Origin of the sequence: Streptomyces sp. NPDC051207, assembly GCF_040682395.1 — a bacterium.
Taxonomy (GTDB): domain Bacteria; phylum Actinomycetota; class Actinomycetes; order Streptomycetales; family Streptomycetaceae; genus Streptomyces.
This window is the reverse complement of sequence record NZ_JBFBAX010000020.1, coordinates 1-57,671: the sequence shown is the minus strand read 5'-3', so window position 1 is coordinate 57,671 and position 57,671 is coordinate 1. Positions and strand designations below refer to the sequence as shown.

Annotated in this window: 50 protein-coding genes and 1 pseudogene (1 of these 51 running past the window's edge); 33 read left to right on the top strand and 18 right to left on the bottom strand. The window is 73.1% G+C overall.

Going from position 1 to position 57,671, the window contains the following annotated elements; all coding sequences use genetic code 11:
- The 8 genes from AB0M97_RS20335 to AB0M97_RS20300 all read left to right on the top strand — a co-directional run.
- A protein-coding gene (locus tag AB0M97_RS20335; protein WP_365962308.1) for a hypothetical protein crosses the window boundary here: on the top strand, positions 1-677 show its 3' portion. Its footprint begins 52 nt before the window's first position; the window shows 677 of its 729 coding nt (coding positions 53-729); the start codon falls outside the window, past its left edge; it ends in the stop codon at positions 675-677.
- Between the two features lie 60 nt (positions 678-737).
- Positions 738-1,583, top strand: coding sequence for a DegV family protein (locus tag AB0M97_RS20330; protein WP_365962307.1), 846 nt, complete (start codon positions 738-740; stop codon positions 1,581-1,583).
- 185 nt (positions 1,584-1,768) lie between these two features.
- Positions 1,769-2,947 carry a ComEA family DNA-binding protein gene (locus tag AB0M97_RS20325; RefSeq protein ID WP_365962305.1) on the top strand — a complete coding sequence of 393 codons (1,179 nt, stop codon included), beginning with the start codon at positions 1,769-1,771 and terminating at the stop codon, positions 2,945-2,947.
- A 74-nt stretch (positions 2,948-3,021) separates the two neighbouring features.
- The gene (locus AB0M97_RS20320; protein ID WP_365962303.1) at positions 3,022-5,559 is read left to right on the top strand and encodes a ComEC/Rec2 family competence protein; all 2,538 of its coding nucleotides are present in this window, start codon (positions 3,022-3,024) and stop codon (positions 5,557-5,559) included.
- Between the two features lie 4 nt (positions 5,560-5,563).
- Positions 5,564-6,400, top strand: coding sequence for an arylamine N-acetyltransferase (locus AB0M97_RS20315; RefSeq protein WP_365962302.1), 837 nt, complete (start codon positions 5,564-5,566; stop codon positions 6,398-6,400).
- Positions 6,401-6,441: 41 nt separating this feature from the next.
- Entirely contained in the window at positions 6,442-6,687 is a 246-nt protein-coding gene (locus AB0M97_RS20310) for a hypothetical protein (protein ID WP_365962301.1), read from the top strand.
- A gap of 72 nt (positions 6,688-6,759) precedes the next feature.
- Positions 6,760-7,749: a DNA polymerase III subunit delta gene (holA, locus tag AB0M97_RS20305; RefSeq protein ID WP_365962300.1), complete on the top strand. Its 990-nt coding sequence runs from the start codon at positions 6,760-6,762 to the stop codon at positions 7,747-7,749.
- A 66-nt stretch (positions 7,750-7,815) separates the two neighbouring features.
- Positions 7,816-8,211: a nuclear transport factor 2 family protein gene (locus AB0M97_RS20300; RefSeq protein WP_365962299.1), complete on the top strand. Its 396-nt coding sequence runs from the start codon at positions 7,816-7,818 to the stop codon at positions 8,209-8,211.
- Positions 8,212-8,574: 363 nt separating this feature from the next.
- Here the strand turns inward: AB0M97_RS20300 and rpsT are convergent, their stop codons facing one another.
- Entirely contained in the window at positions 8,575-8,841 is a 267-nt protein-coding gene (rpsT, locus tag AB0M97_RS20295; protein ID WP_365962298.1) for a 30S ribosomal protein S20, read from the bottom strand.
- Between the two features lie 230 nt (positions 8,842-9,071).
- Here rpsT and lepA point away from each other — a divergent pair, with 230 nt between their 5' ends.
- The 4 genes from lepA (at position 9,072) to hemW (ending at position 16,767) form a co-directional block, all read left to right on the top strand.
- Positions 9,072-10,940, top strand: coding sequence for a translation elongation factor 4 (gene lepA / locus AB0M97_RS20290; RefSeq protein ID WP_365962297.1), 1,869 nt, complete (start codon positions 9,072-9,074; stop codon positions 10,938-10,940).
- A 260-nt stretch (positions 10,941-11,200) separates the two neighbouring features.
- Positions 11,201-13,075, top strand: coding sequence for an AMP-dependent synthetase/ligase (locus AB0M97_RS20285; RefSeq protein WP_365962296.1), 1,875 nt, complete (start codon positions 11,201-11,203; stop codon positions 13,073-13,075).
- 302 nt (positions 13,076-13,377) lie between these two features.
- The gene (locus AB0M97_RS20280; protein WP_365962295.1) at positions 13,378-15,288 is read left to right on the top strand and encodes a SpoIIE family protein phosphatase; all 1,911 of its coding nucleotides are present in this window, start codon (positions 13,378-13,380) and stop codon (positions 15,286-15,288) included.
- Between the two features lie 246 nt (positions 15,289-15,534).
- On the top strand, positions 15,535-16,767 hold the full coding sequence (gene hemW / locus AB0M97_RS20275) for a radical SAM family heme chaperone HemW (protein ID WP_365962294.1): 1,233 nt from the start codon (positions 15,535-15,537) through the stop codon (positions 16,765-16,767).
- 31 nt (positions 16,768-16,798) lie between these two features.
- On the opposite strand, the gene AB0M97_RS20270 is transcribed toward hemW, so the two are convergent.
- Both AB0M97_RS20270 and AB0M97_RS20265 read right to left on the bottom strand, forming a co-directional pair.
- Positions 16,799-17,656: a DUF3097 domain-containing protein gene (locus AB0M97_RS20270; protein ID WP_365962293.1), complete on the bottom strand. Its 858-nt coding sequence runs from the start codon at positions 17,654-17,656 to the stop codon at positions 16,799-16,801.
- Between the two features lie 34 nt (positions 17,657-17,690).
- Positions 17,691-18,416 carry an MBL fold metallo-hydrolase gene (locus tag AB0M97_RS20265; protein ID WP_365962292.1) on the bottom strand — a complete coding sequence of 242 codons (726 nt, stop codon included), beginning with the start codon at positions 18,414-18,416 and terminating at the stop codon, positions 17,691-17,693.
- 161 nt (positions 18,417-18,577) lie between these two features.
- Between AB0M97_RS20265 and hrcA the strand changes: the two genes are divergently transcribed.
- The 8 genes from hrcA (at position 18,578) to AB0M97_RS20225 (ending at position 28,001) form a co-directional block, all read left to right on the top strand.
- Positions 18,578-19,594 (top strand): heat-inducible transcriptional repressor HrcA, encoded by a 1,017-nt coding sequence (gene hrcA / locus AB0M97_RS20260; protein WP_365962291.1) that lies wholly within the window; start codon positions 18,578-18,580, stop codon positions 19,592-19,594.
- Complete coding sequence (dnaJ, locus tag AB0M97_RS20255; protein WP_365962290.1) at positions 19,595-20,731, top strand: molecular chaperone DnaJ; 1,137 nt, start codon at positions 19,595-19,597, stop codon at positions 20,729-20,731.
- Positions 20,732-20,876: 145 nt separating this feature from the next.
- The gene (locus AB0M97_RS20250) at positions 20,877-21,947 is read left to right on the top strand and encodes a nitronate monooxygenase (RefSeq protein ID WP_365962289.1); all 1,071 of its coding nucleotides are present in this window, start codon (positions 20,877-20,879) and stop codon (positions 21,945-21,947) included.
- Entirely contained in the window at positions 21,944-22,684 is a 741-nt protein-coding gene (locus tag AB0M97_RS20245; protein WP_365962288.1) for a 16S rRNA (uracil(1498)-N(3))-methyltransferase, read from the top strand. The genes AB0M97_RS20250 and AB0M97_RS20245 overlap by 4 nt, the downstream gene beginning before the upstream one ends.
- 81 nt (positions 22,685-22,765) lie before the next feature.
- Entirely contained in the window at positions 22,766-23,332 is a 567-nt protein-coding gene (locus AB0M97_RS20240; RefSeq protein ID WP_365962287.1) for a hypothetical protein, read from the top strand.
- 80 nt (positions 23,333-23,412) lie between these two features.
- Entirely contained in the window at positions 23,413-26,628 is a 3,216-nt protein-coding gene (locus AB0M97_RS20235) for a PDZ domain-containing protein (protein WP_365962286.1), read from the top strand.
- Positions 26,629-26,736: 108 nt separating this feature from the next.
- A complete protein-coding gene (locus tag AB0M97_RS20230; RefSeq protein WP_365962285.1) occupies positions 26,737-27,090 on the top strand; it encodes a histidine triad nucleotide-binding protein in 354 nt (117 codons plus the stop codon).
- A 5-nt stretch (positions 27,091-27,095) separates the two neighbouring features.
- Positions 27,096-28,001, top strand: coding sequence for a ribonuclease Z (locus AB0M97_RS20225; RefSeq protein ID WP_365962284.1), 906 nt, complete (start codon positions 27,096-27,098; stop codon positions 27,999-28,001).
- A 70-nt stretch (positions 28,002-28,071) separates the two neighbouring features.
- On the opposite strand, the gene AB0M97_RS20220 is transcribed toward AB0M97_RS20225, so the two are convergent.
- The gene (locus AB0M97_RS20220) at positions 28,072-29,391 is read right to left on the bottom strand and encodes an MFS transporter (RefSeq protein ID WP_365962283.1); all 1,320 of its coding nucleotides are present in this window, start codon (positions 29,389-29,391) and stop codon (positions 28,072-28,074) included.
- A 252-nt stretch (positions 29,392-29,643) separates the two neighbouring features.
- Positions 29,644-30,429, bottom strand: coding sequence for an IclR family transcriptional regulator (locus AB0M97_RS20215; RefSeq protein ID WP_365962282.1), 786 nt, complete (start codon positions 30,427-30,429; stop codon positions 29,644-29,646).
- A gap of 172 nt (positions 30,430-30,601) precedes the next feature.
- Between AB0M97_RS20215 and AB0M97_RS20210 the strand changes: the two genes are divergently transcribed.
- The 7 genes from AB0M97_RS20210 to AB0M97_RS20180 all read left to right on the top strand — a co-directional run bounded on the left by AB0M97_RS20210 (position 30,602) and on the right by AB0M97_RS20180 (position 38,017).
- Positions 30,602-31,897, top strand: a complete 1,296-nt coding sequence (locus AB0M97_RS20210) for a glucarate dehydratase family protein (protein ID WP_365962281.1) — start codon at positions 30,602-30,604, stop codon at positions 31,895-31,897.
- A gap of 152 nt (positions 31,898-32,049) precedes the next feature.
- Positions 32,050-33,171 carry a PfkB family carbohydrate kinase gene (locus tag AB0M97_RS20205; RefSeq protein WP_365962280.1) on the top strand — a complete coding sequence of 374 codons (1,122 nt, stop codon included), beginning with the start codon at positions 32,050-32,052 and terminating at the stop codon, positions 33,169-33,171.
- 155 nt (positions 33,172-33,326) lie between these two features.
- On the top strand, positions 33,327-35,474 hold the full coding sequence (locus tag AB0M97_RS20200; protein WP_365962279.1) for a PhoH family protein: 2,148 nt from the start codon (positions 33,327-33,329) through the stop codon (positions 35,472-35,474).
- Between the two features lie 12 nt (positions 35,475-35,486).
- On the top strand, positions 35,487-35,984 hold the full coding sequence (ybeY, locus tag AB0M97_RS20195) for an rRNA maturation RNase YbeY (protein ID WP_365962278.1): 498 nt from the start codon (positions 35,487-35,489) through the stop codon (positions 35,982-35,984).
- The gene (locus AB0M97_RS20190; protein WP_365962277.1) at positions 35,981-37,273 is read left to right on the top strand and encodes a hemolysin family protein; all 1,293 of its coding nucleotides are present in this window, start codon (positions 35,981-35,983) and stop codon (positions 37,271-37,273) included. The genes ybeY and AB0M97_RS20190 overlap by 4 nt, the downstream gene beginning before the upstream one ends.
- Complete coding sequence (locus AB0M97_RS20185; protein WP_365962275.1) at positions 37,270-37,629, top strand: MmcQ/YjbR family DNA-binding protein; 360 nt, start codon at positions 37,270-37,272, stop codon at positions 37,627-37,629. Before AB0M97_RS20190 ends, AB0M97_RS20185 begins: the two co-directional genes overlap by 4 nt.
- 34 nt (positions 37,630-37,663) lie before the next feature.
- A complete protein-coding gene (locus AB0M97_RS20180) occupies positions 37,664-38,017 on the top strand; it encodes a cytidine deaminase (protein WP_365962274.1) in 354 nt (117 codons plus the stop codon).
- A gap of 52 nt (positions 38,018-38,069) precedes the next feature.
- Here the strand turns inward: AB0M97_RS20180 and AB0M97_RS20175 are convergent, their stop codons facing one another.
- Positions 38,070-38,408, bottom strand: a complete 339-nt coding sequence (locus AB0M97_RS20175; RefSeq protein ID WP_365962273.1) for a P-II family nitrogen regulator — start codon at positions 38,406-38,408, stop codon at positions 38,070-38,072.
- Positions 38,405-38,586, bottom strand: a pseudogene (locus tag AB0M97_RS20170) (ammonia channel protein); the annotation flags it as partial. The gene AB0M97_RS20175 and the pseudogene AB0M97_RS20170, both read right to left, overlap by 4 nt.
- A 198-nt stretch (positions 38,587-38,784) precedes the next feature.
- Between AB0M97_RS20170 and era the strand changes: the two are divergent.
- Positions 38,785-39,744, top strand: a complete 960-nt coding sequence (gene era, locus AB0M97_RS20165) for a GTPase Era (RefSeq protein ID WP_365962272.1) — start codon at positions 38,785-38,787, stop codon at positions 39,742-39,744.
- A 54-nt stretch (positions 39,745-39,798) separates the two neighbouring features.
- Here the strand turns inward: era and AB0M97_RS20160 are convergent, their stop codons facing one another.
- Together AB0M97_RS20160 and AB0M97_RS20155 are read right to left on the bottom strand one after the other, a co-directional pair.
- Entirely contained in the window at positions 39,799-40,065 is a 267-nt protein-coding gene (locus tag AB0M97_RS20160) for a protealysin inhibitor emfourin (protein WP_365962270.1), read from the bottom strand.
- Positions 40,066-40,086: 21 nt separating this feature from the next.
- The gene (locus AB0M97_RS20155; RefSeq protein WP_365962269.1) at positions 40,087-41,160 is read right to left on the bottom strand and encodes a M4 family metallopeptidase; all 1,074 of its coding nucleotides are present in this window, start codon (positions 41,158-41,160) and stop codon (positions 40,087-40,089) included.
- Between the two features lie 328 nt (positions 41,161-41,488).
- On the opposite strand from AB0M97_RS20155, the gene leuA reads away from it, so the two are divergent.
- The gene (gene leuA / locus AB0M97_RS20150) at positions 41,489-43,210 is read left to right on the top strand and encodes a 2-isopropylmalate synthase (protein WP_365962268.1); all 1,722 of its coding nucleotides are present in this window, start codon (positions 41,489-41,491) and stop codon (positions 43,208-43,210) included.
- 211 nt (positions 43,211-43,421) lie between these two features.
- A complete protein-coding gene (locus tag AB0M97_RS20145) occupies positions 43,422-44,117 on the top strand; it encodes a TerB family tellurite resistance protein (protein WP_365962267.1) in 696 nt (231 codons plus the stop codon).
- 111 nt (positions 44,118-44,228) lie between these two features.
- Here AB0M97_RS20145 and AB0M97_RS20140 read toward each other — a convergent pair whose 3' ends face one another.
- Genes AB0M97_RS20140 through AB0M97_RS20120 form a run of 5 tightly spaced genes read right to left on the bottom strand, consistent with a single transcriptional unit; the run spans position 44,229 to position 50,853 of the window.
- Positions 44,229-45,164 carry a dihydrodipicolinate synthase family protein gene (locus tag AB0M97_RS20140; RefSeq protein ID WP_365962266.1) on the bottom strand — a complete coding sequence of 312 codons (936 nt, stop codon included), beginning with the start codon at positions 45,162-45,164 and terminating at the stop codon, positions 44,229-44,231.
- Positions 45,161-46,201, bottom strand: coding sequence for an ABC transporter ATP-binding protein (locus AB0M97_RS20135; RefSeq protein WP_365962265.1), 1,041 nt, complete (start codon positions 46,199-46,201; stop codon positions 45,161-45,163). Before AB0M97_RS20135 ends, AB0M97_RS20140 begins: the two co-directional genes overlap by 4 nt.
- 53 nt (positions 46,202-46,254) lie before the next feature.
- Positions 46,255-48,249, bottom strand: a complete 1,995-nt coding sequence (locus AB0M97_RS20130) for a dipeptide/oligopeptide/nickel ABC transporter permease/ATP-binding protein (protein WP_365962264.1) — start codon at positions 48,247-48,249, stop codon at positions 46,255-46,257.
- A complete protein-coding gene (locus tag AB0M97_RS20125) occupies positions 48,246-49,205 on the bottom strand; it encodes an ABC transporter permease (RefSeq protein ID WP_365962263.1) in 960 nt (319 codons plus the stop codon). Before AB0M97_RS20125 ends, AB0M97_RS20130 begins: the two co-directional genes overlap by 4 nt.
- A gap of 22 nt (positions 49,206-49,227) precedes the next feature.
- Positions 49,228-50,853 carry an ABC transporter substrate-binding protein gene (locus AB0M97_RS20120; protein ID WP_365962262.1) on the bottom strand — a complete coding sequence of 542 codons (1,626 nt, stop codon included), beginning with the start codon at positions 50,851-50,853 and terminating at the stop codon, positions 49,228-49,230.
- Positions 50,854-51,087: 234 nt separating this feature from the next.
- Between AB0M97_RS20120 and recO the strand changes: the two genes are divergently transcribed.
- Positions 51,088-51,834 (top strand): DNA repair protein RecO, encoded by a 747-nt coding sequence (gene recO / locus AB0M97_RS20115; RefSeq protein WP_365962261.1) that lies wholly within the window; start codon positions 51,088-51,090, stop codon positions 51,832-51,834.
- A gap of 22 nt (positions 51,835-51,856) precedes the next feature.
- Entirely contained in the window at positions 51,857-52,693 is an 837-nt protein-coding gene (locus AB0M97_RS20110; protein ID WP_365962260.1) for an isoprenyl transferase, read from the top strand.
- Positions 52,694-52,791: 98 nt separating this feature from the next.
- Here AB0M97_RS20110 and AB0M97_RS20105 read toward each other — a convergent pair whose 3' ends face one another.
- From AB0M97_RS20105 to AB0M97_RS20090, 4 genes are read right to left on the bottom strand one after another with little or no spacing between them, the layout of a single operon-like run.
- Positions 52,792-53,214 (bottom strand): transcriptional repressor, encoded by a 423-nt coding sequence (locus tag AB0M97_RS20105; protein ID WP_365962259.1) that lies wholly within the window; start codon positions 53,212-53,214, stop codon positions 52,792-52,794.
- Positions 53,215-53,274: 60 nt separating this feature from the next.
- Positions 53,275-54,177, bottom strand: coding sequence for a metal ABC transporter permease (locus tag AB0M97_RS20100; protein WP_365962258.1), 903 nt, complete (start codon positions 54,175-54,177; stop codon positions 53,275-53,277).
- Positions 54,177-54,944, bottom strand: coding sequence for a metal ABC transporter ATP-binding protein (locus tag AB0M97_RS20095; RefSeq protein WP_365962257.1), 768 nt, complete (start codon positions 54,942-54,944; stop codon positions 54,177-54,179). The genes AB0M97_RS20100 and AB0M97_RS20095 overlap by 1 nt, the downstream gene beginning before the upstream one ends.
- Before the next feature lie 17 nt (positions 54,945-54,961).
- Positions 54,962-55,963, bottom strand: coding sequence for a metal ABC transporter substrate-binding protein (locus AB0M97_RS20090; RefSeq protein WP_365962256.1), 1,002 nt, complete (start codon positions 55,961-55,963; stop codon positions 54,962-54,964).
- A 149-nt stretch (positions 55,964-56,112) separates the two neighbouring features.
- On the opposite strand from AB0M97_RS20090, the gene AB0M97_RS20085 reads away from it, so the two are divergent.
- Entirely contained in the window at positions 56,113-57,495 is a 1,383-nt protein-coding gene (locus tag AB0M97_RS20085) for a glycine--tRNA ligase (protein WP_365962255.1), read from the top strand.
- Positions 57,496-57,671: the final 176 nt, after the last annotated feature.

The window sequence follows — 57,671 nt, the reverse complement described above, 5'->3', positions numbered from 1 at the left end:
TCGGCGCGTACGCCACCGTGAAGGCGGTCGGCGCGGCCAAGCGCGGCGTGGACCGCACGCTCACGCAGGCCCGCCGCACGGTCGAGGACCACACCCTGCGGGCCAAGTCCTCCGCCCAGCCCGGCCCGGCGGGCGAGATCGCCCAACTGCGGCTGAAGCTGCGCACGTCGATGCGCGCCACACAGGAAGCGCTGCACGCGGGCGTGGCCGAGGACGCGTCGCTGAAGGAGTCCCTCGGCCTGTTCGAGCGGCTCAGCGCGCACGGGCACGAGCTGGACGGCGAGCTGCGGCGCCTGGAGTCCGAGCCGGACCGGGCCGCGCTCGCCGAGCGGCTGCCCGCGCTGCGCGAGCGCACCGAGCGCATCACCCAGTCGGCGGACTCCCTGCGCTGGGCCGCCCGCGACCGGGCCCGCCGCTTCGCCGAGGACGACCTGGACTCCCTGAGCACCCAGATCGGCATGGAGGCGGGCGCCCTGCGCCACTGGGACGCGGCGGAGCCGTCGGCAGCGCCCCCGCCGCCGTGGCCGGAGGCCCCGGCCGCCGCGGACGGCCCGCGGCAGAGCCGGCAGGAGACGCCGCGCTCGCACACAGAGCCGACCCGGCCCGCCCTCGACCCGCCGGTCCGCCGCCCCGCTCACCCCTGGCAGAAGGAGGCCCGCCCCGAGACCACCACTTGAGCCGCGGTGTGAACGGGACCGGGCTGCCGCCCGGGCACGACGGCAGGTAACCTCCAGCACATGTCCCGCCATGTCGCCATCGTCACCGATTCCACGGCCTACCTGCCGGCCCGGACGATGGAGCGCCACGGCATCACCTCGGTACCGCTGACCGTGGTCCTCGGCGACCAGGCACTGGAGGAGGGCACCGAGATCTCGACCCGGTCCCTGGCCCAGGCGTTGCAGAAGCGACGGTCGGTCACCACCTCGCGCCCGAGCCCCGAGGTGTTCGCACGGACCTACCGCGAGGTCGCCGAGTCCGGCGCCACCGGCATCGTCTCCCTCCACCTCTCCGCCGAACTGTCCGGCACGTACGACGCCGCGCTCCTCGCGGCACGCGAGGCGCCGGTGCCGGTACGGGTGGTGGACACCGGGATGATCGCGATGGCCCTCGGTTTCTGCGCGCTGGCCGCGGCGGAGACGGCGGAGGCGGGCGGCACGGTGGACGAGGCCGTCACGGCCGCGGAGAAACGGGCGGCGGGCACGTCCGCCTACTTCTACGTCGACACCCTCGACTATCTGCGCCGGGGCGGCCGGATCGGCGCCGCACAGGCCCTCTTCGGATCGGCGCTCGCCGTGAAGCCGCTGCTGAAACTCGACGGCGGGCGCATCGACCTGCTGGAGAAGGTGCGGACGGCGTCCAAGGCGATCGCCCGCCTTGAGGAGATCGTGGCGGACCGGGCGGGCGGCGCCGAGGTCGACATCGCCGTGCACCATCTCGCCGCCCACGACCGCGCGTCGGCCCTCGCGGACCGCCTGCGGACCCGGGTGCCCGGGCTGGTGGACCTGCATGTGAGTGAGGTGGGGGCGGTGATCGGGGCCCATACGGGGCCGGGGTTGTTGGGGGTTGTGGTTTCGGCGCGGTGAGGGTGGGCGAGTCGCCCGTGTTCCACCTGTGCGGGCTGAGCCGTTCGTGTGGGTCGAGTCGCCTGTGTGCGCTCGTGTGAGCTGATTCACTCGTGTGGGTGGCGGAGTTTTCCACAACCGGGCGGTAATCCCCGGGTATTGACCAAGATCATCGCTGTTGGTGCGGTCTGGCCGATCCTCGTCGCATGGCACTTCGATCACATTCACGCACAGCGACCGCTACCAGTGGCCCCGGCAGGGGGCCCGCCTCCGACGGCCGCGTACGGCACCGCCGTCCACATCACCCTCCCGGGCGGGTCCGGCGACGGCACCGGCAGGTGTCGGCGGAGGAGGTGCGGCGGCGGGCGGAGGGGTTGTTCGGGGGGAGGGGGGAGCCCGGGGCGGTGGGGGAGTGGGCGCGGCTGCCGGGTCCGCCTCCGGGATCGTCGCTGGGGCCGCCGTCGGGATCGCCTCCGGGATCGTCGCCGGTACCGCCGTCGGGATCGCCTCCGGAGGGTTCGGAGGGGCAGGGTGGCGGCGGGGTTGTCGGCGAGCGGGCCGGCGGGCGGACCGGAGTGCGGGAGGGCGCGGACCATGCCGCCGAGGCTGTCGGGCCTGTGGTTGCCGGGGTGACGTGGCGGGAGCGGGTGGGGCCTGCCGCGCGGGAGCGGATGCCGCTGTGGTTGCAGGCGAGGTGCGGTGTGGAGCGGCGGAGTGTGCTGGCGCTCACCGTGCTGCTCGTCGTCACCGCGGCCTTTGCCGCACAGCACTTCTGGACCGGCCGGACGCAGACCGTGCAGGCGCCCGAGGTGGTGCGGGCGGCGGCGCCCTACGACGATCGGGAACAGCCCGCGAAGGAAAAACCGGGGACAGCCGCTCCCAGCACCTCCGCGACGGCCGGCGCGGAGATCGTGGTCGACGTCAGTGGCAAGGTGCGCGAACCCGGCATCCACCGGTTGCCGGCCGGTTCCCGGGTCGCGGACGCGTTGCGCGCGGCGGGCGGGGTGCGACCCGGTACGAAGATCGACGGTTTGAACCGCGCCCGTTTCCTCGTGGACGGGGAGCAGGTGATCGTGGGCGGTCCGGTGCCTGTGGTGGGCAGCGGACCTGGCGGTTCGCCGGCCGGTGGCGGCTCGGCAGGAGCGGTGGGCGTCGCCGGTGGCGCGTCCGGCGCGGCGGGGCAGCTCCCGACGGCTCCCGTGTCCCTCAACACGGCCACCGTCGACCAGTTGGACACCCTGCCGGGTGTCGGCCCCGTCCTGGCTCAGCACATCGTGGACTACCGCACCCAGCACGGCGGTTTCCGCTCGGTGGACGAGTTGCGCGAGGTCAACGGCATCGGCGAGCGCCGCTTCGCCGACCTGCGGCATCTGGTACGGCCATGAGCGGCGCCGTCGCCCCGCCGGGCGGCCCGGGGCCCGCTGCCCCCCGCCCTCCGGGGCCCGCTGCCCGCCGTGCTGTGCATGCGGCGTCCGGGAAACGGCTCGGCGCGGCCCGTCCCCGGCAGGAGGGGCCGACGGACCTGCGGCTGGTGCCGCCCGCGCTCGCGGCCTGGGCCACGGCGGCGCTGCTGGTGGATGCGCCGGCAGGGTGGGCCGGGGGTGTGGCCGCCGTCTGTGCGGTTCTCGGCGGGGCCCTGCTGCTGGGCCGGGGCCGTGGGCCCTGGTGGACCCGCACCGCCGTCGCCGCCGTGCTGCCCTGCGTCGCCGCGTCGGCCGTCTCGGCGGGGCTGCACGGGGCGGATCTGCGGCGGGGCCCCGTCCCGGACCTGGCACGGCGGTATGCGACCGTGACTGCCGAGGTCGAGGTCACCGCCGATCCCCGGCTCACCCGGCCCCGGGTCGACGGCCCCCGCGTGGCACCGGCCGCCGTGCTGATCGGAGCCGACGTGCGCCGCGTCGAGGAGGCGGGCGGGACGGCGGTGACGACCCGGACACCGGTGCTGATGATCGTCGACGCAGGAGAGGGCGGTGCGCGGGCCGGGCCGGACGGCTCACGGGCTTCCGGCGGCGGGCCGGGGCATTCGCCCTGGCTCGGGCTGCTGCCCTCGACCCGGCTCCGGGTCACCGCGCGACTCGCGCCCCCGAGGGAGGACGGCGACCGGATCGCCGGCGTGCTGCGGGTACGGGCGCGGGCCGGGCCGGACGTGGTGGGGGAGGCGTCGGGGCCGCAGCGGCTCGCGGGACGGCTGCGCGCCGGGCTGCGGGAGGCCACCGACGGTCTGCCGGCCGACGCGCGTGCGCTGCTGCCGGGCCTGGTCGTCGGGGACACCTCGCGGGTCACCCCCGAGCTGGACGCGGCCTTCAAGGAGACCGACCTCACTCATTTGCTGGCCGTGTCCGGGGCGAACTTCACCATTCTGCTCGCCCTGCTCCTCGGGCCACCGGGCCTCGCCCAGCATGCCGAGCGCCGCGGTCTGGCGCCCCGCCTCGGTATCTCCCTGCGCCGGACGGCCGTGCTCGGCGGTGTGATCACGCTCGGGTTCGTCGTGGTGTGCCGACCTGAGCCGAGCGTGCTGCGGGCCGCCGCCTGCGGCTGTGTCGCGCTGCTGGCGCTCGCCACCGGACGGCGCCGGTCCCTCCTCCCGGCGCTGGCGACGGCCGTCCTGCTGCTGGTGCTGTACGACCCGTGGCTGGCCCGCAGTTACGGCTTCCTGCTCTCCGTGCTGGCCACCGGCGCCCTGCTCACGCTCGCGCCACGCTGGAGCGCGACGCTGCGCCGGCGCGGGGTGCCGCCCGGCCTGGCCGAGGCGCTGGCCGCGGCGGGTGCCGCGCAGGCGCTGTGCGCGCCGGTCGTCGCCGTGCTGTCGGCGCGGGTGAGCCTGGTGGCGGTGCCGTGCAACCTGCTCGCGGAGTTTGCGGTCGCGCCGGCCACGGTGCTGGGCTTCGCGGTGCTGGCGACGGCACCGCTGGCCATGCCGGTGGCCAAGGCGCTGGCCTGGTGCGCAAGGTGGCCCGCCGAGTGGCTGGCGGCGGTGGCCCGCACCGGGGCCGCGCTGCCCGGCGCAGGAGTGGACTGGCCCGGCGGCTGGACCGGAGCGGCACTGCTGGGGGCCGTCACCGTGGCCCTGCTGCTCGCCGGGCGGCGGCTGCTCGAGCACCCCTGGTGGTGCGGGGCGTGCGTGCTGCTGCTGGCCCTGGCGGTGCTGCGGCCGGCGCCGCTGACCAGAGTGGTGACGGGCTGGCCGCCACCGGGCTGGCGGATGGTGATGTGCGACGTGGGGCAGGGCGACGCCATGGTGCTCGCGGCGGGCGAGGGCACCGGCGTGGTCGTGGACGCCGGTCCCGACCCGGTGCTGGTCGACCGCTGTCTGCGGTCGCTGGGCGTCACCCGCATCCCGCTCGTCGTGCTGACCCACTTCCACGCCGACCATGTGGCGGGCCTGCCCGGTGTACTGCGGGGACGCTCGGTCGGGGCTGTCGAGACGACGGGGTTCGCCGAGCCCGCCGGCCAGGCGGCGTTCGTCCGCAGAGTGGCGGCGGCGCGGGGAGTCCCCGTGACACGGGCCGCCGCCGGCCAGGAACGCCGCACGGGCGGGCTGTCCTGGGAGGTTCTGTGGCCTCCCGCCACGCATTCCTCACCGGCCACAAGCCGAAGCCCCGCCCACATTCCCGCCCCCGCCCCCGAAGGAGCCAATGACGCCAGTGTCACTCTCCTCGTCCGGACCGCAGGCCTGCGTCTGCTCCTCCTCGGGGACCTCGAACCCCCGGCCCAGCGGGCGCTGGCCCAATCCCCCGCGGGCGCGGCGCTGAGAGGCGTGGACGTGCTCAAGGTGGCCCACCACGGCTCGGCGTATCAGGACCCGGACCTCATGCGCAGGGCGGCCCCGCGGCTGGCGCTCATCTCCTGCGGCGCGGACAACTCGTACGGCCACCCGGCCCCGGGCACGCTGGCCGCGCTGCGTGCCGGGGGAGCGGTGGTGCTGCGGACGGACCGCGACGGCGCGCTGGCCGTCACGGGCCGCGCGGACGGACGGCTGGAGGTGGCGCGAGACTGAGGGCATGAAACGCGAAGAGACCGATGCCTACCTCCAGCGGCTCGGAGTCGCCCACCCGGCAGCGCCCACCACTGACGTTCTGCGCGAACTGCACGTGCGCCACTTGCAGACCGTGCCCTTCGAGAACCTCTCCATCCACCTCGGCGAGGAGATCGTGCTTGAGGAGCAGCGGCTGCTGGACAAGGTGGTGGCCGGGCGCCGGGGCGGGTTCTGCTACGAACTGAACGGCGCGTTCGGGGCGTTGCTCACCGCGCTCGGCTTCGAGGTGACGCTGCTCGCGGCGCGGGTGCGGATCGGCGAGGAGCGGCTCGGGATTCCGTACGACCATCTCGCGCTGCGGGTGCGGACGGCGGACGGGGGTGACTGGCTGGCCGACGTCGGCTTCGGGGCGCACAGCCACTACCCGCTGGCGTTCGGGGACCGGGGTGAACAGCCGGACCCGGGCGGCACGTTCCGGATCGTGGAGGCGGGGCCGGACGCGGCCGGGGTGCGCGGCGGGCACGGCGTGGCGGCGGCGGACCTGGACGTGAGCCGGGACGGCAGTCCCGAGTACCGGCTGGAGGCACGGCCGCGGGTGCTGGGTGACTTCGTGGCCGGGGCGTGGTGGCACAGCACCTCGCCCGCGTCGCACTTCACGCGGTCGCTGGTGTGCTCGCGGGTCACGGAGGACGGCGGGCGGATCACGCTCAGCGGCCGGCGGCTGACGGAGACGGCTCCGGACGGCGAGCGCCAGGAGCGTGAGCTGGACGCGGACGAGGAGGTGCTGGCCGTGTACCGGGAGCGGTTCGGGATCGTGCTGGAGCGGGTGCCGGTGCTGCGCGGGTCCGCCGAGAGCGGTTGAGCCGGTCAGCACCTTCCGGTCCGTACCCGACAATGGCTGGCGTGAGCGATGTGAGACACGTGCTGGTGCTGCCCGACCGCGATGCCGCGCGGGAGGCGGCCGAGACGCTCGGGGAGCGGTTCGGGCTGGACGAGGAACCGCAGCTGGTCCGGGACGCGCTGGCCGGTGAGGACGACGCCGAGGACGCGCAGTGGCTGGTCGTCCTGCGGGACGAGCGGGAGCGGCTGGACCCGGCGGAGCTGGACGCGTTCGCGGGCGAGTGGGACGGCTGGCGCGAGGAGCCGTAACCCCGAGGCCGGGGGCGGGCCGGGGGCTGGGCCCGGGCGGCGTTGTCAGTGCCGCGTGCGATGCTTGTCGCGATGGCCAGGAAGACTGCGAACGACGACCCCCTCGCCCCGGTGACCATCGCCGTGGGCCAGGAGGACCTCCTGCTCGACCGTGCCGTGCAGGAGGTGGTGGCCGCCGCCAAGGCCTCCGACGCCGACACGGACGTACGGGACCTGACGTCGGACCAGTTGCAGCCCGGCACGCTCGCCGAGCTGACCAGCCCGTCGCTCTTCGCGGAGCGCAAGGTCGTGGTCGTACGGAACGCGCAGGACCTTTCGGCCGACACGGTCAAGGACGTGAAGGCGTATCTCGGCGCGCCCGCCGAGGAGATCACGCTGGTGCTGCTGCACGCGGGCGGCGCCAAGGGCAAGGGCCTGCTGGACGCGGCGCGCAAGGCGGGTGCCCGTGAGGTGGCCTGCCCGAAGATGACGAAGCCGGCGGACCGGCTGGCGTTCGTGCGGGGCGAGTTCCGGGCGCTGGGGCGTTCGGCGACGCCGGAGGCCTGCCAGGCGCTGGTGGACTCGATCGGCAGTGATCTGCGGGAGCTGGCGTCGGCGGTGTCGCAGCTCGCCGCGGACGTCGAGGGGACGATCGACGAGGCCGTCGTCGGGCGCTACTACACCGGGCGGGCCGAGGCGTCGAGCTTCACCGTCGCCGACCGGGCCGTGGAGGGCCGGACGGCGGAGGCGCTGGAGGCGCTGCGCTGGTCGCTGGCGACGGGGGTCGCGCCGGTGCTGATCACCAGCGCGCTGGCGCAGGGCGTGCGCGCGATCGGCAAGCTGTCCTCCGCGCGCGGCGGCCGGCCCGCGGACCTGGCCCGTGAGCTGGGCATGCCGCCGTGGAAGATCGACCGGGTGCGCCAGCAGAGCCGCGGCTGGACGCCGGACGGCCTGTCGGTCGCGCTGCGGGCGGTCGCCGAGGCGGACGCGGGAGTGAAGGGCGGCGGCGACGACCCCGAGTACGCGCTGGAGAAGGCCGTCGTCACCATCGCCCGGGCCGCCCGGTCCAGGGGGCGGGCGTAGCGGGAGCGCGGGAGAATCGGACGTATCAGCCGCACATCGCCGAACGACGGAGAGGTGGCGATCGCCATGGCTGAACACCCGCACGCCCAGATCTTACGCAAGGGGTTCGAGGCGTTCTCCCGGGGTGACCTGGACGCCCTGCGCGAGGTGATGACCTCGGACTGTACGCACCATGTGCCCGGCAGTCACCCGCTGTCCGGTGACTTCAAGGGCCAGGACGCGATCATCGACATGTATCGCCGGATGAACGAGGAGACCGGCGGGAACATGCGGGTCGACCTGCGCGGCGTCGCCGTGGACGGCCGGGGCCACGCGGTCGGTATGGCCCTGTTCGCCGCGGACCGCCGGGGCAAGCACATCGAGGACGAGGGGGCTCTCGTCTTCCGGATCGTCGGTGACAGGATCAGCGACATCGACGAGTGCGTCGCGGACATCGAGGCGAACAACGACTTCTGGTCGTGACACGCCACGCGGGCACAGCCTGAAGCCCTTCGCCCGAACCGGTCCATGTCCCGTCGCCCGGAACCGGCCCAAGACCCCTCGCCCGGAGTCGGCCCAAGGCTCCTCGCCCGGAACCGGCCCTACGAGTTCAGGGCTTCTCGCCCGGAACCGGCCCTACGAGCCCAGGGCTTCTCGCCCGGGCACGCCGAAGGCCCCGCCGCCCGTCCTGGGGAAGGACGAGGCGACGGGGCCTACGGATGACGCTGGGTGAGCCCGGTCCCCGCGTGGCGAACGCAGGCCGCGGACAAGGCTCGGGGTGCCGGTCGGGAGCGGATGAGAGAGGGCCCGCTCTGGGTCCTTCCGGCGGTCAGATCAAAGGGAGATTCAGCCCTTGACGGACGCGACCTTGGCAGCCAGGGCCGACTTCTTGTTGGCAGCCTGGTTCTTGTGGATGACGCCCTTCGAGACGGCCTTGTCGAGCAGACGCGCCGCAGCGCGCTGGTACTCGGTGGCCTTCTCGACGTCACCCGCGGCAGCGGCCTCGCGGGCCTTGCGGATCGCGGTCTTCAGGGACGACTTGACGGCCTTGTTGCGCAGCCGGGCCTTCTCGTTGGTCTTGATCCGCTTGATCTGGGACTTGATGTTCGCCACGAATGAGCCTCTACAGGTTCTGGCACGGGCCCACAGGGGGTCGCGTGCCGGTGATTTCTTGAAGGAGTGCCTCCTGCGAGAGGGCAGGAGACACAGCCACCCAGCCTAGCAGCGGCCCGGACAGTGGCCCAAACCCGTCGCAGCTCCCCGCCCGTGGGACCATGGAGACTACGTATCGATCCGACCCGAGACCGCAGACACTGCGGACGCCTCAAGAATCAGGACCCTGCGTGCCCGCGATCCCTAGCCATGTGCCCGAGCCGAGCCGTACCGACCCGGCTCTGATCCGCAATTTCTGCATCATCGCGCACATCGACCACGGCAAGTCCACGCTCGCCGACCGGATGCTCCAGCTGACCGGGGTGGTCGAGCAGCGGCAGATGCGCGCCCAGTACCTCGACCGCATGGACATCGAGCGCGAGCGCGGCATCACGATCAAGTCCCAGGCGGTGCGGTTGCCGTGGGCCCCGACCCACGACAAGAGCAACACGCACATCCTCAACATGATCGACACCCCCGGGCACGTGGACTTCACGTACGAGGTCTCGCGGTCGCTCGCCGCCTGCGAGGGGACCATCCTCCTCGTCGACGCGGCCCAGGGCATCGAGGCGCAGACCCTCGCCAACCTCTACCTGGCGATGGAGAACGACCTCACGATCATCCCGGTGCTGAACAAGATCGACCTTCCGGCGGCGCAGCCGGAGAAGTTCGCCGAGGAGCTGGCGAACCTGGTCGGCTGCGAGCCCGGCGACGTGCTGAAGGTCTCCGCCAAGACCGGCCTGGGCGTCGAGGCGCTGCTCGACAAGGTCGTCGCCGAGATCCCCGCCCCGGTCGGCGTCAAGGACGCCCCGGCCCGCGCGATGATCTTCGACTCGGTCTACGACTCCTACCGCGGTGTCGTGACGTACGTCCGTGTCATCGACGGCCAGCTCAACCGGCGTGAGCGGATCCGGATGATGTCGACGAACGCGACGCACGAGCTTTTGGAGATCGGCACCAACTCCCCGGAGATGCTGCCCTCCGACGGCCTCGGCGTGGGCGAGGTGGGCTACCTCATCACCGGGGTGAAGGACGTCCGCCAGTCCAAGGTCGGCGACACCGTCACGAGCATGCACAAGGGGGCCACGGAGGCGCTCGGCGGCTACAAGGACCCCAAGCCGATGGTGTTCTCGGGGCTGTACCCGCTGGACGGCTCGGACTACCCGGAGCTGCGCGAGGCGCTGGACAAGCTCCAGCTCAACGACGCCGCGCTGGTGTACGAACCGGAGACGTCCGCCGCGCTCGGCTTCGGTTTCCGCGTCGGCTTCCTCGGCCTGCTGCACCTGGACGTGATCCGGGAGCGCCTCGAGCGCGAGTTCGGCCTCGACCTGATCGCCACCGCGCCCAACGTGGTCTACCGCGTGACCATGGAGGACGGCGAGGAGATCACGGTCACCAACCCGAGCGAGTTCCCCGAGGGCAAGATCGCGGAGGTGCACGAGCCGGTCGTGCGGGCCACGATCCTCGCGCCCACCGAGTTCATCGGCGCGATCATGGAGCTGTGCCAGACCCGGCGCGGCACCCTGCTCGGCATGGACTACCTGTCCGAGGACCGCGTCGAGATCCGCTACACCCTGCCGCTCGCGGAGATCGTCTTCGACTTCTTCGACCAGCTGAAGTCCAAGACCCGCGGCTACGCGTCCCTGGACTACGAGCCCACCGGTGAGCAGTCCTCGAGCCTGGTCAAGGTCGACATCCTGCTGCACGGCGACAAGGTCGACGCCTTCTCGGCGATCACCCACAAGGACCAGGCGTACGCGTACGGCGTGCGGCTCGTCGCCAAGCTGAAGGAGCTGATCCCGCGGCAGAACTTCGAGGTGCCGGTGCAGGCCGCCATCGGTTCCCGGGTCATCGCCCGCGAGACCATCCGCGCCATCCGCAAGGACGTCCTGGCCAAGTGCTACGGCGGTGACATCTCCCGGAAGCGGAAGCTGCTGGAGAAGCAGAAGGAAGGCAAGAAGCGGATGAAGATGGTGGGTTCGGTGGAGGTTCCGCAGGAGGCCTTCATCGCCGTGCTGTCCAGCGACGACGGCGGGGCGTCGGCCAAGGGCAAGAAGTAACCGCCGGTTACGCCTGCGCGTCCGGCCAAACCGGGCGGAACGGGGGCCTGCCGTACGAAAGTGCGGCGGGCCCCTGTGCGTACACCCGGTCGCTGTCTGTAGGAAGTGACAGGGCGCGGGCTCTTACGCGGTGGCCCGATGCCCCTTACCCTGATGCCTGCTCGATGGTTACTCGTGAGTTAAACAAGCTCGCGTGAGGAACAACCGCACCAGCCAGCCGCACTGAGCCAGCCGCACAGTCGCGGGCCCCGGAGGATGTCGTGAGCGACGCACAGACACTGATCGATAACCGTCCGCCGTCCGTTGCGGGCCTCTTCCTGGAGCGCGTGTCGACCACGCCCGACGCCGAGGCCTACCGCTACCCGGTGCCCTCCGCCTCGGGCGAGGGCCCCGACGACTGGAAGTCCCTGACCTGGGCCGAGGCCGCCAAGCGGGTCCACGCCATCGCGGCCGGGCTCATCGAGCTGGGCGTGCAGCCGGAGCAGCGGGTGGCGCTCGCGTCCTCGACCCGCATCGAGTGGATCCTCGCCGACCTCGGCATCATGTGCGCGGGCGCGGCCACGACGACGGTCTACCCGCAGACCAACGCCGAGGAGTCGGCGTACATCCTGTCCGACTCCGGGAGCCGGGTGCTGATCGCGGAGAACGCCGAGCAGCTCGCCAAGGCCCGCGAGAAGCGCGCCGAGCTGCCCGACCTCACCCACGTCGTGGTGATCGACGGGGCGGGTGTGGAGAGCGGCGACTGGGTCCTCACCCTCGCCGAGCTGGAGGCGCGCGGCGCGGCCCGCCTGGAGAAGGACCCCGACCTGATCGAGCAGCGGGTCGGCGCGATCACCAGGGACCAGCTCGCCACCCTCATCTACACCTCCGGCACCACCGGCCGCCCCAAGGGCGTGCGCCTGCCGCACGACAACTGGTCGTACATGGCGAAGGCGATCGCCGCGACCGGGCTGGTCGGCGGCGACGACGTGCAGTACCTCTGGCTGCCGCTCGCGCACGTCTTCGGCAAGGTGCTCACCTCCGGCCAGATCGAGGTCGGCCACGTCACCGCCGTCGACGGCCGGGTCGACAAGATCATCGAGAATCTGCCGGTCGTGCGGCCGACGTACATGGCGGCCGTGCCGCGCATCTTCGAGAAGGTCTACAACGGGGTCGCGGCCAAGGCGAAGGCCGGCGGCGGCGCCAAGTACAAGATCTTCCAGTGGGCGGCCGACGTGGCCCGCGAGTACGCCAGGGTCACCCAGGACAACTTCCGCCGCACCGGCGTCGCCAGCGCCCCCCTCGGCCTCAGGTCCCAGCACGCCGTCGCCGACAAGCTCGTCTACGCCAAGATCCGCGAGGCCTTCGGCGGCAACCTGCGCGCCTGCGTCTCCGGCTCCGCCGCGCTCGCCCCCGACATCGGCTACTTCTTCGCCGGCGCCGGCATCCACATCCTGGAGGGCTACGGCCTCACCGAGTCCTCCGCGGCCTCCTTCGTCAACCCCGGCGAGGCCTACCGCACCGGCACGGTCGGCAAGCCGCTGCCCGGCACCGAGGTGCGCATCGCCGACGACGGCGAGATCCTGCTGCGCGGCCCCGGCATCATGGAGGGCTACCACGGGCTGCCCGAGAAGACCGCCGAGGTCCTGGAGGAGGACGGCTGGTTCCACACCGGCGACATCGGCGAGCTCTCCGCGGACGGCTACCTGCGGATCACCGACCGCAAGAAGGACCTCATCAAGACCTCCGGCGGCAAGTACGTCGCGCCCGCCGAGGTCGAGGGCCGGTTCAAGGCGATCTGCCCGTACGTCTCCAACATCCTGGTGCACGGCGCCGACCGGAACTACTGCACCGCCCTCATCGCCCTGGACGAGATGGCCCTCGCCGGCTGGGCCAAGGAACACGGCCTGGAGGGCAGGCCGTACGCCGACATCGTCGCCGCGCCCGTCACCGTCGAGATGGTCGACGGCTACGTCAAGCAGCTCAACGAGGGCCTGCAGCGCTGGCAGACGATCAAGAAGTTCCGCCTGCTCCCGCGGGACCTGGACGTCGAGCACGGCGAGATCACCCCGAGTCTGAAGCTGAAGCGGCCCGTGGTCGAGCGCGAGTACAAGCACCTCATCGAGGAGATGTACGAGGGCTCGCGCGAGGCGTGATGCCGCGGGCGCGGGCGGCGCACACCCCCTGGGCGCCGCCCGCGCCCGTTCTCCGCGCCCGTTCTCCGCGCCCGCTCCTCGCGTGCCGCGCACTGGGCGCATCCGCTCGAACGCCCGGGTTCGCCCGTCGGCGCAATCAGGCGGGTCCGTGTCGCTTTCCGACCGGTGTGGGTCCATCCGTAGTACGTTTCCCGCCCACAACCACCCAGTTCCGGTAACTCCCCGCGTATGCGCGCAGCCGGTCTGTCACGCTGTCGGCGACCGCGCAGGCGCACGCGCACCGACCGCCCGGGGAGCTGTCCATGGGGGCCATTCCGACGCGACGGGAGATCCTGTCCCGTACCGCCGGGGCGCCCGCGCGGCAGCATCACGCGCGGGCGCACGCCAGGTTGTCCGGCAGCGGCCTCGCGCCCGGTTCCGCCCGCGCGCTGGTGCGCGGCGCCCTCGCCGACTGGACGGACCGCGGGTTGACCGGCGACGTCAAGCTCACCGACCGGCTCACCGAGGACGCCGGCCTGGTCGTGAGCGAACTGGTCACCAACGCGGTCGTGCACGCGGGCACCGACGTCGAACTGGCGCTGCGGCTGGAGGAGGACACCGGCACGCTCCTGCTGGAGGTCACCGACCACCACCCCTCGCGCGCCCCGCGCGACGGCCACGCCGAACCGCCCGACGAGCCGCCCGAGTACGGGCGCGGCCTGCGCCTGGTCGCCGCGCTCGCCGAGAGCTGGGGCATCACCTACCGCGCGGGCACCAAGACCGTGTGGGCCCGGCTGCGCGCCACTGACGGCGAGGACGGTACGTACCCCGAGGAGCCCGGCGGCCTCGGCACCGCGGGCCTGCTCGCGCCCGAGCCGCCCCGCGGCTGGCGCACCGCCGAGCAGGGCCGCGACGCGGACTGGCTCGACCGGGGCGCCCTGTCCTTCCTCGCCGAGGCGTCCGGACTGCTCGGCGGGCAGCTCGACGAGGACCTCGTGGCCTCCCTGACCGCCCAGTTGATCGTGCCGCGGCTCGCCGACTGGTGCGCGGTGTGGCTGGAGGACGAGTCCACCGGCCGCGGCGGCAGGGCCGACGGCCCCTGGGCGCCCGGGGCGCGGCTGGCCCGCGTCTGGCACGGCAGCGAGCACCACATCGAGGAACTGCGCGCGGCCCTGGAGAAGGACCCGCCCCGGCTGCCCGACCCGATGACCTCCGGACCCGTCCCCTATCCGTGGCCCGCGCACGCGCTCGGCCCGCACGGCGCCTACGGCACGGCACTGGCGTACCGGCTCGTCGCGGGCGGCCGGCCGCTGGGCACGCTCGTCATCGGTCGGTCCGGCACGCCCCGCATCCCGGACGAGATCACCGGGCTGGTCGAGGACCTCGGTCACCGGGTGGCGCTCGCCGTCGGGGCGGCCCGGCAGTACGCCCGGCAGGTCACCATCAGCTCCGTCCTGCAGCGCGGCCTGCTGCCCGGCGCGGTCGCCGAGATACCGGGCGTGCGCAGCGCCCTCGTCCACGAGCCGTGCGACCAGGGCGGCCCGAGCGGCGACTTCTACGATCTGTTCCCGGCCGGGGAGGGCCGCTGGTGCTTCGCCGTCGGCGACGTGCAGGGCAAGGGCCCCGAGGCCGCCGTCGTGATCGGGCTCGCCCGGCCCTGGCTGCGGCTGCTGGCCCGCGAGGGGTACGGCGTCGCCGACGTCCTCGACCGGCTCAACCAGCTCCTCCTCGACGACGCGACGGAGGTCGCCGACGCGGCGGCCCGCGCCCTGGCCGGTGGGCGGCCCGCGAGCCCCGGCGACGGCCCGCAGACCCGGTTCCTCTCCCTCCTCTACGGCGAGCTGGTCCTCGTGGAGACGCCGGCCGGGCCCGGCATCCGCTGCACGCTCGCCTCCGCAGGACACCCGCTGCCGCTGCTCCTCGGGGCCGACGGCGAGGTCCGCACCGCGGCCCGGCCGCAGACCCTCCTCGGTGTCGTGGAGGACGAGACGTACGTCAGCGAGACCTTCGCGCTGCGGCCCGGCGACACGCTGCTGTGCGTCACGGACGGCGTGACCGAGCGGCGCTGCGGATCACGCCAGTTCGACGACGGCGACGGGCTGGCGCTCGCCCTCGCGGGCTGCGCCGGACTCGACGCGGAACTGATCGCGGAACGCATCCGGGCCCTGGTCCACGACTTCGGCCCCCGCCCACCCGAGGACGACCTGGCCCTGCTGGTACTCCAGGCGGAGTGACGGCCACCGCCCCAGACAGGCGGGTGCAGGGCTGTCGCCCCGGGCGGGCGGGTGTACGGCCCTGGTGCCGGGCGGGTGAGCAGCCGCAACATCGGACAGGCGGGCCGACGGCCACCGCCCCGCACCGGCAGGCGAACGCCCGCGACCCCGGACCGGCAGGCGAACGCCCGCCACCCCGTACCGGCAGGCCGGCGCCGCCACCCCGTACCGGCAGGGCAACCCGCGCCGTGCTGGACAATGGGACGCATGCCTTCCGCACTTCCCGACGGTGAGCCCGTCCCCGACGACGGTGTCCTGCCCGCGCACGCGCTCGCCGGGGCCGCGGACCGTCCCCTCGGGTTCTACCTGCACGTCCCGTACTGCGCGACCCGCTGCGGCTACTGCGACTTCAACACCTACACCGCGACCGAGCTGCGCGGCACCGGAGGCGTGCTCGCCTCCCGCGACAACTACGCGGCCACGCTGACCGACGAGATCCGCCTCGCCCGCAAGGTCCTCGGCGACGACCCGCGCCCGGTCAGCACGGTGTTCGTCGGCGGCGGCACCCCCACGCTGCTGGCCGCCGCCGACCTCGTCCGGGTGCTGGACGCGGTCCGCGACGAGTTCGGGCTGGCCCCGGGTGCGGAGGTCACCACGGAGGCCAACCCCGAGTCCGTCGACCCGGCCTACCTGGCGGCGCTCCGGGCGGGCGGCTTCAACCGGGTCTCCTTCGGCATGCAGAGCGCGCGGCAGCACGTCCTGCGCGTCCTGGACCGCACCCACACCCCCGGCCGCCCCGAGCGTTGCGTCGCCGAGGCCCACGCGGCCGGGTTCGAGCACGTCAACCTGGACCTGATCTACGGCACGCCCGGCGAGTCCGACGACGACTGGCGGGCCTCGCTGGACGCCGCGATCGGCGCCGGCCCCGACCATGTGTCGGCGTACGCGCTGATCGTGGAGGAGGGCACGCAGCTCGCCCGCCGCATCCGGCGCGGCGAGGTCCCGACGACCGACGACGACGTGCACGCCGACCGCTATCTGATGGCCGAGGAGGCCCTGTCCTCCGCGGGCTTCACGTGGTACGAGGTGTCCAACTGGGCCACCACCGCCGAGGGCCGCTGCCGGCACAACGAGCTGTACTGGCGGGGCGCCGACTGGTGGGGCGCGGGACCGGGCGCCCACTCGCACGTCGGCGGCGTGCGCTGGTGGAACGTCAAGCACCCGGGGGCGTACGCGGCGGCGCTGGCGGCGGACCGCTCACCCGGCGCCGGTCGGGAGCTGCTGACGGACGAGGACCGCAGGGTGGAGCGCGTCCTGCTGGAGCTGCGCCTGCGGGAGGGCGTACCGCTGTCCCTGCTCAAGGACGCCGGGCTCGCGGCCGCCCGGCGCGCGCTGGCGGACGGCCTCCTGGACCCCGGGCCCTACGCGCGCGGGCGCGCGGCGCTGACCCTGCGGGGGCGGCTGCTGGCGGACGCGGTGGTGCGCGACCTCGTGGACTGAGCGCGCGACCCGGTGGACCGGGAGACCGGCCTCAGGCCACGGTCACGTGGTCGATGAGGCGCTCCACGCACCCCAGCAGCGCCGGCTCCAGGTCCTTGTACGTCCGGACCCTGGACAGGATGTGCTGCCACGCCGCACCGGTGTTTTCCGGCCAGCCCAGGGCGCGGCACACGCCCTTCTTCCAGTCCTGGCCGTGGGGGACCCGCGGCCACGCCTCGATGCCCAGGGCCGACGGCTTCACCGCCTCCCAGATGTCGATGTACGGGTGCCCCACGACCAGGGCGTGCTCGCTGGTCACCGACTGGGCGATGCGCCACTCCTTGGAGCCCGGCACCAGGTGGTCGACCAGGACGCCGAGGCGGGCGTCGGCGTCGGGAGCGAACTCCGCGACCACGGACGGCAGGTCGTCCACGCCCTCCAGGTACTCCACGACGACGCCCTCGATGCGCAGGTCGTCGCCCCACACCTTCTCGACCAGCTCGGCGTCGTGCCGCCCCTCGACGTAGATGCGGCCGGCGCGGGCCACGCGCGCGCGTGCGCCGGGCACGGCGACGGAACCGGAGGCGGTACGGGTGGGCCGTACGGGGCCGCCGGCCGGTTTCACCAGGGTCACCACCCTGCCCTCCAGCAGGAAGCCGCGCGGCTCCAGCGGGAACACCCGGTGCTTGCCGAAGCGGTCCTCCAGGGTCACCGTGCCCGCCTCGCAGCCGATCACCGCGCCGCAGAAGCCGCTGCCGGGCTCCTCCACCACCAGACCGGGCTCCGCGGGGACCTCCGGGACGGGCTTCGGCTTCTTCCAGGGAGGCGTCAGGTCGGGGGAGTACGCACGGGAACGCGGGCCCGACGGGCCATCGCCGGAAGGGCGGGGACGGGAGACGGGTGGGCGCATTCGAACGACGATAGGAGAAGCGGCCGTCAGGCGGTCACGACACGCCGAAGCGGGCCGCCAGCTCGTCGCGCTGTGCCCGCACGAACGCCGCGCCCACCACCGCCCCGTGACCGGGCACGTACAGCGCGTCCTCGCCGCCGAGGGCCAGCAGCCGGTCCAGCGCGGCGGGCCACTGCGCGGGCACCGCGTCCGGCCCGGCCTGCGGCTCGCCGGACTGCTCGACCAGGTCGCCGCAGAAGACCACCTCGCGGTCTCCGGGCACCAGGACGGCGAGGTCGTGCGCCGTGTGACCCGGCCCCACGTTCGCCAGCAGCACCTGCCGGCCGCCGCCGAGGTCCAGGGTCCACTCGCCGCTGACCAGGTGGCGGGGCGGCGCGAGCGCGTCGGCCGCCTCCTCGGCGGCCCGCGCGTCCAGCCCGTGCCGCACCGCGTCCGCGCGCAGCTCCTCCCGGCCGCGCGCCCCGAACAGCGCGTCCACGCCCACCGCGCCGTACGTCTCCGCCCCGGCGAACGCGCCGGCGCCGAGGACGTGGTCGAAGTGCGGGTGGGTCAGCGCGAGATGCGTCACACGGTGACCGGTGAGCCGTTCCGCCTGCTCCCGCAGCCGCGCGCCCTCCGCGAGGCCGGACCCGGCGTCGATCAGCAGCGCCGCCCCGGCGCCGACGACGAGCCCCGCCGTGCAGTCCCAGCGAGGCAGCCGGCACCGGCCCACCCCGCCGGCCACGCGCTCCCACCCCAGCTCTTCCCAAGTCACCGTCATACCGCGACGCTAGCGGGGACGGCGGACCCGGGCACGGCGGCGTGGGACCGGCCTTGCCCCCGGTGCACCCCACGGCCGTACACTTGGCCGGGGAAGTCTGGCACTCGCGCGAGCCGAGTGCCAGGGACGGCGGCGGCGGACGACAGCTGGAGGTGTGCGCGGTGCTCAGTGAACGCAGGCTTCAGGTGTTGCGCGCGATCGTCCAGGACTACGTCGGCACCGAGGAGCCCGTCGGTTCCAAGGCGCTCACCGAGCGGCACAACCTCGGCGTCTCCCCGGCCACCGTGCGCAACGACATGGCGGCCCTGGAGGACGAGGGGTTCATCGCGCAGCCGCACACCAGCGCGGGGCGCATCCCCACCGACAAGGGGTACCGCCTGTTCGTGGACAAGCTCGCCGGCGTCAAGCCGATGAGCCCGCCCGAGCGGCGCGCGATCCAGAACTTCCTCGAGGGCGCCGTCGACCTCGACGACGTCGTGGCCCGTACGGTGCGGCTGCTCGCGCAGCTCACCCGGCAGGTCGCCGTCGTGCAGTACCCCTCGCTGACCCGCTCGACCGTGCGGCACGTGGAGCTGCTGTCACTCGCGCCCGCGCGGGTGATGCTGGTGCTGATCACGGACACCGGCCGGGTCGAGCAGCGGGTGGTGGACTGCCCGGCGCCGTTCGGTGAGATGGCGCTCGCGGACCTGCGGGCACGGCTCAACAGCCGGGTCGCGGGCCGTCGTTTCACGGACGTGCCGACCCTGGTGGAGGATCTGCCGGAGGCCTTCGAGGCGGAGGACCGCGGTACGGTCTCGACGGTGCTGTCCACCCTCCTCGAGACGCTCGTCGAGGAGAACGAGGAGCGGCTGATGATCGGCGGCACCGCCAATCTGACCCGCTTCGGGCACGACTTCCCCCTCACGATCCGGCCCGTCCTCGAGGCGCTGGAGGAGCAGGTGGTGCTCCTGAAGCTGCTCGGCGAGGCGAAGGATCCGGGCGTGACCGTACGGATCGGTCACGAGAACGCCCACGAAGGACTCAACTCCACGTCCGTCGTGTCGGTCGGCTACGGTTCGGGCGGCGAGGCGGTTGCCAAGCTCGGCGTGGTCGGACCGACCCGCATGGACTACCCGGGAACGATGGGAGCGGTACGCGCAGTGGCACGGTACGTCGGACAGATCCTGGCGGAGTCGTAGGTGGCCACGGACTATTACGCCGTTCTCGGCGTGCGCCGCGACGCGTCGCAGGAAGAGATCAAGAAGGCCTTCCGGCGGCTCGCTCGCGAGCTGCACCCGGACGTCAACCCCGATCCCAAGACACAGGAGCGGTTCAAGGAGATCAACGCCGCCTACGAGGTGCTGTCGGACCCGCAGAAGAAGCAGGTCTACGACCTCGGCGGCGACCCGCTCTCGCAGGCCGGCGGCGCCGGCGCGGGCGGCTTCGGGGCCGGCGGCTTCGGGAACTTCTCCGACATCATGGACGCGTTCTTCGGCACGGCGTCGCAGCGCGGGCCGCGCTCGCGCACCCGCCGCGGCCAGGACGCGATGATCCGCATCGAGATCGAGCTCGACGAGGCCGCGTTCGGCACGACCAAGGACATCCAGGTCGACACGGCCGTCGTGTGCACCACGTGCAGCGGCGAGGGCGCCGCCCCGGGCACCTCGGCGCAGACCTGTGACATGTGCCGGGGCCGCGGTGAGGTCTCCCAGGTCACCCGGTCCTTCCTCGGCCAGGTCATGACCTCGCGGCCCTGCCCGCAGTGCCAGGGCTTCGGCACGGTCGTCCCGACGCCCTGCCCGGAGTGCGCCGGCGACGGCCGGGTCCGCTCGCGCCGCACGCTGACCGTGAAGATCCCGGCGGGCGTCGACAACGGCACGCGCATCCAGCTCGCCGGTGAGGGCGAGGTCGGCCCCGGCGGCGGCCCGGCCGGCGACCTGTACGTGGAGATCCACGAGCTGCCGCACTCGCAGTTCCAGCGGCGCGGCGACGACCTGCACTGCACGGTCACCCTCCCGATGACCGCGGCGGCGCTCGGCACGAAGGTGCCGCTGGAGACCCTCGACGGCCTGGAGGAGGTCGACATCCGTCCGGGCACGCAGTCCGGGCAGTCGATCCCGCTGCACGGCCGCGGGGTGACGCATCTGCGCGGCGGCGGCCGGGGCGACCTGATCGTCCACGTCGAGGTGCAGACGCCCACCAAGCTCGACCCCGAGCAGGAGCGCCTGCTGCGGGAACTGGCCAAGCTGCGGGGCGAGGAACGGCCCCAGGGGCAGTTCCAGCCGGGTCAGCAGGGGCTGTTCTCGCGCCTGAAAGACGCGTTCAACGGCCGCTGAGGCGTCGTCCCGGCGGCCGGTGGGGCTGCCCGCGGCGGCCGGTGGGCGGGCGGTGGCGCGCGGGCCGGAAGGCTCCGTTCCGCCGTCCCTCACAAGGGACGGGCCCGATGCGGAGTCGCCTCCCGGGACGTGACAACATGCCGTCATGTCCTCCGCGCTGACCGATCTCTTCACGCACCCGATCGTGCAGGCCCCCATGGCGGGCGGCGTCTCCGTGCCGCGGCTCGCCGCCGCCGTCTCCGAGGCGGGCGGGCTCGGCTTCCTCGCTGCCGGGTACAAGACCGCCGACGGCATGTACCAGGAGATCAAACAACTGCGGGGACTGACGGACCGGCCCTTCGGCGTCAACCTGTTCCTCCCGCAGCCCGAGTCCGCCGACCGGGCCGCCGTCGACGTCTACGCCCACCAGCTCGCCGGTGAGGCCGGCTGGTACGAGACCGAGCTGGGCGACCCCGACAGCGGCCGCGACGACGGCTTCGACGCCAAGCTGTCGGTGCTGCTGGACAACCCGGTGCCGGTGGTCTCCTTCCACTTCGGCTGCCCCGCCCGGGACGTCCTGGACGCCCTGCGCCGCGTCGGCACCCGCACCCTGGTCACCGCCACCACCCCCGACGAGGCCCGCGCCGTGGAGCGGGCCGGCGCCGACGGCGTGATCGCGCAGGGCGTGGAGGCGGGCGGCCACCAGGGCACCCACCGGGACATCCCGGAGACGGACGGCTCCGGACTCGGGCTGCTCTCCCTGGTCGCCCAGGTCCGGGAGGCCGTCGGCATCCCCGTCGTCGCCGCGGGCGGCATCATGCGCGGCGGCCAGATCGCCGCCGCCCTCGCGGCCGGCGCGAGCGCCGCCCAGCTCGGCACCGCGTTCCTCGTCACGCCCGAGTCCGGCGCGGGCCCGCTGCACAAGCAGGCGATGACCAACCCCCTGTTCGTACGGACCGAGCTGACGCGGGCGTTCTCCGGCCGCCCGGCGCGCGGGCTGGTCAACCGCTTCCTGCGCGAGCACGGCCCCTACGCGCCCGCCGCCTACCCCGAGGTCCACCACCTGACCTCGCCGCTGCGCAAGGCCGCCGCCAAGGCCGGTGACCCGCAGGGCATGGCCCTGTGGGCGGGGCAGGGGCACCGCATGGCCCGGGAGATGCCCGCCGGCCGGCTCGTGGAGGTGCTCGCCGCGGAACTCGACGCCGCCCGCGCCCGGTTGTCGGGCGGCGCCCGGTGACCGCGCCGGTGTTCGTGGTCGAGCACTTCGACACCGGCGCCGACGGCCATTGCGTCCTGACCGGACCCGAGGGGCGGCACGCCGTCTCCGTCAAGCGGCTGCGGCCCGGCGAGGGCGTCGTCCTCACCGACGGTGCCGGACGCTGGGCCGACGCCGAGGTGGTCGCGGCGGAGGGCAAGGACCGGCTGGTCCTGCGGCTGGGCGAGGTCGTTGAGGAGCCCGCGCAGGCGCCCCGCATCACCGTCGTGCAGGCCCTGCCCAAGGGCGACCGGGGCGAGCTGGCCGTCGAGACCATGACCGAGGTCGGGGTCGACGCGATCGTGCCCTGGACCGCGTCCCGCTGCGTCACGCAGTGGAAGGGCGAGCGCGGCCTGAAGGCGCTCGGCAAGTGGCGGGCCACCGCCCGTGAGGCGGGCAAGCAGTCCCGCCGCGTGCGGTTCCCGGACGTCGCGGACGCCGCCACCACCGCGCAGGTCGCCGCGCTGCTCGCGGACGCCGCCTTCGCCGCCGTACTGCACGAGAGCGGTGACGCGCCGCTGGCCACCGCCGAACTGCCCGCGTCCGGCGACATCGTGCTGGTCGTCGGCCCCGAAGGGGGCGTGTCACCCGAGGAACTGGCGGTTTTCGCGCGGGCCGGGGCGAAGGCCTACCGCCTGGGCCGCAGCGTGCTGCGCACCTCCACCGCCGGAACGGCCGCCGCCGCCCTCCTGATGGGGCGCACCGGCCGCTGGTCCTGACCGGCGGCCCGGAGACCTCCCGCGCGGGGAGTGGCCGTATGCGCACTACCGACACCGGCGCCGCGATGGCAGGCTGCCTCCATGGGGGCGTTGAGGCGGATGCGGATTCGGCGGACGCCGGTCGTCCGGGGCCGTCGGCGGGCCTGCGCTGCGGCGGGCCTCGCCGTGGTCGCCGTGGCCGGTGCCGTCGCGTGTGAACCGGGCGGGCTGAACTCCGGGGCGGTGGCGTTCACGACGGACCAGACCGTGACCCGGGAGCTGGAGCGGCAGAAGGCGGACGTGCGGTGGCTCAACTGCACGGCCTTCTACGGGGACGACGGCGACAGCACGGCCTCGGCCTCCGCCACCGTGAAGGAGGTCGCCACCGTCGACTGCGAGGGCCAGACCGGCGACGGCAAGGACATCACCGTCACCGGCAAGGTCACCCGGGTCGTCAACGGCGCCTGCGTGCGCGGCGATCTGACCGCCAAGGTCGGCGGCAAGGTGTGGTTCCACGTCGACGGGCTGGGCAACTGCGACGCCACCAGCGCCCCGCCCGCGGTCGTCGACCCGGGCGGCGGGGGAGCGGAGCCCACCGCCACCGTGACCGTCACGCGGACCGTGTGGTGCCGCGAGGACCCCGGTTGCCACCCCGTCGAGGGGAAGTGAACCGGTCAGCAGGGTGCGCGGTCCCGGTCAAGTGATCGGAACCCCTGTCCGCGGGCGCCGCCCCTGCATAGGGTGACCGGGTGACTCAGCCCGCAACGACAGCGCCGGCGGCCTCGCCTGCGTATCTCCGGTTCCCCCATCTGCACGGCGAGTTGGTCGCCTTCACGGCCGAGGACGACGTGTGGGTCGCGCCTCTCGACGGCGGACGCGCCTGGCGGGTCAGCGCCGAGAACACCCCGGTGACCATGCCCCGCATCTCGCCGGACGGCACGACCGTCGCCTGGACCTCCACCCGCGACGGCGCCCCCGAGGTGCACGTCGCACCCGTCGACGGCGGCCCCGCGAGACGCCTCACGCACTGGGGCAGCTGGAAGACGCAGGTGCGCGGCTGGACCCCGGACGGCGAGGTCCTCGCGATCACCGCCCACGGCCAGGCCAGCCTGCGCCGCACCTGGGCCCGCGCCGTCCCCCTGGACGGCGGACCGGCGGCCACCCTGCCGTACGGGCCGGTCGGCGACGTCGCCCACGGGCCGCACACCGTGCTGCTGTCCGCGCCGATGGGCCGCGAGGCCGCCTGGTGGAAGCGGTACCGGGGCGGCACGGCCGGCAAGCTGTGGATCGACCGGGACGGCGACGGGGAGTTCGTGCGGCTGCACGAGGACCTGGACGGCAACATCGAGTACCCGTTCTGGACCGGGGACAGGATCGGGTTCCTCTCCGACCACGAGGGCACCGGGGCCGTGTACTCCTCCCTCGCCGACGGCTCCGACCTGCGCCGCCACACGCCCCTCGACGGCTTCTACGCCCGGCACGCCGCCACCGACGGCCGCCGCGTCGTGTACTCCAGCGCCGGTGAATTGTGGCTGCTGGACGACCTCGACGGAGCCGAGCCGCGCCCCCTCGGCGTCCGGCTCGGCGGTCAGCGCGTCGACCTCGCCCCGTTCCCCGTCAACGCCGCCCGCTGGTTCGGCGCGGCCTCCCCCGACCACACCGCGCGCGGCAGCGCCGTCTGCGTACGCGGTTCCGTGCACTGGGTCACCCACCGCTCCGGGCCCGCCCGCGCGCTCGCCGCGCGGCCCGGCGTACGCGCCCGGCTGCCGCGCGCCTTCCGCGCCGACGGCGAGGAGTGGGCGGTGTGGGTGACCGACGCCGAGGGCGACGACGCCCTGGAGTTCGCGCCCGCCACCGGCCTCGCGCCCGGCGCCACCCCGCGCCGGCTCGCCGCCGGACAGCTCGGCCGCGTCCTCGCGCTCGCCATGGCACCCGACGGCAGCCGCGCCGCCGTCGCCTCGCACGACGGCCGGGTGCTGCTCGTCGAGCGGGAGACCGGCGAGGTCCGCGAGGTCGACCGCAGCGAGCACGGCGACGCCTCCGGGCTGGTGTTCTCGCCGGACTCCGCCTGGCTCGCCTGGTCGCACCCCGGGCCGCGCCCGCTGTGTCAGCTCAAGCTCGCCCACACCACCGACCTGTCCGTCACCGAGGCGACCCCGCTGCGCTTCCAGGACTACGCGCCCGCCTTCACCCTGGACGGCAAGCACCTCGCCTTCCTGTCGGCGCGCTCCTTCGACCCGGTCTACGACGAGCACGTCTTCGACCTGGCCTTCGTGGAGGGCGTCCGCCCGTACCTGATCACCCTCGCGGCGACCACGCCGTCCCCGTTCGGGCCGCAGCGGCACGGCCGCCCCTTCGACGCGCCGGACCGCGACGAGACCCCCGACAGCGAGGGCGCCCCCGCCACCCGCATCGACCTCGACGGCCTCGCCGACCGCATCGTGCCCTTCCCCGTCGAGGCCGCCCGCTACTCCAACCTGCGCGCCGCGAAGGACGGCTTGCTGTGGCTGCGGCACCCGGTGCACGGCCTCCTCGGCCACTCCCGCGCCACACCCGACGACCCCGACCCGCACACCGAGCTGGAGCGCTACGACCTCGCCCAGCAGCGCGTCGAGCACCTCGCCGTCGACGCCGACCACTTCGAGGTCAGCGGCGACGGCAAGCGCGTCCTGCTGTGGACGGACAGCCGGCTCAAGGTCGTCCCCAGCGACCGGCGCGCCTCCGGCGACGACGACAGCGACACCAACATCACCGTCGACCTGTCCCGCGTACGCCACCTGATCGACCCGGCGGCCGAGTGGCGGCAGATGTACGAGGAGACCGGCCGCATCATGCGGGACCACTTCTGGCGGTCCGACATGAACGGCGTCGACTGGACCGGCGTCCTGGACCGCTACCGGCCCGTCCTCGACCGCGTCGCCACCCACGACGACCTGGTCGACCTGCTGTGGGAGGTGCACGGCGAACTCGGCACCTCGCACGCCTACGTCACCCCGCGCGGCGGCTTCGGCGGCGGCCCCCGGCAGGGTCTGCTCGGCGCGGACCTCTCCCGCGACGAGGACGGCACCTGGCGCATCGACCGCATCCTGCCGTCGGAGACCTCCGACCCGGACGCGCGCTCCCCGCTCGCCGCGCCCGGCGTCGCCGTCCGCGCCGGGGACGCGATCGTCGCCGTCGCCGGGCAGCCCGTCGACCCGGTGACCGGCCCGGGACCGCTGCTCGTCGGCACCGCGGGCAAGCCCGTGGAGCTGACCGTGCTGCCGTCCGGCGGAGGCGAGCCCCGGCACGCGGTCGTCGTCCCGCTGGACGACGAGGAACCGCTGCGCTACCACGCCTGGGTCGCCGACCGGCGCGCCTACGTCCACGACACGTCGGGCGGGCGGCTCGGCTATCTGCACGTCCCGGACATGCAGGCGCCCGGCTGGGCGCAGATCCACCGCGACCTGCGGGTGGAGATCGCCCGCGAGGGCCTGGTCGTCGACGTCCGCGAGAACCGCGGCGGCCACACCTCGCAGCTGGTCGTGGAGAAGCTGGCGCGGCGCGTCGTCGGCTGGGCCTCGCCGCGCGGCATGCGGCCCTACAGCTATCCGCAGGACGCGCCGCGCGGGCCGGTCGTCGCCGTCGCCAACGAGTTCTCCGGCTCCGACGGCGACATAGTCAACGCGGCGATCAAGGCGCTCGGCATCGGGCCGGTCGTCGGCACGCGCACGTGGGGCGGCGTCGTCGGCATCGACAGCCGCTACCGCCTGGTCGACGGCACGCTGATCACCCAGCCGAAGTACGCGTTCTGGCTGGAGGGTTACGGGTGGGGCGTGGAGAACCACGGCGTCGACCCGGACGTGGAGGTCCCGCAGCGGCCCCAGGACCATGCGGCGGGCCGCGACCCCCAGCTGGACGCGGCGATCCGGCTGGCGCTGGAGGCGCTGGAGGCCACCCCGGCCAAGACGCCGCCGAGCCTGCCGTAGTCCGGGGAGGAGAGGGGGCGGGTCGCGCGGCCCGGGTGACCGGCCCCCGCCCGCCCTCGTCCCGCGACGCTACGATGCCCACGTATCCGATCGACCGCCGGAGGGCACATGGCAGGGGAACCGCAGGACGACTGCCTGTTCTGCAAAATCGTCGCGGGGCAGATCCCGGCGACCGTCGTGCGCGAGACGCAGACCACGGTCGCCTTCCGGGACATCAACCCCCAGGCCCCGACCCACGTCCTGGTCATCCCCAAGGCGCACTACCGGGACGCCGCCGCCCTCGCCGCCGGAGCCCCCGAGGTCGCCGCCGACGTCCTGCGCGAGACCCAGGCCGTCGCCGACGACGAGAAGCTCGACAGCTACCGCATCGTCTTCAACACCGGCAGCGGCGCCGGCCAGACGGTCTGGCACACCCACGCCCACGTCCTCGGCGGCCGCGGCCTGAACTGGCCCCCGGGGTAGACGGCGTGTCCGTACGCGAGTTGGTGGTCCTCGGCACCGCCAGCCAGGTCCCGACCCGGCACCGCAACCACAACGGCTATCTGCTGCGCTGGGACGGCGAGGGCATCCTGTTCGACCCCGGTGAGGGCACACAGCGCCAGATGCTGCGCGCCGGGGTCGCCGCCCACGACCTGAACCGGATCTGCGTCACCCATTTCCACGGCGACCACAGCCTGGGCCTCGCGGGCGTCATCCAGCGCATCAACCTCGACCGGGTGCCGCACGAGATCACCGCCCACTACCCGCGCTCGGGCAAGCGCTTCTTCGACCGGCTCCGGTACGCCACCGCCTACCGCGAGACCGTGCCGCTGACCGAGGTCCCGGCCGCCGCCGACGGCGTCCTCGCCACCACCCCCGGCTACACGCTGGAGGCACGCAGGCTCTCCCACCCCGTCGAGTCCTACGGCTACCGGCTGACCGAGCCCGACGGCCGCCGCATGCTGCCCGAACGGCTCGCCGCGCACGGCATCGAAGGGCCGGACGTGGGCCGGCTCCAGCGGGAGGGCGTGCTCGGCGGGGTGATGCTGGAGGACGTGAGCGAGGTGCGGCGCGGGCAGCGGTTCGCGTTCGTCATGGACACCCGGCTGTGCGACGGGGTGCACGCGCTGGCCGACGGCTGCGACATGCTCGTCATCGAGTCGACGTTCCTGGACGAGGACACCGGCCTCGCGGTGGAGCACGGCCACCTCACCGCCGGGCAGGCGGCGCGCGCGGCGCGGGACGCGGGCGTACGGCACCTGGTGCTCACCCACTTCAGCCAGCGCTACAGCGAACCGGCGGAGTTCGAACGGCAGGCCAGGGCCGCCGGGTTCGAGGGCGAGCTGACCGTGGCGCACGACCTCCTGCGGGTACCGGTTCCCCAACGCCGGTGAAGGGCCCCGCCCGTACGGCGCGGCGACGCCCGGCGCGGGGGTCGTCAGCCGTACGCCCCACCCGTGGCCGTCAGCCGTTGGCGGCGCCCGGGGCGGTCGTGGCCGCCGCCGTGCCGTACTCGCGCTGGGCGGGCACGGCCTGGGCGTCGACGGGGAACTCCACGACCGGGATGTCGGCGAGCGTGGTCTGCGTGTCGTCGGCGTGCTCGGCGACCGGGATGTCCACGACCGGCACCTGACCGGCCGGGACCGGCTCGGCCGGCTGCGGCAGCCGCCCGGCGAACAGCGCCACCGCGGTCATCGGCACGGCGACCACCAGCAGTCCGGCCGCGAGGACCAGGCCCATGCCGGTGAAGCCGGCCCGCGCCGACAGCGCGCTGCCCACCAGCGGCCCGGCCGCGGTGCCGAGCGAGGACGCCGAGCCGACGAGCACCGCCCAGCGGCCGCGCGGGTCGAGGGTGGCGGCGAGGCCGATGAGGTACGTCAGCACCACCGGGTAGAAGGTGTTCCAGGCGATCTCGCCCGCCGCGAAGCTGCCCAGGTCGGTCGCGGAGGCGCTGAGCACGATGCACCCCGCGATGACGACCGTCCCGCCGCCGACCGGCACCGCCCGGCCCAGCCGCGTGCCGAGCGCGCCCGCCGCCAGCACGCCGATCAGCCCGGCGCCGAGCGCCACCGCGAACACCGCGCCGACGGTGGTCTCGCCGAGGTGCGCCTGCGTCAGGCCGATCCGGCCGCTGACGCCCCACAGGGAGTTCTGCGCGAGGGACCAGCACACCATCGCGGCGGCGAGGACGGCACCGGCGCGCGGGTGGGGGAGCCCGGCCGTGCTCACGTGGGTGTGGGCCGGGGCGGTGCGGGTCGGGAGCCCGCCGGTCAGCGGCCACACGACGAGCGCGGTGAGGGCGATCGCCGCGAGCGGCAGCCCGTGCCCGGGGCCGAGGTGCGGCACCGTCAGATACACGGCGCCGGCCAGCGCGGAGACGCTGAGCAGGCCGAGCGTGGTCGTCCGGTGCGGATCGCGCTGCCCGGCGATGCCGGTGGCGGCGACCGTGGTGGCGGTGCCCGAGCCGAACCCGCCGATGACCGCTCCGGCGACGACGGCCGGTACGGCGGTGGTGAGCGCGGCGGTGCCGTGGCCGAGGACGGCGAGGGCGAGCCCGGCGCGGGCCAGGGTGCGCGGGCCGATCCGTTCGACGCGGGACGCCCACAGGAAGCCGGCCGTCGCCGAACTCAGCAGCAGGGCACTGCCGATGGCGCCGGACTGCGTCGCGGAGAGCGGAAGTCCCGAGTCGAGCCTGCCGACGGTGGTCGGGAGGAGGTACGGGGCGAGGTACCCGGCCGTGAAAAGGGCGACGAGGGGCCAGGGTGTGGTGCGAGGGGCGGACACGGGCGTTCCCGGGGCATGAGAAAGGAAGCGTTCGATGGGGGAGGGGGCGCCGACCGTCGACGGACAGGAACGCGCGGGCCAATTTGTATCAAGCACGTATCGGTGCAAGCGAGACAAGGAGATGTGATCTGGATCACTCTTGCGTTTGGGTTCCTAGAAGCCGGGTAGATGCACGCCTTTTCCGGGACCGGCGATCGTTTCAGGCCGTGATCGGCCCCGGCTGCCTGCCGCGCATTCCCGCCGGGGCCGGCCCTAGCGCCACTGCGCCGCCGCGGTGCCCCCGGCCGGTGCCGTCGCCTCGATCCTCGCCCGGATCTCCCGCATCACCGCGACGATCCGGGTCTCGTGCTCGCCGGTCAGCCGGTCCACCGGCACCGAGCAGCTGATGGCGTCCCGCGCGGACACGTCGTAGCGCAGCGCGAAGCCGAAGCCGACGATGCCGGGGACGCCCTCCTCGCGGTCCACGGAGTAGCCCCGCGACCGCACCCCGGCGAGATCCGCCAGCAGTGCGGCCCGGTCGGTGTGCGAGTTCGGTGTCAGCGCCTCGTAGGGGCCCTCGGGCAGGTCCTCGTCGGGCCGCTCCGCCAGCAGCGCCTTGCCCAGCGCGCCCACGTGCGCGGGCAGCCGGCGCCCCACGCGGCTGAGCGTGCGCACGTACTCGTGCGACTCCCGGGTCGCCAGGTAGGCCACGTCCCGGCCGTCCAGCCGGCCCAGGTGGATCGTCTCGCCCAGCGCCTCGGACGCCTCGTCCAGGAACGGCCGCACCAGCCGCACGCGCGGATCGGAGTCCAGGTAGCCGGTGCCGGTGAGCAGGGCGCGGATGCCGATGCCGTACAGGGAGCCGGTGACGTCCGTGCGGACCCAGCCGCGCGCGATCAGCGTCTGCAGCAGCGCGTACATCGAACTGCGCGGCACCCCGAGCTCGTCCGCCAGCTCCTGGAGCCGCGCCGGGCGGTCGCCGCGCGCCGCCAGCACCTCCAGCAGCTCGACCGTCCGCGCCGCGGACTTCACCTCGCGCACGCCCCCTGTCTCCGACATGCGCCGATCGTAAACGGGGCACGCCGGGCCATTGACGCTCGTCGTTCGTCTCCCTAACCTCCATCTCCATACGTGGATATCGTCTACATGGGGAGACAGGCATCGTCGCCGGCTCCCGCCCCGCCGATCAGGCCGTCCCCGCCGCCGGACCCGAACCCGCAGGAGCCGCCCCGTGACCCGCGACCTCACCATCACCGACGTACGGCTGACGCCGATCCTGGTCGCCGACCCGCCGCTGCTGAACACCCAGGGCGTGCACCAGCCGTACACGCCCCGGCTGATCGTCGAGGTCGTCACCGCCGACGGCATCACCGGCCTCGGCGAGACCTACGGCGACACGAAATACCTCGAACTCGCCCGGCCCTGTGCCGAGCAGCTCACAGGCCGCCGGATCACCGACCTCAACGGCCTGTTCACCCTCGCCGGGCAGGTCGCCGTGGACGACTCCCGGGTGCACGACGCCCTCGACGTCGGCGGGCTGCGCGGCGTCCAGACCGCCGGCAAACTGCGCCTGTCCGTCGTCTCCGCCTTCGAGGTCGCCTGCCTGGACGCCCTCGGCCAGGCCCTCGGCCTGCCCGTGCACGCACTGCTCGGCGGCAAGGTCCGCGACGCCGTCGAGTACAGCGCCTACCTGTTCTACAAATGGGCCGGCCACCCGGCGGGCGTCCCCGCCGAGCGGGACGACTGGGGCGCCGCCCTCGACCCGGCCGGAGTGGTCGAGCAGGCCCGCCGGTTCACCGAGCGGTACGGCTTCACCTCCTTCAAGCTCAAGGGCGGCGTGTTCCCGCCCGAGGAGGAGATCGCCGCCGTACGGGCCCTCGCCGAGGCCTTCCCCGGGCACCCGCTGCGCCTCGACCCCAACGGCGCCTGGTCCGTGGAGACCTCCGTCCAGGTCGCCGACGCCCTGCGTGACGTCCTCGAATACCTCGAGGACCCCACCCTCGGCACGCGGGCCATGGCCGACGTCGCCCGGCGCACCCGCGTGCCGCTCGCCACCAACATGTGCGTGACGACGTTCGCCGAGATCAAGGAGGCCTTCACCGAGGACGCCGTGCAGGTCGTCCTCTCCGACCAGCACTACTGGGGCGGGCTGCGCAACACCCAGCAACTCGCCGCGATCTGCCGCACCTTCGGCGTCGGCGTCTCCATGCACTCCAACACCCACCTCGGGATCAGCCTCGCCGCGATGACCCACGTCGCCGCCACCGTCCCGAACCTCCACCACGCCTGCGACTCCCACTACCCCTGGCAGTCCGAGGACGTCCTCACCGAGCGCCTCACCTTCGACGGCGGCAGGGTCGCCGTGCCCGACGCACCCGGCCTCGGCGTCCGCCTCGACCGCGACCGGCTGGAATTCCTCCACCGGCGCTGGCTCGCCGACGACGGCACGCTCCGCGACCGCGACGACGCCGCCGCCATGCGCGTCGCCCACCCCGACTGGGTCACCCCCGCCGTCCCGCGCTGGTGAGACCGGCGCACGGGGCCCGGCCCGCGCGCCACGCCGGTGCCCGTGGCGGCCCGGTCCGCGACCCGCGCCGGCCACCTCACGCGCACGGGCGCCCCTCACCGGTCCTCTGGTGCACACTGGCCTGATCCGCACCATGTCAGGGAGAGCGCACCGTGACCGCGTCCGCCCCGTCCCCCGGAGAGGGACCCGCCTGCCGAGCCCAGGTCGACCCCCTGGCCCACCTGCGCGCCCCGGACGACCCGCCCTGGGACGTCTACCTCACGGGCACCGTCTTCCTCGACATCATCTTCACCGGCCTCGACTCCGCCCCGGTGCGCGGCACCGAGTCCTGGGCACGCGGCATGGGGTCCAGCCCGGGCGGCGTCGCCAACATGGCCACCGCGCTGGCCCGCCTCGGCCTGCGCACCTCCCTCGCCGCGGCCTTCGGCGACGACCACTACGGCGACTACTGCTGGGACACCCTCCAGCAGGGCGAGGGCATCGACCTCACCCCGTCGCGCACGGTGCCCTGCTGGCACTCGCCGGTCACGGTCTCCATGGCGTACGAGGGCGAGCGCACCATGGTCTCCCACGGCCACGAACCGCCCCCCGAGGAACCCGCCCCCGACTGCCCGCCCCGCGCGCGTGCCGCCATCGCCTCCCTCACGCCCGGCACGAGCGCCCCCTGGATCGCGCAGGCCGCCGCCACGGGCTGCCGCGTCTTCGCCGACGTCGGCTGGGACGACACCGGCGCCTGGGACCTGGCCGGGCTCACCGACCTCGCGCACTGCGAGGCCTTCCTGCCGAACGCCGCCGAGGCGATGCGCTACACGGGCGCCGACGGCCCGCGCGCCGCCGCCCACGCCCTCACCGAGCACGTGCCGGTGGCCGTCGTCACCCTCGGCGCGGAGGGCGCGTACGCCGTGGACCGGCGCACCGGGGAGACCGCCGACGTCCCCGCCATCGCCGTGGAGGCCCTCGACCCGACCGGCGCCGGGGACGTCTTCGTGGCCGGATTCGTCACCGGCTCCCTGGCGGGCTGGCCGCTCGCCGACCGCCTCGCCTTCGCGGGGCTCACCGCCGCGCTGTCCGTGCAGGAGTTCGGCGGCTCGCTCTCCGCGCCCGGCTGGTCGGAGATCGCCGCCTGGTGGCGCAAGGTGCAGTCGGTCGACGCCCAGGACCCGGCCGCGCTGCGCCGCTACGCGTTCCTCGCGGACCTGCTCCCCGAGGAGGTGGCCAGGCCCTGGCCGCTGCGCCGCGCGGTCCCGACGATCGGCTTCCGCAATCCGGTCTGAGCGCCGGCTCACCCCGGGCCCGGCGGCGACCGGACGCACGCCTCCCGAAAAGTCCTACGGGGTTGTCAGTGCTCCGTCGTACCCTTGAAGACGCGAGGCCGCTCTCAGCTGCGCGGCCGTGAAGAGGAGGAACCGCAGGCCTTCAGCGCCGGCCCATGACTCAGACACCCTCAGCTCACACTCCCGCGCAGGAGCAGGCCACAGCACAGTTCACCGTGCCCGCCCAGCACCCCATGGTGACCGTCCTGGGTTCCGGCGACTCCCTTCTGCGCGTGATCGAGAAGGCCTTCCCGGCGGCCGACATCCACGTCCGGGGCAACGAGATCAGCGCGACCGGCGACCCGGCGGAGGTCGCCCTCATTCAGCGCGTGTTCGACGAGATGATGCTGGTGCTCCGCACCGGGCAGCCGATGACGGAGGACGCAGTGGAACGCTCGATCGCCATGCTCAAGGCGAGCGAGAACGGGGAGAGCGACGGCGAGGAAACCCCGGCCGAAGTGCTCACACAGAACATCCTGTCCTCGCGCGGCCGCACGATCCGCCCCAAGACGCTCAACCAGAAGCGCTACGTGGACGCGATCGACAAGCACACCATCGTCTTCGGCATCGGCCCCGCCGGCACCGGCAAGACCTACCTGGCGATGGCCAAGGCGGTCCAGGCCCTGCAGTCCAAGCAGGTCAACCGCATCATCCTCACCCGCCCCGCGGTGGAGGCCGGCGAACGCCTCGGCTTCCTCCCCGGCACGCTGTACGAGAAGATCGACCCGTACCTGCGCCCGCTGTACGACGCCCTGCACGACATGCTCGACCCGGACTCGATCCCCCGCCTGATGGCAGCGGGCACGATCGAGGTGGCGCCGCTGGCCTATATGCGCGGCAGGGCCCAGCCGGTCTTCACCGACGTCCTGACCCCGGACGGTTGGCGCCCCATCGGTGACCTCCAGGTCGGTGACCTGGTCATCGGCTCGAACGGCGAGCCCACCCCGGTCCTCGGGGTCTACCCGCAGGGCGAGAAGGACATCTACCGGGTCACCGCCCAGGACGGCTCCTGGACCCTGTGCTGCGGGGAACACCTGTGGACGGTGCGCACCGCCTCGGACGAGCGCCGCGACAGGCCGTGGCGGGTCCTGGAGACCCGGGAGATGATCGGCGACCTGCGAGCCGCGCGCGGCCGCAGGTACGAGCTGCCGCTGCTCACCGCTCCCGTGTGCTTCCCCGAGCGCGAGGTCCCGATGGACCCCTACGCGCTGGGGCTGCTGCTCGGCGACGGCTGCCTGACGGGCTCCACGACACCGTCGTTCCCGACGTCGGACGCGGAACCGGCCGTGGCGCTCGAATCGGCGCTGCCCGCCGGTGTCGTACGGCACGGGGGAGGCCCGGACCATGGACCGACCAGGGTCACGTCCCCAGGGGACGTGGTGACGCCGGAGAACCCGGTCACCCGGGTGCTGCGCGAGCTCGACCTGCTGGGCACGCGCTCGCACACCAAGTCCGTCCCGGACGACTACCTGTACAACTCCGCCGACGTCCGCCTGGCCGTCCTGCAGGGTCTGCTCGATTCCGATGGCGACCTGGTGACACACAAGGACCGCACCTGCCGCATCCAGTACGCGACGACATCGATCCCGCTGCGTGACGACGTGATCTCGCTCGTCCGGTCCCTCGGCGGCGTCGCCCACACGCGTCGCCGGACCGCGGAGGAGCCCGGTCGCGCGGGCGGACGGGACGCGGCCCACCCGCGCGACGCCCACATCGTCGACATCCGCCTCCCCGAGGGCGTCGAGCCCTTCCGGCTCGCCCGCAAGCGCGAGACCTACCTGGCCGCGGGAGGCGGCGGGCGCCCGGCGCGGTTCATCGACAGCATCGAGCCGGCGGGCCGCGAGGAGGCCGTCTGCATTCAGGTGGCCGCCGAGGACTCCCTCTACGTCACGCAGGACTACCTGCTCACGCACAACACGCTCAACGACGCCTTCATCATCCTGGACGAGGCGCAGAACACCAGCCCCGAGCAGATGAAGATGTTCCTCACCCGCCTCGGCTTCGACTCGAAGATCGTGATCACGGGTGACGTGACGCAGGTCGACCTGCCCGACGGCACCAAGTCCGGTCTGCGGCAGGTGCAGGACATCCTGGAGGGCGTCGACGACGTGCACTTCTCCCGGCTGTCCTCCCACGACGTCGTCCGGCACAAGCTGGTGGGCCGTATCGTCGACGCGTACGAGAAGTACGACGACAGGCACGGCACCGAGAACGGCACGCACAAGGGCCGCGGCACGTCCGGGCGCGGGCACAAGGGGAAGTAGACCAGCACGACCATGTCGATCGACGTCAACAACGAGTCCGGCACCGAGGTCGACGAGCAGGCGATCCTCGACATCGCCCGCTACGCGCTCGCGCGGATGCGCATCCACCCGCTGTCCGAGCTCTCGGTGATCGTCGTGGACGCCGACGCGATGGAGCAGCTGCACATCCAGTGGATGGACCTGCCCGGCCCCACGGACGTCATGTCCTTCCCGATGGACGAGCTGCGCCCGCCGTCGAAGGACGACGACGAGCCGCCGCAGGGCCTGCTCGGCGACATCGTGCTGTGCCCCGAGGTCGCCGCCAGGCAGGGCGCCGAGGCGCCGACGCAGCACACCATGGACGAGGAGCTCCAGCTGCTCACCGTGCACGGTGTGCTGCACCTGCTGGGCTACGACCACGACGAGCCGGACGAGAAGGCCGAGATGTTCAACCTGCAGGCCGCCATCGTGGACGGCTGGCGTGCGGAGAGGGGCCTGACCGGCCCGTCCCCGGCCCCGACCGTCTCATGAGCCTCCCGCTCGTTTCCGGGGCGATCGCCCTGGTGGTCGTCGCGTGGCTCGCCGCGTGCGCGGAGGCGGGCCTGGCACGGGTTTCCAGCTTCCGCGCCGAGGAGGCCGTACGCTCCGGCCGGCGCGGCAGCGCCAGGCTCGCGCAGGTCGCCGCGGACCCGACGCGCTATCTGAACGTGGCGCTGCTGGTCCGCGTCGCCTGCGAGATGGCCGCCGCCGCGCTGGTCACGCACGCCTGCCTCAGGGAGGTCGACACCACCTGGCAGGCGCTGCTCGCCGCGATCGGCGTCATGGTCCTGGTGTCGTACGTCGCGGTCGGCGTCTCCCCGCGCACCATCGGCCGCCAGCACCCGCTGATCACGGCGACGGCCGCGGCGTACGTGCTGCTGCCGCTCGCCCGCGTGATGGGGCCGATCCCGTCGCTGCTGATCCTCATCGGCAACGCCCTCACCCCCGGCAAGGGCTTCCGCCGCGGCCCGTTCGCGTCCGAGGCGGAGCTGCGGGCGATGGTCGACCTGGCCGAGGCCGAGTCCCTCATCGAGGACGAGGAGCGCCGCATGGTGCACTCGGTCTTCGAACTGGGCGACACCCTCGTCAGGGAGGTGATGGTCCCGCGCACCGACCTCGTCGTGATCGAGCGGTACAAGACCATCCGCCAGGCCCTCACCCTCGCCCTGCGCTCCGGTTTCTCCCGCATACCGGTGTCCGGCGAGAGCGAGGACGACATCGTCGGGATCGTCTACCTGAAGGACCTGGTCCGCAAGACGCACATCAGCCGGGAGGCGGAGGGCGATCTGGTGTCCACGGCGATGCGCCCGGCGGTGTTCGTGCCCGACACCAAGAACGCCGGCGACCTGCTGCGCGAGATGCAGAAAGAGCGCAACCACGTCGCCGTCGTCATCGACGAGTACGGCGGCACGGCCGGCATCGTCACCATCGAGGACATCCTGGAGGAGATCGTCGGCGAGATCACCGACGAGTACGACCGGGAGCTGCCGCCCGTCGAGGACCTCGGCAAGGAGCGCTTCCGCGTCACCGCCCGCCTCGGCATCGGCGACCTCGGCGAGCTGTACGGCCTGGAGGAGTTCGACGACGAGGACGTGGAGACGGTGGGCGGCCTGCTCGCCAAGGCCCTCGGCCGCGTCCCGATCGCGGGCGCCTCGTCCGTGGTCGAGCTGCCGGACGGCCGCGGGCTGCGGCTGACCGCGGAGGCCGCCGCCGGCCGCCGCAACAAGATCGTCACGGTGCTGGCGGAACCGGCCGGGGACGAGGAGGACAAGCCCGAGTGACCCCCGAGGAACTGCGCGCCTTCTGCCTGTCCTGCAACGCGGCCGTGGAGGACTTCCCGTTCAACCCGGAGACCTCCGTCTTCAAAGTGCACGGCAAGATGTTCGCCCTGACGAACCTGGGCGCGCGGCCCCTGACGGTCAACCTCAAGTGCGACCCGGACGACGCGATCCGGCTGCGCGCCGAGCACGAGGGCCTGATCGTCCCCGGGTGGCACATGAACAAGCGGCACTGGAACACGGTCACGGTCGACGCCGGGCTTCCCGACCGGCTGGTGCGCGAGCTGATCGAGGACTCCTACGACCTGGTCGTGGCGGGCCTGCCGCGCGCCGGCCGGCTGCGCCTGGACCGCCCCTGACCGGGCCCGCGCCGTGCTCCGTATGCTCAAGGTCATGACCGACAGCAACGCGCTCGACCCCGAGGACCGCAAGATCGTCACCCTGGCCCGCTCCGCGCGGGCCCGCAACGGTGTGCCGGAGGGCGCCGCCGTGCGCGACGAGACCGGCCGGACGTACGTCGCGGGAACCGTCGCCCTGGACTCCCTGAAGCTCAGCGCCCTGCAGACCGCGGTGGCGATGGCGGTGGCGTCGGGCGCGAAGTCGCTGGAGGCGGCGGCCGTGGTCACCGAGGCCGGGTCGGCGTCGGACGCGGACCTGGCGGCCGTGCGCGACCTCGGCGGCCCGGGGACGCCGGTGCTGCTGGCGGGCCCGGACGGCACGGTCCGCGCCACGGTCACCGCGGGCTGACACCCGGGAAGGGCCGGGGAGCCGCCTGCGGAGACGGGGAGCCGGGCGCCGCCTACAGCGCGTCCGGCCCGCGCTCCCCGGTGCGGACCCGGACGACCGTGTCGACGGGCAGCGCCCACACCTTGCCGTCGCCGATCTTGCCGGTCCGCGCGGCCTTCACGACGGTGTCGATGACGGTGTCGGCGTCCGCGTCCTCCACGACCACCTCGATGCGCACCTTGGGCACCAGGTCGACCTGGTACTCGGCGCCGCGGTACACCTCGGTGTGGCCGCGCTGCCGGCCGTAGCCGCTGGCCTCGGAGACGGTCAGGCCGTGCACGCCGATGTCCTGCAGGGCGGTCCTGACCTCGTCCAGCCGGAACGGCTTGACGATCGCGGTGATGAGCTTCATGCCTGCGAGGTGACCTTCTGGGCGGTGGGGAGGACGGACGGGAGACCTGGGCGCCGTGCCCGAGGACCCCGTGATCGTAGGCCGTCTCGGCGTGCACCGTAAGGTCCAGGCCGGTGTGCTCCTGCTCCTCGCTCGCCCGGAAGCCCATCGCCCGGTCGATGAGCCTGCCGATGCCCCACACCGGCCGCGAGGCCGGCGGCGGGCGCGCCGAGCTGGGACACCGACCCGCACGAGCGTCACCGCCTCTCGGTTCCGCTCGTGTACGGCCGTGTTCCGGGGGCGTTCCGCAGGGCGCCGGGGGTTCCGGGACCTCACCGCGGCGGCCGGTGGGCACGCGTGTGCGGCGAGGGCTTGTGGATCAGGGAGAATGGGCGCCATGAGCGTTCGCAGCCAGTCATCCGGGCCGTCGGAATCGCCGGAGGCCGTCCACAGGGCGGGCTTCGCCTGTTTCGTGGGCCGCCCCAACGCGGGCAAGTCCACCCTCACGAACGCTCTGGTCGGGCAGAAGGTGGCCATCACGTCCAACCGCCCGCAGACGACCCGGCACACGGTGCGCGGCATCGTGCACCGGCCCGACGCGCAGCTGATCCTGGTCGACACCCCCGGCCTGCACAAGCCGCGCACGCTGCTGGGAGAGCGGCTGAACGACGTGGTCCGCACGACGTGGGCCGAGGTCGACGTGATCGGCTTCTGCCTGCCCGCCGACCAGAAGATCGGCCCCGGCGACCGCTTCATCGCCAAGGAGCTGGCCGACGTCCGCAGGACGCCGAAGGTCGCCGTCGTCACCAAGACGGACCTGGTGGACTCCAAGGCCCTCGCCGAGCAGCTCATCGCGGTCGACCAGCTGGGCAAGGAACTCGGCATCACCTGGGCGGAGATCGTCCCGGTGTCGGCGACCGCGGGTAAGCAGGTCGACCTGCTGGCCGACCTGCTGATCCCGCTCATGCCGGAGGGCCCCGCGCTCTACCCGGAGGGCGACCTCACGGACGAGCCCGAGCAGGTCATGGTGGCCGAGCTGATCCGCGAGGCGGCCCTGGAGGGGGTGCGCGACGAGCTGCCGCACTCCATCGCGGTGGTCGTGGAGGAGATGCTGCCGCGCGAGGACCGTCCCGCGGACAAGCCGCTGCTGGACATCCACGCCAACCTCTTCATCGAGCGCCCCAGTCAGAAGGGCATCGTCATCGGCCCCAAGGGCAAGCGTCTGAAGGACGTCGGCATCAAGTCCCGCAAGCAGATCGAGGCCCTGCTGGGCACGCCGGTCTTCCTGGACCTGCACGTGAAGGTCGCCAAGGACTGGCAGCGGGACCCCAAGCAGCTGCGCAGGCTGGGCTTCTGACACCGGGGGCGGCCCGCCGCGCCGCAGGGCCGGCGGGTGCCCAGGGCCGGTGGGTCACGCCCCCTCCTTCAGCACCCGCGTGATCAGCGCCCGCTGATCCTCCGTCAGCCCGGGGTCGGCGCAGTACACCGTTTCGCCGTCCACCGTGATCCGGTAACCGAAGCCGTCCGGCACGCCGGCCGGCGGTGTGCCCCGGCCGGCGGCCACCGCCCGCTCGGCCAGGGCCCGCCACTCGTGCGCGTCGTCGCGTCCCGAGGTGTCCACCTCGGCCCGGCGCTCGATGCCCGCGAAGCCGCCCGTGCGCCTCACCTGAATTCGCATGGGACTCTGTGTAGTACGGATCTACAGCGTCCGCACCCCGACCTGCTCCCAGGCCTTCGTCACCGCCCGCAGCTCGTCCCCCTGCCCGTAGCGGGCCCGCGCCGCCTTCACCGTCAGCGTGGCGAAGTCCGCGAACAGGGCGTCCTGCCGCAACTCGCCGCCGGTCAGCACGTCGTACCAGACCTGCCCGGCCCGCTCCCAGGCGTTGCCGCTGAGCGCCGTGGCCGCGAGGTAGAACGCGTGGTTGGGGATGCCGGAGTTGATGTGCACACCGCCGTTGTCGCGGTCGGTGCGGACGTAGTCCTCCATCGTCGCGGGCTGCGGGTCCTTGCCGAGCACGTCGTCGTCGTACGCCGTGCCCGGGGCCTTCATGGAGCGCAGCGCCTTGCCGGTGACGCGCGGGGCGAGCAGGCCCTCGCCGATCAGCCAGTCGGCCTCGGCGGCGGTCTGGCCGAGCGTGTACTGCTTGATGAGCGCGCCGAACACGTCCGACACCGACTCGTTGAGCGCGCCGGACTGGCCGAAGTACGCGAGGTTGGCGGTGTACTGGGTGACGCCGTGGGCGAGTTCGTGGCCGATGACGTCGACCGGGATGGTGAAGTCGAGGAAGATCTCGCCGTCCCCGTCGCCGAACACCATCTGCTCGCCGTTCCAGAAGGCGTTGTTGTACTCGCGGTCGTAGTGCACGGTCGCGTTCAGCGGCAGCCCGGCGCCGTCGACGGAGTCGCGTCCGTACGCCTTCAGCAGCAGCTCGAAGGTGGCGCCGAGGCCCGCGTAGGCGCGGTTGACGGTGGCGTCCGGGCCGGGGTCGTCGCCCTCGCCGCGGACCTTCTCGCCGGGCAGCTCGGTGCGGTGCTGTGCGTCGTGGATGGCGCGGCGCGGCCTGCCGGGCTCGGCGTCCCCGGCCGGGGCGGCGGGACGGGCACCGACGACGGTGGTCAGTCGGCGCTGGGTGCGCTCGTAGGCGTCGCGCTGGAGGGTGCGGCGGGCGGGACGGGCGAGCGCCGGGTCGTCGGCCTGCGCGAGCCGGTCGAGGACGTGCGGCGGCACGATGGTGCAGAAGACGGGCTGGAAGCCCCCGTTGATGGTGGTCATACCAGCAACCATCGCAGCCAGTGACGGAGTTGTCACTAGCTGCTACCTTGATCGGTGATATGCGGCCACACTGTGTCCGGCGGGGCGCCGCCGAGTGGTATGCGGCACTTTTCGCCCGCTTCGTCCCCCTGGTCCCGGCAGTCCCGCATACTGGAACAGGCCCGCGCGACCGGCGCGGCTCGGCTAGGCTGCGGAGCATCATGCGTTTCGGGCTGCTTCTCCTTAGCTGCCGCGGCGAGGGCCTGTAGTCGAGGCCGACCCCCTCCCCGCGGAGTCTGGCGTTGCGCCGTCGGCCGTCCATCCGGACACACGAGGAGCCCTTCGCATCATGGCCAACCGCCAGCAGCCCAGTTCCATGCCGATCCACAAGTACCGCGGGTACGAGCAGGTCGACATCCCGGACCGCACCTGGCCCGCCAACCGGATCACCACCGCCCCCCGCTGGCTCTCCACCGACCTGCGCGACGGCAACCAGGCACTGATCGACCCCATGTCGCCCGCCCGCAAGCGCGCGATGTTCGACCTGCTGGTCAGGATGGGCTACAAGGAGATCGAGGTCGGCTTCCCGGCCTCCGGCCAGACCGACTTCGACTTCGTCCGCTCGATCATCGAGGACGAGGACGCCATCCCGGACGACGTGACGATCTCCGTGCTGACCCAGGCCCGCGAGGACCTGATCGAGCGCACCGTGGAGTCCCTGAAGGGCGCCAGGCGCGCCACCGTCCACCTCTACAACGCCACCGCGCCCGTCTTCCGCCGCGTGGTCTTCCGCGGCTCCAGGGACGACATCCAGCAGATCGCCGTGGACGGCACCCGCCTGGTCATGGAGTACGCCGAGAAGCTGCTGGGCCCCGAGACGCAGTTCGGCTACCAGTACAGCCCCGAGATCTTCACCGACACCGAGCTGGACTTCGCGCTGGAGGTCTGCGAGGCGGTGATGGACGTCTGGCAGCCCGGCCCGGACCGCGAGATCATCCTCAACCTGCCCGCCACCGTGGAGCGTTCGACGCCCTCCACGCACGCCGACCGGTTCGAGTGGATGGGCCGCAACCTGTCCCGCCGCGAGTACGTCTGCCTGTCCGTCCACCCGCACAACGACCGCGGCACCGCCGTCGCCGCCGCCGAGCTGGCCCTGATGGCCGGCGCCGACCGCGTCGAGGGCTGCCTCTTCGGGCAGGGCGAGCGCACCGGCAACGTCGACCTGGTCACCCTGGGCATGAACCTGTTCTCGCAGGGCGTCGACCCGCAGATCGACTTCTCCGACATCGACGAGATCCGCCGTACGTGGGAGTACTGCAACCAGATGCAGGTCCACCCGCGCCACCCGTACGTGGGCGACCTGGTCTACACGTCCTTCTCCGGCTCCCACCAGGACGCCATCAAGAAGGGCTTCGACGCCATGGAGGCCGACGCGAAGGCCAGGGGCGTCACGGTCGACGACATCGAGTGGGCCGTGCCGTACCTGCCGATCGACCCCAAGGACGTCGGCCGGTCCTACGAGGCCGTCATCCGCGTCAACTCGCAGTCCGGCAAGGGCGGTGTCGCCTACGTGCTGAAGAACGAGCACAAGCTGGACCTGCCGCGCCGGATGCAGATCGAGTTCTCCAGGATCATCCAGGCGAAGACGGACGCCGAGGGCGGCGAGGTCACGCCGCAGGACATCTGGTCGGTGTTCCAGGACGAGTACCTGCCGAACCCGGACAACCCCTGGGGCCGCATCCAGGTCAAGACCGGCCAGTCCACCACCGACCGCGACGGCGTCGACACGCTCACCGTCGAGGCCGCCGTCGACGGCGAGGACACCGTCCTGACCGGCACCGGCAACGGTCCGATCTCGGCCTTCTTCGACGCCCTGCAGTCCATCGGCATCGACGTACGCCTGCTGGACTACCAGGAGCACACCATGAGCGAGGGGGCCTCCGCGCAGGCCGCCTCGTACATCGAGTGCGCCATCGGCGACAAGGTGCTGTGGGGCATCGGCATCGACGCCAACACCACGCGCGCCTCGCTGAAGGCGGTTGTCTCGGCCGTCAACCGCGCCGCTCGCTGACCCCCCCGGCCGGTGCCTTCGGGCCCCGTCCGCCGCGCACCGGCGGGCGGGGCCCCGTCGTGTCCGGACGGGGCCCGGGGCGTCGGATACCGGCCACTTCGCTGTGGAGGTCACGGAAAGGTCTCGTCCGGGGTACTGACTCAGGCTCACCAATGTGGCTAACATCACCAGGCGCGGCGATGGTGCCGTGGCATGACGGAGGTGCTGCGACGTGCTGCCTGGACGGGGACGAGACGGCCGTGCTGCCCGGCTTTCGCGCATCCTGGGCACCCGTACGGTATGGACGGCCGCCGGTGACGGCGAGTTCTTCTGCCCGGGCTGCGGGGGCGACCGCAACTACCAGCGGCTGACCGGCCGCCGCCGTTTCACCGTCCTCGGCGCGCCCGTGCTGCGGCGCGGCGAGACCGGCCCGGTCGTGGAGTGCGCCGCGTGCCGCGGGCACTTCGGCACCGACGTCCTCGACCACCCGACCACCACCCGCTTCTCCGCGATGCTCCGCGACGCCGTGCACACGGTCGCCCTGGCGGTCCTCGCCGCGGGCGGCGCCGGGTCCCGTACGGCCCTGGACGCGGCCGTCGGCGCGGTCCGCGCGGCCGGGTTCGACGACTGCACCGCCGACCGGCTCGGCGCCCTCGTGGAGGCGCTGGAGGCGGACACCGGGCGGGTCTGCGGCGAGCCCTGCGGTCCCGGCCTGGCCATAGAGCTGCACGAGGCGCTGGACCCGCTCGCCCCGCACCTCGCCGCCCCCGGCCGCGAGTCGATCCTCCTCCAGGGCGCCCGCATCGCCCTGGCCGACGGCCCCTACACGCCCGCCGAACGGGACGTCCTGGCCACCGTCGGCGCCGCGCTCACCATGTGCGCCACCGACGTGAACCGGCTGCTGGCGGCGGCGCGGACGCCGTCGTAGGGGCGCGGTGTTGCGGGCAGGCGTGCGCCGTCGTGGCCGCGCGGGCACGGCGCGGCGAGGCTGCCCGCACGGGCGAGCGCCGGTGACCGGCCCCGGAGGTGTCGGACATCCCTAGAGCAGACCGGCCGCGGCGAGGTACTTCCCGACCCGTTCCACCTCGTCCGGTGACAGCGGCACCTGGGGTTCCGCCGTCGCCGGGCAGGCGATGACGCCGCGCAGCCGCAGCGCCGCCTTGAACGCGCCGATGGCCGAGGAGCCTGGGCCCATCCGGGCCGGGTCGCCGACACCGACCAGGCCGAACAGGGCGCACAGCCGCTCCTGCTCGGCACGCGCCTGCTCCCAGTCGCCGGCCCGGCACAGCCGGTCGAGCCGGACGTAGCCGTGCGGGTCGACGTTGGCGAGGCCGGGCACCGCGCCGTGGGCGCCCAGCGCGAGCGCCGCGTCCACGAGCAGCTCGGAGCCGGTCAGGGCGCTGAAACCGCCGGGACCGGTGCCCGCGCGGAGCCCGGCCAGCACCGCGCGGAAGCCGCCCAGGTCGCCGCTGGAGTCCTTCAGGCCCGCCAGCACGCCCTCGGCGGCCAGCTCCAGCACCAGGTCGGCGGGGAGCTTGGTGTGCACGGACACCGGCAGGTCGTAGGCGATGACGGGCACCGGGCTGCGCTCGGCGACCAGCCGGTAGTGCCGGGCGATCTCCGCCCGGTGGGTGCGGGCGTAGAACGGGGCGGTGACGACCACGGCGTCCGCGCCCGCCGCCGTCACGTCCCGGACGTGGTCCAGCACCCGCGGCGTCGTCATGTCGATCGCCCCGGCCAGCACCGGCAGCCGCCCGCCCACGTGCGACACCACCGCCTCCACGACCGACCTGCGCTGCCGGTCGGTCAGATACACCGCCTCCGACGTGGAGCCCAGCACGAACAGGCCGTCGACGCCGCCGTCCACCAGATGGTCGACCAGGGCGACGAGCGAGGCCACGTCCACCTCGCGGTCCGGTGTCAGGGGCGTGCAGACGGGCGGGACGACACCGGTCAGCGGGGCGGGCACGGTCATGAAGGCTCCCTGGAGTGCGTCTGGCGTACGAGGTCGCGGGTGGACTCGTCCTCCTCCACAGGATGGTGACAGCGGAAGCGGTGACCCGGTACCGACGCGTCCGAGAAGCCCGGCATCACCTGCGCGCACACCTCGTCCGCCTTCCAGCAGCGGGTGCGGAACGGGCAGCCGCTCGGCGGGCGCGTCGCGGACGGCACCGGACCGGCCAGCGGGATGGGCTCGATGGGGTGCAGCAGGCCGGGCGTCGCGGAGAACAGGGCGCGGGTGTACGGGTGCCGGGCCCGGTCGGTGACCCGGGCGGCCGGGGACTCCTCGACGATCCGGCCGAGGTACATGGTGATCACGCGGTCGCTCATCCGCCGCACGGTCTGGATGTCGTGCGACACGAACACCAGCGCCAGGCCGAGGCGTTCCCTCAGGTCCAGCAGCAGGTTGAGGATCTGCGCCCGTACGGACACGTCCAGGGCGCTGGTCGGCTCGTCGGCGACCACCAGGTCCGGGCCGAGGGCCAGGGCGCGGGCGATGGCGACGCGCTGGCGCTGCCCGCCGGACAGCTGGCCGGGCAGCGCGTCGGCGAGGGCGCGCGCCAGGCCCACCAGCGACATCAGCTCCCGTACCCGCTCCTCCCGCTGGCCGGGGCTGCCCTGGCGGTGCACGTCGAGCGGGTCGCGCAGGATCCGCCGGACGGTCAGGCGGCGGTTCAGGGCCGTGGACGGGTCCTGGAAGATCATGCCGGTGTGGCGGCCGACGGTGGCGCGGCGCTCGGCGGGCGGCATCGTCCACAGGTCCCGGCCGCGGAACGACACCGTTCCGGCCGTCGGCCGCTCCACGCCGACCAGCACCTTCGCCAGCGTCGACTTGCCGCAGCCGGACTCGCCGACCACGCCGACCGTCTCGCCGGGCGCGAGCGTGAGGTCGGCGCCGGTCAGGGCGTACACCCGGTCCCGGGCGAACAGGCCGCCACTGCGGGCCTTGTGCACGACGTGCGCGCCGGACAGCCGCACGAGCACCTCCGGGGGCCCGTTCCGGCCGCTCACGGCACGGCTTTCGCCTCCGCCCCGGCCGGTCCCGCCCTGCTGGCCGTCGCCCCTCACGTCACCGCCCCCGTCTCCGTCCCCGTCGCGGCCAGGTCGACCGCCGGATGGTGGCACGCGGCCGTGTGGGCCGGGGGGCCCGTCAGGGTGGGGGCCGTCGTCCGGCAGACCGTGCTCGCCCGCCGGCACCGGTCGGCGAAGCGGCAGCCCGGCGGGAAGTCGGCGGGGGACGGCACGGTGCCCCTGATCTGCGTCATCCGCTCCTCGGCGGACTCCAGCGACAGGACGCTGCCGAGCAGGCCGCGGGTGTAGTGGTGCGCGGGTGCCTCCACCAGGTCGGCGGTCACCCCGCTCTCCACGATCTGCCCGCCGTACATCACCGCCACCCGGTCCGTGACGTCGGCGACCAGCGCCAGGTCGTGCGAGACGAGGACCAGCGCGAAGCCGAGCTCCTCCCGCAGCCGCAGCAGCAGTTCCATGATCTGTGCCTGCACGGTCACGTCCAGGGCCGTGGTCGGCTCGTCGGCGACGATCAGGCCCGGGTCGCGGGACAGTGCCATCGCGATGAGCACGCGCTGCCGCTGCCCGCCGGACAGTTCGTGCGGATAGCTGCGCAGGGTGCGCTCCGGGTCGAGCCCGACCATCGTCAGCAGCTCGGCGGGGCCGCGCCGGCCACCGCGCCGGACGACCTGCTTCAGCTGCGCCCGGATCGTCATGGCCGGGTTCAGCGACGACAGGGCGTCCTGGTAGATCATCGCCATCTCGTGGCCGAGCAGCCTGCGCCGTACCCGCGCCGGCTCGGCGAGCAGGTCCCGCTGCCGGAAGCGGACCCGGCCGCGCACCCGGGCGTCCCTCGGCAGCAGACCCATCACGGCGAGCGCGGTCAGCGACTTGCCGCAGCCCGACTCGCCGACCAGGCCGAGCACTTCACCGGGGTGGACCTCGAAGCTGACGCCGTCCACGATGTCGACGCCGCCGTGGCGCCGGTCGAAGCCGATGGCGAGGTTCTCCACGGCGAGCACCGGCCGCCCGTCGCGCGGCACCGCGCGGGCCCGGGCGCGCAGCCGCCGCGCCGCCTCGGTCAGGCCGGGCAGCCGCAGCACCTCGCCGCCGGGCTCGGGCGCCCGGAGCCGGTCCTCGCCGCCGCGGGTCCCCGCCTCCCGTGCCGATGCCTCCACCTCCCGCGCCGACGGCGCCGCCCACGCGTCGGAGACGCCCTCGGACAGGACGTTCAGCGACAGCACGGTGAGCAGCATCAGCAGCCCCGGGAACACGGTCGCCCACCAGCCGCCGGTGAGCACCATGTTCTTGCCGTCCGCGATGACGCTGCCCCAGGACGGGTCCGGCGGCCGGACGCCCGCGCCGATGAAGGACAGCGACGCCTCGAAGACGATGGCCTCCGCGACCTGCACGGTGCAGAACACCAGCACGGGCGCGGCGCAGTTGACGGCCACGTGCCGCAGCACGATGTGCGCGGTGCGCGCGCCGATCACCCGTTCCGCCGTCACGTAGTCCTCGCCGTACTGGTCCAGCACATTGGCCCGTACGACCCGGGCGACGGGCGGTGTGAACAGGAACGCGATGGCGCAGATCAGCACCGTGATGCCGCCGCCGAACACGGCGACCAGCACGGCGGCCAGCGCGATGCCGGGGAAGGCCATCACGACGTCCAGGCACCGCATCAGCGTCTCGTCCACGGCCTTGCGGGAGGTCGCCGCGACCGCGCCCAGCAGCGCCCCGGCGACGAGGGCGAGCGCGGTCGCGCCCAGCCCGATCGCCAGCGACCAGCGCGCCCCGTACATCAGCCGGCTGAGGATGTCCCGGCCCAGGCTGTCCTGCCCCATCCAGTGCCCGGCGGACGGATGCCCGGTGCCGTCGGCCGGGGGCTGCTGGTCGAGCGGGTCGTGGGGCGCGAGCAGCGGCGCGCACAGGGCCACGACCACGACGACCGCGAGGAAGCAGGCCGCCGCCCTCGACGGCGGCGGCAGGCGGCGCAGCCGGACGCCGGGCCGGGACAGCGCCTCGGCGAGGCCCTTGCGGGTGCGCGTCACGCGGCCTCCCTCAGGCGCGGGTTGACCAGCAGGTACAGCAGGTCGATGACGAGGTTGACGACGACGAACCCGGTCGCGGTGGTGAGGACGACGCCCTGCACGACGGCCGGATCGCCGTTCTTCACGGCGTCGATCATCAGCTTGCCCATGCCGGGCAGCGAGAAGATCGTCTCGATGACGACGGCGCCGCCCAGCAGATAGCCGACCCTGAGGCCGAGTACGGTCAGCGGGTTGATGAGCGCGTTGCGCAGCACGTTCCGGCCGACCACCACGTGCGGCGGCAGGCCGCTGCCGATGGCCGTACGGACGTAGTCCTTGTCCAGTTCCTCCACGACGGACGTCCGCACGATCCGGGTGAGCTGCGCCGCCACCGGCAGGGACAGCGCGACCGCGGGCAGGGTCATGGTCTTCAGCCAGCCCGTGAGGGAGTCCGCCGGGTTGATGTAGCCGCCGGTCGGGAACCAGCCCAGGTCGACCGCCAGGTACTGGATCATCAGCAGGGCCAGCCAGAAGCCGGGCGCGGCGACCCCGGTGAGCGACACGACCCGGATGATCTGGTCGGGCAGGCGGTCCCGGTGGATCGCGGCGGTCACCCCGCCGATCAGCGCGAGCAGCACCGCGAGGCCGAGGCCGAGGAAGGTGAGCTGGAGGGTGAGCGGCAGGGCGGTGGTGACCTGGTCGATGACCGGTTCCCGGGTCAGGGCGCTGGTGCCCAGGTCGCCGTGGAGCAGGTCGGCGACGAAGTGCACGTAGCGCACCGGCAGCGGGTCCAGCAGGCCGTGTTCCTCGCGGAAGTCGTGCAGTTGCTCGGGCGTCGGGTTGGCGCCCTGGAAGAACGCGGACGCCGGGTCGGTGTCGGAGAACCGCATCACCAGGAACACGAACAGCACGATGCCGAGCATCAGCGGCACGAGCAGCGCGACGCGGCGCAGCAGGATGCGGGCGATGGCCACCACGCGCGGTCAGCTCCTCACGCCGTCAGGCCCACTTGGCCTGGAGGAGGTTGATGCCGGGGTAGGGCTGGGCCCTGATCCCGGCGAGCGCGTCCGGGTCCCAGGCCGTCATCAGCTCGTTGTGGACGACCGGGTAGAGCACGGCCTGCTCGGCGACGACGTCGATGCAGTCCTGGATCATCGCCTTCTTCTTCTCCGGGTCCGGCTCCCGGGTGGCCCGGTCCATGTCCCGGAAGAGGGCCTTGGCGACGGGGTTGCCGGCCCACCGGGTGTACTGCATCCACAGGTTTGCGGGCCCGTGGTTGTAGCGCATGATCAGGTCGGCGTCGAGACCGAACTGGTTGGGGTTCGAGGCGGCGGCGACGACCTGGTAGTCCCGCTTCTGGTCCAGCTTCGTGAAGACGGCCGTGGTCTCCTGCGGCGACAGCGTCGTCCTGACGCCGATCGCGTCCCAGGAGGACTTGACGGTCGGCAGGCAGTCCACGATCCAGCTGACGTTCACGGCGAGGATGTCGATCCTCAGCCCTTCGGCCCCGGCCTCCTTCAGCAGGGCCCTCGCCCGGTCGGGGTCGTAGTCGTAGACCGTCCTGGCGCGCCGGTGGGCGGGGTTGGCCTCGTCGAGGAACGACGTGGCCGGTTTCCCGTGCCCCTTGAGCGCCACCTCGACCATCTTCTCGGTGTCGATGGCGTAGTGCAGTGCCTGCCGCACCCGCACGTCGTCGAAGGGCTTGTGCCGGGTGTTGAACATCAGGAACAGGTTGTTCATCCCGGCGCCGCCGGCGACGGTCAGCCCGCTGCTCTCCAGCTGCCCGATGTTGGCGTACGGGATGTTGTCGGCGATCTGCGCGCCCGCGCCCGAGCCGGAGATCTTGGCGACGCGGGGGGCGGCGTCCACGATCGTCAGCCAGTTCATCCTCTTGAAGGCGGGCGTGCGGGGGCCGTTGTAGCCGTCGTACGCCTCGAAGGTGGTGTTGGACTTCGGGTGGTGCGCGGTCTGCCGGTACGGGCCCGAGCCGACCGCGAGGCCTTTGATCGCCTCGTTCCAGGCGCCCGGCTTCGAGAACACGTGCTTCGGCATGACCTTGGCGAGGGTGAGCCGCGAAAGCCCGTCCGGGAAGGGGAACTTGAGCACCAGCTCGACGGTCCGCCCGTCGACCTTGCGGACCTCCTTCAGCCAGCTCGCGAAGAAGCCCTTGGCGAGGGTCTGGGTGCCCGGGTCGAGGATCCGGTCGAAGACGAACACCACGTCGTCCGCCGTCACCGGTTTCCCGTCGTGGAAGGTGGCCCCGGCCCGCAGCGTGAACCGCCACGACGTGGCGTTCGCGTCCTGCGGCACCTCGGTCGCGAGCGCCGCGTACGGCTCGCGGGAGATCGGGTCGGTGTCGAGCAGCCCCTCGTAGATGTGGTGGTTGGCGGCCATGCAGAACGCGGACGCCGTCTGCGTCGGGTCCCAGCTGCCGTCGTTGCCGTAGCCGATCACCGCCGTCAGCGTGCGGTTGGCGCCGCCGCCCCCGCCGCCGGTGTCGTTGGTGGACTGCGGCCCGGACGAACAGGCCGACAGCGACGCCGGGACGCAGGCGGCGGCGCCCAGCGCGCCGCCGCGCTTCAGGAACGACCGGCGTGCCGGCAGGTCGTGGGTCACGTCGCGCACGGGTCCTCCAGCGGGGAAGGAGTGGCAGAGAGCGGGAAGCGGCGGGGCGGGGGAGGAGGTACGACGTCCTACGTCCTGGCAGTGCGACCGTAGGAGCGCCCGTGGGGGCGGTCAAGGGATCGCGCGCGAATGGCGCACCAATGGCGCAACCGCCACGGGCGGGACCTGGCCGGGGCCGGGAGCGGGATGTCCCCGGCGGCCCCACCCGGCGCCGCCGTACGGGAGAATGACGCCATGAGCCTGTTCCGCGACGACGGCATCGTGCTGCGCACCCAGAAGCTGGGTGAAGCGGACCGCATCATCACGCTGCTCACCCGGGGGCACGGGCGGGTGCGCGCCGTCGCGCGGGGCGTACGCCGGACCAAGTCCAAGTTCGGGGCGCGCCTCGAACCGTTCTCGCACGTCGACGTGCAGTTCTTCGCCAAGGGCAGCGAGCTGGTCGGCCGCGGCCTGCCGCTGTGCACCCAGAGCGAGACCATCGCGCCGTACGGCGGCGGCATCGTCACCGACTACGCCCGCTACACCGCGGGCACCGCCATGCTGGAGACCGCCGAGCGGTTCACCGACCACGAGGGCGAACCGGCCGTGCAGCAGTACCTGCTGCTCGTGGGAGCCCTGCGCACCCTCGCCCGCGGCGAGCACGCCCCCCACCTCGTGCTCGACGCCTTCCTGCTGCGCTCCCTCGCCGTCAACGGCTACGCGCCGAGCTTCGGCGACTGCGCCAAGTGCGGCATGCCCGGACCCAACCGGTTCTTCTCCGTGGCGTCCGGCGGCTCCGTCTGCGCCGACTGCCGCGTCCCCGGCAGCGTCGTACCCTCGCCGCAGGCCCTGGAACTCCTCGGCGCGCTGCTTACGGGAGACTGGGAGACCGCGGACGCCTGCGAGGCGCGGTACGTCAGGGAGGGCAGCGGGCTGGTGTCCGCCTATCTGCACTGGCACCTGGAGCGCGGCCTGCGCTCCCTGCGGTACGTAGAGAAATAGCGACTGAGGAGACGAGAAACCCATGGCCGTACGCGGGATCCTGGGGCGCCAGCGCCGGGAGTACAGCACGCCGGAGCCGCACCCGTCCGGCGCGCGGCCTCCGAAGCTCCCGGGCGAGCTGATCCCGAACCATGTGGCGATCATCATGGACGGGAACGGCCGGTGGGCCAAGGAACGCGGCCTGCCCCGCACCGAGGGGCACAAGGTCGGCGCCGAGCGCGTGCTCGACGTACTCCAGGGCGCCATCGAGATGGGCGTCGGCGCCATCTCCCTGTACGCGTTCTCCACGGAGAACTGGAAGCGCTCGCCCGACGAGGTGCGCTTCCTGATGAACTTCAACCGCGACTTCATCCGCAAGACCCGCGACCGGCTCGACGAACTGGGCGTGCGGGTGCGCTGGGTGGGCCGGATGCCCAAGCTGTGGAAGTCCGTCGCCCGGGAACTCCAGGTCGCCCAGGAGCAGACCAAGGACAACGACCGGCTCACGCTGTACTTCTGCATGAACTACGGCGGCCGGGCCGAGATCGCCGACGCCGCGAAGGCCATCGCCGAGGACGTGCGGGCGGGCCGGCTCGACCCGTCGAAGGTGAACGAGAAGACCGTCGCGAAGTACCTGTACTACCCGGACATGCCGGACGTGGACCTGTTCCTGCGGCCCAGCGGCGAGCAGCGCACGTCCAACTACCTGCTGTGGCAGAGCGCCTACGCCGAGATGGTCTTCCAGGACGTGCTGTGGCCGGATTTCGACCGCCGGGACCTGTGGCGGGCATGTCTCGAATTCGCCTCCCGCGACCGCCGCTTCGGCGGCGCGATCCCGAACGAGGAGTTGCTGGCGATGGAGGGACGCACGGGCACCTGACAGCCGCCCGGAACCCGCGCCCCGGAAGGGGCGCGGGGAACTGCGCGATCAGCCCGCGGCCACCCGCAGCCCCCGACGGACCCGGGCGGGCACGGCGCTCACGAAGCCGCTGAACCCGCGGCGCACTCCGCACACGTGCCGAAGATCTCCACCGTGTGCGCCACGTTCACATACCCGTGCTCCGCCGCGATGGCCTCCGCCCACTTCTCCACGGCCGGGCCCTCCACCTCGACCGCGCTGCCGCACGAGCGGCACACGAGGTGGTGGTGGTGCTCGCCGGACGAGCAGCGGCGGTAGACGGACTCGCCGTCGGAGGTGCGCAGCACGTCGACCTCACCGGCCTCGGCGAGGGACTGAAGGGTGCGGTAGACGGTGGTGAGCCCGACCGAATCGCCCTTGTGCCTGAGCATGTCGTGGAGCTCCTGCGCGCTGCGGAACTCCTCGACCTCGTCCAGGGCCGCCGCCACGGCGGCGCGCTGCCGGGTGGCGCGGCCCTTGACGGGCGGTCCAGCGGTGGTCACCGGTTGCCTCCTCACGTCCGACTGTGCCCGGGTCATTGTGCCAGCCCGTGCTGCGGCCGGTCAGACGCCGGTCTTTCCGGCCGCCCCCCGGCTGGCCGGAATCACACACTCTGCGGGGTCGCCGGCGGGCTGTGCCGCGGCCAGGGCACGGGCCCGGCGCCGGGCCAGCGGAGCCGCGAGCGCCGTCAGCGCGACGAACGCGCCGATGGTCAGCAGCACGATCGTCGCGCCGGGCGGCACGTCCTGGTAGTACGAGGTGACGGTGCCGCCGATGGTCACGCTCACGCCGATGGCCACGGCGAGCGCGAACGTCACCGCGAAGCTGCGGGTGAGCTGCTGCGCGGCGGCCACCGGGACCACCATCAGCGCCGACACCAGCAGCAGCCCGACGACCCGCATGGCGACCGTCACGGTGACGGCCGCGGTGATCGCCGTCAGCAGGTTCAGGGCCCGCACCGGCAGGCCGGTCACGCGCGCGAACTCCTCGTCCAGGCTGACCGCGAACAGCTGCCGCCGCAGGCCGAGCGTGACGAGGACCACGAACCCGGCCAGCACGCAGATCGCCGTCACGTCGGACTCGGACACCGTCGACAGCGAGCCGAAGAGGTACGAGGTGAGGTTCGCGTTGGAGCCGGTCGGGGCGAGGTTGATGAACATCACGCCGCCGGCCATGCCGCCGTAGAACAGCATGGCGAGGGCGATGTCGCCGCGCGTCCTGCCGTACCAGCGGATCAGCTCCATGAGGACCGCGCCGACGACGGACACCAGCGTCGCCATCCACACCGGCGACCAGGACAGCAGGAAGCCGAGGCCGACGCCGGTCATGGCGACGTGTCCGATGCCGTCGCCCATCAGGGCCTGGCGGCGCTGCACGAGGTAGATGCCGACGGCCGGCGCGGTGATGCCGACCAGGACGGCCGCCAGCAGGGCCCGCCGCATGAAGTCGTAGTCGAGGATGTCCATCAGCTCAGCAGTCCCGTGCGGATCGGCTCGGCGCCCTCCGGCGCGTGCGGGTGTACGTGGTCGTGGCCGGGCAGCGCGTGCTGGCCGACCGCCTCGGGCGGCGGGCCGTCGTGCACCACGCAGCCGTCGCGCAGCACGACCGCGCGGTCGATCAGCGGCTCCAGCGGGCCGAGTTCGTGCAGGACGAGCAGGACGGACACGCCCTGGGCGACCTGCTCGCGCAGCGTCTCGGCGAGCACCTCCTGGCTGGCCAGGTCGACGCCCGCCATCGGCTCGTCCATGATCAGCAGTTCGGGTTCGGCGGTGAGGGCGCGGGCGATCAGCACCCGCTGGTGCTGGCCGCCGGACAGCGCGTTCACGGAGTCCTTCGCCCGGTCCGCCATGCCGACCAGGTCCAGGGCGCGGCGCACCGCCTCGTGGTCGGCCTTGCGCAGCATCCCGAACCGGGCCCGCGACAGCCGGCCGGAGGCGACGACCTCGGTGACGGTGGCGGGGACGCCGCCCGCGGCGGTGGTGCGCTGCGGTACGTAGCCCACGCGCGCCCAGTCGCGGAAGCGGTGCCGGGGCGTGCCGAACAGCTCGATGGCGCCGGACGCCACCGGCACCTGGCCGATGACGCTGCGCACGGCGGTCGACTTGCCCGAGCCGTTGGCGCCGAGCAGCGCGACGACCTCACCGCGGCGCACGGTGAGGTCGATGCCGCGCAGGACGGGGCGCGAGCCCAGCTCGGCGCGGACGCCGCGCATCGATATGACGGGCTCGGTCATGCCGTCCTCCAGTCCGGTCACTTGCTGCCCAGGGCCTTCTTCAACGCCTCCAGGTTGGCCTCCATGACCTGGATGTAGTCGTCGCCCCGGGACTTGTCCGTGATGCCCTCCACGGGGTCCAGCACGTCGGTCTTGAGGCCGGCGTCCCTGGCGAGGGTCTTGGCGGTCTTGTCCGACACCAGTGTCTCGTAGAACACGGTGGTCACGCCGTCGGCCTTGGCCTCCTGCTGGAGCTCCTTCACGCGGGCGGCGCTGGGCTCGCTCTCCGGGTCCAGGCCGGCGATGGCCTCCTGGGTCAGGCCGTAGCGGTGGGCGAGGTAGCCGAAGGCGGCGTGGTGGGTGAAGAAGACCTTGGTCTTCGTGTTCTTCAGGCCCTCCTGGAACGCGGCGTCGAGGGCGGTGAGCTTCTTGACCAGGCCGGCGGTGTTCTTGCGGTAGTCCGCCGCGTGGTCCGGGTCGGCCTTCTGGAGGGCCTTGCCCACGCCCTCGGCGATCTCGGCGTACTTCGACGGGTCGAGCCAGACGTGCGGGTCGAGGGCGTGCTCCTGCTCGGAGTGCTCCTCCTCGGTGTGCCCCTCCTCGCTGTGCCCTTCCTCGGCGTGCTCCTCCTCGCCGCCGTGGTCGTGGCCGTCCTCGGTGCCGAGCTCCTCCAGCTTCGTGAGGGTCGCCGCGTCGATCTTCGTCTTGACGCCGGACTGGGCGACGGCCTCGTCCACGGTGGGCTGCAGGCCCTTGAGGTAGAGCGCCGCGTCGGACTCCTCGAGCTGCGCCCGCTGCTGGGTGCTGATCTCCAGGTCGTGCGGCTCCTGGCCGGGCTTGGTGAGACTGCTGACGCTGACGTGCTCGCCGCCGATCTGCTCGGCGAGGTAGGCCATAGGGTAGAACGACGCGACGACGTCGAACTTCTCCGTGTTGCCCGCGGCGGTGCTGTCGGAGGAGCAGGCGGACAGCGTGCCGAGCGCGAGCGCGGTGGCCGCGGCGGTCGCCAACCCGGATATGTGGTGTCGTCGTACGTTCATGACACTCATTTTCAACAAATATGGAAACCGTTGTCAACAAAGCCCGGTCACGGCACCGATTTGATTGAAGGGCAGGCCCCGCCGGTAACCTGAAGCATTCGCTGGAAGCAACTCGCTTCGTCGCCCGTCGTCGTAATGAAGAGAGCACCGTGGCCGCCGACAAGATCGACACCATCGTCAGCCTGAGCAAGCGCCGTGGCTTCGTATTCCCCTGCAGTGAGATCTACGGCGGTCAGCGCGCCGCCTGGGACTACGGACCGCTGGGTGTCGAGCTCAAGGAGAACCTCAAGCGCCAGTGGTGGCGCTACATGGTGACGTCGCGCGAGGACGTCGTCGGCATCGACTCGTCCGTGATCCTGGCCCCCGAGGTGTGGGTCGCCTCCGGCCACGTCGCCACCTTCACGGACCCGCTCACCGAGTGCACCTCCTGCCACAAGCGGTTCCGCGCGGACCACCTGGAGGAGGCGTACGAGGAGAAGAAGGGCCGCGCCCCGGAGAACGGCCTCGCCGACATCAACTGCCCCAACTGCGGCAACAAGGGCCAGTTCACCGAGCCCAAGCAGTTCTCGGGCCTGCTCTCCACGCACCTCGGCCCGACCCAGGACAGCGGCTCCGTCGCCTACCTGCGTCCCGAGACCGCGCAGGGCATCTTCACCAACTTCGCCCAGGTGCAGACCACTTCGCGCCGCAAGCCGCCGTTCGGCATCGCCCAGATGGGCAAGTCCTTCCGCAACGAGATCACGCCCGGCAACTTCATCTTCCGCACCCGCGAGTTCGAGCAGATGGAGATGGAGTTCTTCGTCAAGCCGGGCGAGGACGAGAAGTGGCAGGAGTACTGGATGGAGCAGCGCTGGAACTGGTACACCGGCCTGGGCATGCGCGAAGAGAACATGCGGTGGTACGAGCACCCGCAGGAGAAGCTCTCCCACTACTCCAAGCGCACCGCCGACATCGAGTACCGCTTCCAGTTCGGCGGCAGCGAGTGGGGCGAGCTGGAGGGCGTCGCCAACCGTACCGACTACGACCTCGGCGCCCACTCCAAGGCCTCCGGCCAGGACCTGTCCTACTTCGACCAGGAGGCCGGCGAGCGCTGGACGCCGTACGTCATCGAGCCCGCGGCCGGTGTCGGCCGCGCGATGCTGGCGTTCCTGCTCGACGCGTACATCGAGGACGAGGCGCCCAACGCCAAGGGCAAGATGGAGAAGCGCACCGTGCTGCGCCTCGACCACCGCCTCGCCCCGGTGAAGGTCGCGGTGCTGCCGCTGTCCCGCAACCCCGAGCTGTCCCCGAAGGCCAAGGGCCTCGCCCAGGCGCTGCGGCAGAACTGGAACATCGAGTTCGACGACGCGGGCGCCATCGGCCGCCGCTACCGCCGCCAGGACGAGATCGGCACGCCGTACTGCGTGACGGTCGACTTCGACACGCTGGACGACAACGCGGTGACCGTCCGCGAGCGTGACTCGATGAAGCAGGAGCGCGTCTCCCTCGACCAGATCGAGGGCTACCTGGCCTCGCGCCTGGTCGGCTGCTAGGGCCTGCCGTTCGGATCAGCCTGGCCGTGATGCGCTGTGCCTCCGGGCCGACCCGAGCGGGGTCTGGTGCGTGCAGCTGCAAGGCGGAGGAGGGAGTCGACGCGATGGGGGTCCCTCCCGCGCGAGTGAAGCCGAGCGTGGGGGAGTCGGCGAGTGACGACAACGCCGCAGATGTG

What these genes read in the sequence shown, in the direction of transcription:
- AB0M97_RS20330 (WP_365962307.1), top strand. Translation starts at nt 738, where the DNA reads ATGTCCCGCCATGTCGCCATCGTCACCGATTCCACGGCCTACCTGCCG.
- AB0M97_RS20180 (WP_365962274.1), top strand. Translation starts at nt 37,664, where the DNA reads ATGACCGACAGCAACGCGCTCGACCCCGAGGACCGCAAGATCGTCACC.
- AB0M97_RS20200 (WP_365962279.1), top strand. Translation starts at nt 33,327, where the DNA reads ATGACTCAGACACCCTCAGCTCACACTCCCGCGCAGGAGCAGGCCACA.
- AB0M97_RS20215 (WP_365962282.1), bottom strand. Translation starts at nt 30,429, where the DNA reads ATGTCGGAGACAGGGGGCGTGCGCGAGGTGAAGTCCGCGGCGCGGACG.
- AB0M97_RS20090 (WP_365962256.1), bottom strand. Translation starts at nt 55,963, where the DNA reads ATGAACGTACGACGACACCACATATCCGGGTTGGCGACCGCCGCGGCC.
- AB0M97_RS20175 (WP_365962273.1), bottom strand. Translation starts at nt 38,408, where the DNA reads ATGAAGCTCATCACCGCGATCGTCAAGCCGTTCCGGCTGGACGAGGTC.
- AB0M97_RS20100 (WP_365962258.1), bottom strand. Translation starts at nt 54,177, where the DNA reads ATGGACATCCTCGACTACGACTTCATGCGGCGGGCCCTGCTGGCGGCC.
- holA (WP_365962300.1), top strand. Translation starts at nt 6,760, where the DNA reads ATGGCCAGGAAGACTGCGAACGACGACCCCCTCGCCCCGGTGACCATC.
- era (WP_365962272.1), top strand. Translation starts at nt 38,785, where the DNA reads ATGAGCGTTCGCAGCCAGTCATCCGGGCCGTCGGAATCGCCGGAGGCC.
- ybeY (WP_365962278.1), top strand. Translation starts at nt 35,487, where the DNA reads ATGTCGATCGACGTCAACAACGAGTCCGGCACCGAGGTCGACGAGCAG.
- AB0M97_RS20140 (WP_365962266.1), bottom strand. Translation starts at nt 45,164, where the DNA reads ATGACCGTGCCCGCCCCGCTGACCGGTGTCGTCCCGCCCGTCTGCACG.
- AB0M97_RS20250 (WP_365962289.1), top strand. Translation starts at nt 20,877, where the DNA reads ATGTCCTCCGCGCTGACCGATCTCTTCACGCACCCGATCGTGCAGGCC.
- AB0M97_RS20155 (WP_365962269.1), bottom strand. Translation starts at nt 41,160, where the DNA reads ATGACCACCATCAACGGGGGCTTCCAGCCCGTCTTCTGCACCATCGTG.
- AB0M97_RS20240 (WP_365962287.1), top strand. Translation starts at nt 22,766, where the DNA reads ATGGGGGCGTTGAGGCGGATGCGGATTCGGCGGACGCCGGTCGTCCGG.
- leuA (WP_365962268.1), top strand. Translation starts at nt 41,489, where the DNA reads ATGGCCAACCGCCAGCAGCCCAGTTCCATGCCGATCCACAAGTACCGC.
- AB0M97_RS20315 (WP_365962302.1), top strand. Translation starts at nt 5,564, where the DNA reads ATGAAACGCGAAGAGACCGATGCCTACCTCCAGCGGCTCGGAGTCGCC.
- AB0M97_RS20300 (WP_365962299.1), top strand. Translation starts at nt 7,816, where the DNA reads ATGGCTGAACACCCGCACGCCCAGATCTTACGCAAGGGGTTCGAGGCG.
- AB0M97_RS20110 (WP_365962260.1), top strand. Translation starts at nt 51,857, where the DNA reads ATGGCCGTACGCGGGATCCTGGGGCGCCAGCGCCGGGAGTACAGCACG.
- recO (WP_365962261.1), top strand. Translation starts at nt 51,088, where the DNA reads ATGAGCCTGTTCCGCGACGACGGCATCGTGCTGCGCACCCAGAAGCTG.
- AB0M97_RS20325 (WP_365962305.1), top strand. Translation starts at nt 1,769, where the DNA reads ATGGCACTTCGATCACATTCACGCACAGCGACCGCTACCAGTGGCCCC.
- AB0M97_RS20270 (WP_365962293.1), bottom strand. Translation starts at nt 17,656, where the DNA reads ATGCGCCCACCCGTCTCCCGTCCCCGCCCTTCCGGCGATGGCCCGTCG.
- AB0M97_RS20095 (WP_365962257.1), bottom strand. Translation starts at nt 54,944, where the DNA reads ATGACCGAGCCCGTCATATCGATGCGCGGCGTCCGCGCCGAGCTGGGC.
- AB0M97_RS20190 (WP_365962277.1), top strand. Translation starts at nt 35,981, where the DNA reads ATGAGCCTCCCGCTCGTTTCCGGGGCGATCGCCCTGGTGGTCGTCGCG.
- AB0M97_RS20265 (WP_365962292.1), bottom strand. Translation starts at nt 18,416, where the DNA reads ATGACGGTGACTTGGGAAGAGCTGGGGTGGGAGCGCGTGGCCGGCGGG.
- AB0M97_RS20230 (WP_365962285.1), top strand. Translation starts at nt 26,737, where the DNA reads ATGGCAGGGGAACCGCAGGACGACTGCCTGTTCTGCAAAATCGTCGCG.
- AB0M97_RS20160 (WP_365962270.1), bottom strand. Translation starts at nt 40,065, where the DNA reads ATGCGAATTCAGGTGAGGCGCACGGGCGGCTTCGCGGGCATCGAGCGC.
- AB0M97_RS20280 (WP_365962295.1), top strand. Translation starts at nt 13,378, where the DNA reads ATGGGGGCCATTCCGACGCGACGGGAGATCCTGTCCCGTACCGCCGGG.
- hemW (WP_365962294.1), top strand. Translation starts at nt 15,535, where the DNA reads ATGCCTTCCGCACTTCCCGACGGTGAGCCCGTCCCCGACGACGGTGTC.